50 protein-coding genes and 1 tRNA gene (1 of these 51 only partly in view) are annotated in these 55,586 nt (G+C 42.2%); 30 read left to right on the forward strand and 21 right to left on the reverse strand.

What is annotated here, in order from left to right; genetic code table 11:
• The 10 genes from VIM89_RS01195 to VIM89_RS01240 form a co-directional block, all read left to right on the forward strand.
• Positions 1–2,057 carry the 3' portion of a glycoside hydrolase family 65 protein gene (locus tag VIM89_RS01195; RefSeq protein WP_488154291.1) on the forward strand. Its footprint begins 280 nt before the window's first position, so 2,057 of the gene's 2,337 nt are visible here — the last part of the coding sequence; the start codon falls outside the window, past its left edge; its stop codon occupies positions 2,055–2,057.
• Between the two features lie 4 nt (positions 2,058–2,061).
• Positions 2,062–3,780, forward strand: coding sequence for an alpha-amylase family protein (locus tag VIM89_RS01200; protein WP_488154292.1), 1,719 nt, complete (start codon positions 2,062–2,064; stop codon positions 3,778–3,780).
• Between the two features lie 114 nt (positions 3,781–3,894).
• Entirely contained in the window at positions 3,895–5,220 is a 1,326-nt protein-coding gene (locus VIM89_RS01205; RefSeq protein ID WP_488154293.1) for an MFS transporter, read from the forward strand.
• Between the two features lie 110 nt (positions 5,221–5,330).
• Positions 5,331–7,787 (forward strand): glycoside hydrolase family 31 protein, encoded by a 2,457-nt coding sequence (locus tag VIM89_RS01210; protein ID WP_488154294.1) that lies wholly within the window; start codon positions 5,331–5,333, stop codon positions 7,785–7,787.
• 116 nt (positions 7,788–7,903) lie between these two features.
• Positions 7,904–9,847, forward strand: coding sequence for an alpha-1,4-glucan--maltose-1-phosphate maltosyltransferase (locus VIM89_RS01215; protein WP_488154295.1), 1,944 nt, complete (start codon positions 7,904–7,906; stop codon positions 9,845–9,847).
• Between the two features lie 10 nt (positions 9,848–9,857).
• Entirely contained in the window at positions 9,858–11,456 is a 1,599-nt protein-coding gene (locus VIM89_RS01220) for a putative maltokinase (RefSeq protein ID WP_488154296.1), read from the forward strand.
• A 19-nt stretch (positions 11,457–11,475) separates the two neighbouring features.
• The gene (glgB, locus tag VIM89_RS01225; protein WP_488154297.1) at positions 11,476–13,602 is read left to right on the forward strand and encodes a 1,4-alpha-glucan branching protein GlgB; all 2,127 of its coding nucleotides are present in this window, start codon (positions 11,476–11,478) and stop codon (positions 13,600–13,602) included.
• Between the two features lie 191 nt (positions 13,603–13,793).
• Positions 13,794–13,985, forward strand: coding sequence for a hypothetical protein (locus VIM89_RS01230; RefSeq protein ID WP_488154298.1), 192 nt, complete (start codon positions 13,794–13,796; stop codon positions 13,983–13,985).
• Positions 13,986–14,032: 47 nt separating this feature from the next.
• A complete protein-coding gene (locus VIM89_RS01235) occupies positions 14,033–15,046 on the forward strand; it encodes a proline iminopeptidase-family hydrolase (RefSeq protein WP_488154299.1) in 1,014 nt (337 codons plus the stop codon).
• A gap of 18 nt (positions 15,047–15,064) precedes the next feature.
• The gene (locus VIM89_RS01240) at positions 15,065–15,517 is read left to right on the forward strand and encodes a hypothetical protein (protein WP_488154300.1); all 453 of its coding nucleotides are present in this window, start codon (positions 15,065–15,067) and stop codon (positions 15,515–15,517) included.
• 156 nt (positions 15,518–15,673) lie between these two features.
• Here VIM89_RS01240 and VIM89_RS01245 read toward each other — a convergent pair whose 3' ends face one another.
• Both VIM89_RS01245 and VIM89_RS01250 read right to left on the reverse strand, forming a co-directional pair.
• On the reverse strand, positions 15,674–16,159 hold the full coding sequence (locus VIM89_RS01245; protein WP_488154301.1) for a transposase: 486 nt from the start codon (positions 16,157–16,159) through the stop codon (positions 15,674–15,676).
• A 147-nt stretch (positions 16,160–16,306) separates the two neighbouring features.
• Positions 16,307–16,663, reverse strand: a complete 357-nt coding sequence (locus VIM89_RS01250; protein WP_488154302.1) for a nuclear transport factor 2 family protein — start codon at positions 16,661–16,663, stop codon at positions 16,307–16,309.
• Positions 16,664–16,953: 290 nt separating this feature from the next.
• Here VIM89_RS01250 and VIM89_RS01255 point away from each other — a divergent pair, with 290 nt between their 5' ends.
• Entirely contained in the window at positions 16,954–19,365 is a 2,412-nt protein-coding gene (locus tag VIM89_RS01255) for an ABC transporter permease (RefSeq protein WP_488154303.1), read from the forward strand.
• An 82-nt stretch (positions 19,366–19,447) separates the two neighbouring features.
• Here the strand turns inward: VIM89_RS01255 and gap are convergent, their stop codons facing one another.
• The 3 genes from gap to pfkA are packed head-to-tail and all read right to left on the reverse strand — an operon-like array spanning position 19,448 to position 22,292.
• Positions 19,448–20,443, reverse strand: coding sequence for a type I glyceraldehyde-3-phosphate dehydrogenase (gap, locus tag VIM89_RS01260; RefSeq protein ID WP_488154304.1), 996 nt, complete (start codon positions 20,441–20,443; stop codon positions 19,448–19,450).
• Between the two features lie 6 nt (positions 20,444–20,449).
• Complete coding sequence (locus VIM89_RS01265; RefSeq protein ID WP_488154305.1) at positions 20,450–21,298, reverse strand: hypothetical protein; 849 nt, start codon at positions 21,296–21,298, stop codon at positions 20,450–20,452.
• Between the two features lie 7 nt (positions 21,299–21,305).
• Positions 21,306–22,292 carry a 6-phosphofructokinase gene (gene pfkA, locus VIM89_RS01270; RefSeq protein ID WP_488154306.1) on the reverse strand — a complete coding sequence of 329 codons (987 nt, stop codon included), beginning with the start codon at positions 22,290–22,292 and terminating at the stop codon, positions 21,306–21,308.
• Positions 22,293–22,426: 134 nt separating this feature from the next.
• Between pfkA and VIM89_RS01275 the strand changes: the two genes are divergently transcribed.
• The gene (locus VIM89_RS01275; RefSeq protein WP_488154307.1) at positions 22,427–23,137 is read left to right on the forward strand and encodes an NUDIX hydrolase; all 711 of its coding nucleotides are present in this window, start codon (positions 22,427–22,429) and stop codon (positions 23,135–23,137) included.
• 81 nt (positions 23,138–23,218) lie between these two features.
• Here the strand turns inward: VIM89_RS01275 and VIM89_RS01280 are convergent, their stop codons facing one another.
• From VIM89_RS01280 to VIM89_RS01290, 3 genes are all read right to left on the reverse strand, one after another.
• Complete coding sequence (locus tag VIM89_RS01280; RefSeq protein WP_488154308.1) at positions 23,219–24,079, reverse strand: N-acetylglucosamine kinase; 861 nt, start codon at positions 24,077–24,079, stop codon at positions 23,219–23,221.
• 280 nt (positions 24,080–24,359) lie between these two features.
• Positions 24,360–24,845 (reverse strand): hypothetical protein, encoded by a 486-nt coding sequence (locus VIM89_RS01285; protein ID WP_488154309.1) that lies wholly within the window; start codon positions 24,843–24,845, stop codon positions 24,360–24,362.
• Positions 24,846–24,941: 96 nt separating this feature from the next.
• On the reverse strand, positions 24,942–25,520 hold the full coding sequence (locus VIM89_RS01290) for a Crp/Fnr family transcriptional regulator (protein ID WP_488154310.1): 579 nt from the start codon (positions 25,518–25,520) through the stop codon (positions 24,942–24,944).
• A 121-nt stretch (positions 25,521–25,641) separates the two neighbouring features.
• Between VIM89_RS01290 and VIM89_RS01295 the strand changes: the two genes are divergently transcribed.
• Together VIM89_RS01295 and VIM89_RS01300 are read left to right on the forward strand one after the other, a co-directional pair.
• The gene (locus VIM89_RS01295; protein WP_488154311.1) at positions 25,642–26,730 is read left to right on the forward strand and encodes an energy transducer TonB; all 1,089 of its coding nucleotides are present in this window, start codon (positions 25,642–25,644) and stop codon (positions 26,728–26,730) included.
• Positions 26,731–26,797: 67 nt separating this feature from the next.
• A tRNA-Arg gene (locus tag VIM89_RS01300) sits at positions 26,798–26,871 on the forward strand.
• 84 nt (positions 26,872–26,955) lie between these two features.
• On the opposite strand, the gene VIM89_RS01305 is transcribed toward VIM89_RS01300, so the two are convergent.
• Positions 26,956–28,458 carry a hypothetical protein gene (locus VIM89_RS01305; RefSeq protein ID WP_488154312.1) on the reverse strand — a complete coding sequence of 501 codons (1,503 nt, stop codon included), beginning with the start codon at positions 28,456–28,458 and terminating at the stop codon, positions 26,956–26,958.
• A gap of 134 nt (positions 28,459–28,592) precedes the next feature.
• Here VIM89_RS01305 and yiaA point away from each other — a divergent pair, with 134 nt between their 5' ends.
• Both yiaA and VIM89_RS01315 read left to right on the forward strand, forming a co-directional pair.
• Positions 28,593–29,060, forward strand: coding sequence for an inner membrane protein YiaA (yiaA, locus tag VIM89_RS01310; protein WP_488154313.1), 468 nt, complete (start codon positions 28,593–28,595; stop codon positions 29,058–29,060).
• Positions 29,061–29,366: 306 nt separating this feature from the next.
• Positions 29,367–29,570, forward strand: coding sequence for a YtxH domain-containing protein (locus VIM89_RS01315; RefSeq protein WP_488154314.1), 204 nt, complete (start codon positions 29,367–29,369; stop codon positions 29,568–29,570).
• Positions 29,571–29,647: 77 nt separating this feature from the next.
• Here VIM89_RS01315 and VIM89_RS01320 read toward each other — a convergent pair whose 3' ends face one another.
• The 3 genes from VIM89_RS01320 to VIM89_RS01330 form a co-directional block, all read right to left on the reverse strand.
• Positions 29,648–29,887, reverse strand: coding sequence for a hypothetical protein (locus VIM89_RS01320; protein WP_488154315.1), 240 nt, complete (start codon positions 29,885–29,887; stop codon positions 29,648–29,650).
• 238 nt (positions 29,888–30,125) lie between these two features.
• On the reverse strand, positions 30,126–30,560 hold the full coding sequence (locus VIM89_RS01325) for a helix-turn-helix domain-containing protein (protein WP_488154316.1): 435 nt from the start codon (positions 30,558–30,560) through the stop codon (positions 30,126–30,128).
• A gap of 39 nt (positions 30,561–30,599) precedes the next feature.
• Positions 30,600–30,983 carry a helix-turn-helix domain-containing protein gene (locus tag VIM89_RS01330; RefSeq protein ID WP_488154317.1) on the reverse strand — a complete coding sequence of 128 codons (384 nt, stop codon included), beginning with the start codon at positions 30,981–30,983 and terminating at the stop codon, positions 30,600–30,602.
• A gap of 157 nt (positions 30,984–31,140) precedes the next feature.
• Here VIM89_RS01330 and VIM89_RS01335 point away from each other — a divergent pair, with 157 nt between their 5' ends.
• A complete protein-coding gene (locus VIM89_RS01335; protein WP_488154318.1) occupies positions 31,141–31,605 on the forward strand; it encodes a hypothetical protein in 465 nt (154 codons plus the stop codon).
• Between the two features lie 100 nt (positions 31,606–31,705).
• On the opposite strand, the gene VIM89_RS01340 is transcribed toward VIM89_RS01335, so the two are convergent.
• Positions 31,706–32,161: a nuclear transport factor 2 family protein gene (locus VIM89_RS01340; protein ID WP_488154319.1), complete on the reverse strand. Its 456-nt coding sequence runs from the start codon at positions 32,159–32,161 to the stop codon at positions 31,706–31,708.
• Positions 32,162–32,195: 34 nt separating this feature from the next.
• Entirely contained in the window at positions 32,196–32,627 is a 432-nt protein-coding gene (locus VIM89_RS01345) for an SRPBCC domain-containing protein (protein WP_488154320.1), read from the reverse strand.
• Between the two features lie 126 nt (positions 32,628–32,753).
• Here VIM89_RS01345 and VIM89_RS01350 point away from each other — a divergent pair, with 126 nt between their 5' ends.
• A complete protein-coding gene (locus VIM89_RS01350) occupies positions 32,754–33,404 on the forward strand; it encodes a hypothetical protein (RefSeq protein ID WP_488154321.1) in 651 nt (216 codons plus the stop codon).
• Between the two features lie 21 nt (positions 33,405–33,425).
• Here the strand turns inward: VIM89_RS01350 and VIM89_RS01355 are convergent, their stop codons facing one another.
• Both VIM89_RS01355 and VIM89_RS01360 read right to left on the reverse strand, forming a co-directional pair.
• A complete protein-coding gene (locus VIM89_RS01355; RefSeq protein WP_488154322.1) occupies positions 33,426–33,896 on the reverse strand; it encodes a hypothetical protein in 471 nt (156 codons plus the stop codon).
• 118 nt (positions 33,897–34,014) lie between these two features.
• The gene (locus tag VIM89_RS01360; protein WP_488154323.1) at positions 34,015–34,722 is read right to left on the reverse strand and encodes an NUDIX hydrolase; all 708 of its coding nucleotides are present in this window, start codon (positions 34,720–34,722) and stop codon (positions 34,015–34,017) included.
• A 281-nt stretch (positions 34,723–35,003) separates the two neighbouring features.
• On the opposite strand from VIM89_RS01360, the gene VIM89_RS01365 reads away from it, so the two are divergent.
• The 4 genes from VIM89_RS01365 (at position 35,004) to VIM89_RS01380 (ending at position 38,913) form a co-directional block, all read left to right on the forward strand.
• Positions 35,004–35,699 carry a hypothetical protein gene (locus VIM89_RS01365; RefSeq protein ID WP_488154324.1) on the forward strand — a complete coding sequence of 232 codons (696 nt, stop codon included), beginning with the start codon at positions 35,004–35,006 and terminating at the stop codon, positions 35,697–35,699.
• A gap of 110 nt (positions 35,700–35,809) precedes the next feature.
• Positions 35,810–36,697: a T9SS type B sorting domain-containing protein gene (locus tag VIM89_RS01370; RefSeq protein WP_488154325.1), complete on the forward strand. Its 888-nt coding sequence runs from the start codon at positions 35,810–35,812 to the stop codon at positions 36,695–36,697.
• Positions 36,698–37,678 carry a PorP/SprF family type IX secretion system membrane protein gene (locus VIM89_RS01375; protein ID WP_488154326.1) on the forward strand — a complete coding sequence of 327 codons (981 nt, stop codon included), beginning with the start codon at positions 36,698–36,700 and terminating at the stop codon, positions 37,676–37,678. It abuts the gene before it with no gap.
• 62 nt (positions 37,679–37,740) lie between these two features.
• The gene (locus VIM89_RS01380; protein WP_488154327.1) at positions 37,741–38,913 is read left to right on the forward strand and encodes an immunoglobulin domain-containing protein; all 1,173 of its coding nucleotides are present in this window, start codon (positions 37,741–37,743) and stop codon (positions 38,911–38,913) included.
• A gap of 17 nt (positions 38,914–38,930) precedes the next feature.
• Here the strand turns inward: VIM89_RS01380 and VIM89_RS01385 are convergent, their stop codons facing one another.
• Positions 38,931–40,187 (reverse strand): hypothetical protein, encoded by a 1,257-nt coding sequence (locus VIM89_RS01385; RefSeq protein ID WP_488154328.1) that lies wholly within the window; start codon positions 40,185–40,187, stop codon positions 38,931–38,933.
• A 136-nt stretch (positions 40,188–40,323) separates the two neighbouring features.
• Between VIM89_RS01385 and VIM89_RS01390 the strand changes: the two genes are divergently transcribed.
• Positions 40,324–40,980, forward strand: a complete 657-nt coding sequence (locus VIM89_RS01390) for a class I SAM-dependent methyltransferase (protein WP_488154329.1) — start codon at positions 40,324–40,326, stop codon at positions 40,978–40,980.
• A gap of 570 nt (positions 40,981–41,550) precedes the next feature.
• Here VIM89_RS01390 and VIM89_RS01395 read toward each other — a convergent pair.
• The 3 genes from VIM89_RS01395 to VIM89_RS01405 form a co-directional block, all read right to left on the reverse strand.
• Entirely contained in the window at positions 41,551–42,726 is a 1,176-nt protein-coding gene (locus VIM89_RS01395; RefSeq protein ID WP_488154330.1) for a metallophosphoesterase, read from the reverse strand.
• Between the two features lie 18 nt (positions 42,727–42,744).
• Positions 42,745–43,209, reverse strand: a complete 465-nt coding sequence (locus VIM89_RS01400; protein ID WP_488154331.1) for a hypothetical protein — start codon at positions 43,207–43,209, stop codon at positions 42,745–42,747.
• A 225-nt stretch (positions 43,210–43,434) separates the two neighbouring features.
• Positions 43,435–44,781, reverse strand: a complete 1,347-nt coding sequence (locus VIM89_RS01405) for a hypothetical protein (protein ID WP_488154332.1) — start codon at positions 44,779–44,781, stop codon at positions 43,435–43,437.
• Between the two features lie 185 nt (positions 44,782–44,966).
• Between VIM89_RS01405 and VIM89_RS01410 the strand changes: the two genes are divergently transcribed.
• Positions 44,967–46,397 carry a glucoamylase family protein gene (locus VIM89_RS01410; RefSeq protein ID WP_488154333.1) on the forward strand — a complete coding sequence of 477 codons (1,431 nt, stop codon included), beginning with the start codon at positions 44,967–44,969 and terminating at the stop codon, positions 46,395–46,397.
• A 35-nt stretch (positions 46,398–46,432) separates the two neighbouring features.
• Here VIM89_RS01410 and VIM89_RS01415 read toward each other — a convergent pair whose 3' ends face one another.
• Positions 46,433–47,329 carry a helix-turn-helix domain-containing protein gene (locus VIM89_RS01415; RefSeq protein ID WP_488154334.1) on the reverse strand — a complete coding sequence of 299 codons (897 nt, stop codon included), beginning with the start codon at positions 47,327–47,329 and terminating at the stop codon, positions 46,433–46,435.
• Between the two features lie 218 nt (positions 47,330–47,547).
• On the opposite strand from VIM89_RS01415, the gene VIM89_RS01420 reads away from it, so the two are divergent.
• The 6 genes from VIM89_RS01420 to VIM89_RS01445 all read left to right on the forward strand — a co-directional run bounded on the left by VIM89_RS01420 (position 47,548) and on the right by VIM89_RS01445 (position 55,412).
• Positions 47,548–48,534 carry an aldo/keto reductase gene (locus VIM89_RS01420; RefSeq protein ID WP_488154335.1) on the forward strand — a complete coding sequence of 329 codons (987 nt, stop codon included), beginning with the start codon at positions 47,548–47,550 and terminating at the stop codon, positions 48,532–48,534.
• A 20-nt stretch (positions 48,535–48,554) separates the two neighbouring features.
• Positions 48,555–49,397, forward strand: a complete 843-nt coding sequence (locus VIM89_RS01425; protein WP_488154336.1) for an SDR family NAD(P)-dependent oxidoreductase — start codon at positions 48,555–48,557, stop codon at positions 49,395–49,397.
• A gap of 182 nt (positions 49,398–49,579) precedes the next feature.
• Positions 49,580–52,066, forward strand: a complete 2,487-nt coding sequence (locus VIM89_RS01430) for a hypothetical protein (protein ID WP_488154337.1) — start codon at positions 49,580–49,582, stop codon at positions 52,064–52,066.
• Between the two features lie 81 nt (positions 52,067–52,147).
• Positions 52,148–52,999, forward strand: coding sequence for a fumarylacetoacetate hydrolase family protein (locus VIM89_RS01435; RefSeq protein ID WP_488154338.1), 852 nt, complete (start codon positions 52,148–52,150; stop codon positions 52,997–52,999).
• Positions 53,000–53,011: 12 nt separating this feature from the next.
• Positions 53,012–54,175: a glycoside hydrolase family 172 protein gene (locus VIM89_RS01440; RefSeq protein ID WP_488154339.1), complete on the forward strand. Its 1,164-nt coding sequence runs from the start codon at positions 53,012–53,014 to the stop codon at positions 54,173–54,175.
• 7 nt (positions 54,176–54,182) lie between these two features.
• Positions 54,183–55,412, forward strand: coding sequence for a DUF6786 family protein (locus VIM89_RS01445; protein WP_488154340.1), 1,230 nt, complete (start codon positions 54,183–54,185; stop codon positions 55,410–55,412).
• The last annotated feature ends 174 nt before the right edge of the window (positions 55,413–55,586 follow it).

Consider the following 55,586-nt stretch of genomic DNA (forward strand, 5'->3'; position numbering starts at 1 on the left):
TTGACGGGGAGCAGTTGGACCTGGCCAAATGTGAAGTGACCGATTTCAGACGAGAGCTGAATATGAAGGAAGGTTACCTGAAACGTATCTTCCACGCTAAAACTGCTAAAGGCAAAGAGGTGGATGTAGAGGCTATCCGCTTTTGCAGCATGGTTGATGATGAGACCGGGGTTATCCGTTATACAATTACTCCTTTAAATTTCAGTGGTCCGTTAACAATTACATCATTTATTGACGGTGACATTAAAAATAAAGATTCCAATTACGATGAAAAGTTCTGGGACGAGGTAACCAAAGGCAACTGGAGCGATGGGGGTTATGTACAGTTGCGGACTAAAAAAACTGGCTTTGAAGTGGCCACAGGGCAGAAGTTTACGGTTTCTCAGCAAGGGTCAACCCAAAGTATAGAGAAAGAGAAATATGTAGCGACCGAGATCAAATTAGATGCAGTTCAGGGACAGGCAATCACTCTAACCAAATATGCCGCTAATCTTTCCTCTCAGAATTATCCGGCAGATACTTTAGTAGCAGAACTTGAAAAGACGCTAAAAACTATAAATGCAAAAGGCTTTGAAAAAATGCTGACCGAGCAAGCGGAAGCCTGGGATAAAAAATGGCAGCATAACGATATCATTATTGAAGGCGATGCATCAGCGCAGCAGGGGATACGTTTTAATATATTCCAGCTAAATCAAACTTATACCGGTGAGGATGACCGTTTAAATATTGGTCCTAAAGGATTTACCGGAGAAAAATACGGTGGTTCAACTTATTGGGATACTGAGGCCTATTGCGTTCCATTCTACCTGGCAACTGCTGAGCAAAAAGTAACACGTAATTTGCTTTTATACAGATACAAACAGTTGGATAAAGCCATTGAGAATGCCAAATTGTTAGGCTTTAAGGACGGTGCGGCGCTTTACCCGATGGTAACGATGGATGGTACCGAATCTCATAACGAGTGGGAGATCACCTTTGAGGAAATTCACCGTAATGGCGCCATCGCTCATGCTATATTCAATTATGTACGCTATACCGGTGATGAGCAATATTTGGTGGATTATGGTCTGGAAGTACTGATCGCGATAGCAAGATTCTGGGCACAGCGGGTGAATTGGTCGGAAGAAAGGAGGCAATACGTAATGCTGGGGGTTACTGGTCCGAATGAGTACGAGAACAATGTCAACAATAATTGGTACACCAGCACCATTGCCGCGTGGTGTATAAAATATGCTTTGGAAGTTACTGAAAAAGTGGAGTCTGTCGATAAGGCTAAGTTTGACGCTTTGGTTGCCAAGATCAACTTCGACAAACAAAAAGAGAACGCAAAATTCAGGGATATTATCGAAAAAATGTATTACCCGTATGACGAGCAACGGCAAATATTTTTACAGCAGGACGGTTATCTCGACAAAGAACAAATATTGGTAAAAGACCTGCCAGCAAGTGATCGTCCATTGAACCAAAAATGGAGCTGGGACAGAATACTGCGTTCTTGCTTCATCAAACAAGCCGATGTGTTGCAGGGATTATACTTTTTTGAAGAAAACTACGATACCGATACCATCCGCCGTAATTATGATTTTTATGAACCGCGTACGGTGCATGAGTCGTCACTGTCGCCTTGTGTACATGCAGTGATTGCTGCCAAGTTAGGTGATGAAGCTCGAGCTTATGAGTTTTACCTGCGTACTTCACGTTTAGACCTGGATGACTATAACAACGATACCGAAGATGGGTGTCATATCACTTCAATGGCAGGTACCTGGATATCGGTAGTAGAAGGTTTTGGCGGTATGCGGGTGCGTGATGGAAAATTGTCATTTGATCCATTTTTACCTGAGAAGTGGCAATCGTTCTCGTTTAAAGTAGGTTTTAGAGGAACTTCTATAAAAGTAACGGTCAAAAAAGACAAGGTAGCGGTAGAACATCTTTCAGGCCCTGAAATGACGATACTGATTGAAGGACGTGAACTTGAACTTAAGACCGGTACAACTACCACCCGTCACACAATAACAGTAACACTTGAAGTTCCTAAGCCAAATAGCTCGAAATAATCCTATGGATCAATCTCCAGACAATAAACTCACCATATATCAACTGCTTCCACGCCTGTTCGGTAACACCAATCAAACCAACAAATTCTATGGCTCTATAGAAGAAAATGGCGTTGGTAAGTTTAATGATATCAGTGATAAAGCCCTGCAGGAAATAAAAAAGATGGGCTTTACCCACGTTTGGTATACGGGAGTGATAGAACATGCCACTATGACGGATTATTCGCAATTCGGTATCAAGCCTGATGATCCGGATGTGGTGAAAGGCCGTGCAGGTTCTCCATATGCGGTGAAGGATTATTATGATGTTGATCCTGACCTGGCGGTTGATGTACCGAACAGGATGAAGGAATATGAGGCGTTGATCAAAAGGTCACGTGAGAATGGATTAAAAGTGATCATGGATTTTGTGCCTAATCACGTGGCGCGTACTTATGCCTCGGATGCGAAACCTGCTAGCGTTCGTGATTTTGGAGAAGATGATGATAAAAGCAAATCGTTCGATCCAAAGAATGATTTCTATTATACACCGGGGCAGGCGTTTGTTGTTCCGCAGGGATATGTTGCCGGGGGGGACGAATTTAAAAGTCCATTAAAGGATAGCCATTTTGGTGAAGACCCGGCCAAAGCAACCGGCAATGATGTGTTCAGTGCATGGCCGTCTATCAATGATTGGTTCGAGACAGTTAAGCTGAATTATGGTGTTGATTACCAAAATGACTACCAAAAACATTTCGATCCAATTCCGCCGCTGTGGAATAAAATGCTTGATATCCTGAAGTTTTGGGCCGCAAAAGGTATCGATGGTTTCCGCTGCGATATGGTGGAAATGGTGCCGTTTGAGTTTTGGGGGTGGATCATCCCTAAAGTAAAAGCCGATTATCCTGAATTAATCTTCATTGGCGAGGCTTATGACCGGGGCAAATATCACGACTATATCTATAACGGTAAATTCGATTATTTATATGACAAGGTTGGGCTCTATGATTCCATCAAACGCTTAACTCGTAACGAATACGGTGCGTCAACCTGGGATATCAACTCGATTTGGAATAACGAATGCAAAAATATCGATGTGCACATGCTTCGTTTTATGGAGAACCATGATGAACAGCGCATTGCGTCACCTGATTTTGCAGCAAATCCGTGGCTGGCTGTGCCGGGAATGATTATTACTGCTACACTGCACCGTGGACCGGTGATGATCTATTTTGGTCAGGAAGTAGGAGAGCCCGCGTTAGGTGCCGAAGGCTTTAGCAGTAACGACGGTCGAACCAGCATATTCGATTACTGGGGTGTGCCTGAACATCAGAAATGGTTGAACAATGGCAACTGGGATGGTGGGCAATTGTCCGACGACCAAAAGCTATTGAGAAACTTTTACAGCAAGCTGCTGAATGTTGTTCGTGATAACGAAGCACTGCACACCGGTGAGTTCTGGGAGTTAATGGTGGCCAATGAACACCAACCGGGCTTTGACCAGAGATTATACATCTTCCTTCGATATACGGATAAACAACGTATATTAGTGATAACCAATTTTAACCGTGACGAACGCAGGATACAAATACAGCTTCCTGCCGACCTGCTCTCCAAGCTGCAAATAAGCGGAAAAGCTGAGTTTGCAGACCTGATGAGTAGCGCAAAGTTCGCAACAGATAATATTGCCAACGGCGTAAATATAAGCCTGCCTGCTATGAGCGGGATGTTATTGCAATTTTGATTGAGACGTTCATTAGTTCAATAGTTCATTAGTAAAAATAACGAATTGCTAAGCACCAATGAACTAATGAACCAGTGAACGAATAAACCAAACAACATAAACCAAAATCCAATTATGACGACAGTAAGTATGACCCATAAACCGAGGCTAAGCTTTTGGCAGATATGGAACATGAGCTTTGGTTTTTTGGGCATCCAGTTTGGCTGGGCATTGCAAATGGCCAATATGAGTGCCATTTACGAATACCTTGGAGCCAAACCCGATAAAATCCCGTTTTTATTCCTTGCAGCACCTTTGACGGGACTTATTGTTCAGCCGATAATTGGTTATTTCAGCGATCACACCTGGCATAAAACATTGGGCCGCAGGCGTCCGTATTTTCTGGTAGGAGCTATTTTGAGTACTATTTGTCTCTTTTTAATGCCGCAATCATCTACACTGTGGATGGCAGCCGGTGTTCTTTGGATACTGGATACTTCTATCAACGTGAGCATGGAGCCGTTCCGCGCCTTCATTACCGATAAACTGCCCGATGATCAGCGTACACAAGGCTTCTCTATGCAGAGTGTGTTTATTGGTTTGGGGTCGGTAGTGGCATCAATTCTGCCATGGATGATGGCCAATTGGTTTCATGTGTCCAACAAACTGATCGATGGGGCAAATATTCCCGCAACAGTAAGATATTCGTTTTACATTGGTGCTGTGGCGTTTATCACCGCTGTTTTGTATACGATCATCACCAGTACAGAATACCCCCCCGCAGATATTAGTGAACGTCAAAAAAAGCGTGAAGAGAAAAAGGGCTTTGGTGGTGGCGCGGGTGAAATTTTTCACGCTATCCGCACTATGCCTAACAGGATGCGGAAACTTGCCATCATGCAGTTTTTTACCTGGCCGGGCCTGTTCTTGATGTGGTTTTATTATTCACCGGCAGTGGCCCGTAATGTATTTGGTGCATTGAGCGAAAAGGACGATCTATATACCAAAGGAATAGAATTTGCCGGGCTGACCCTTGGATACTATAATGTAGTAACGTTTGTATTTGCCTTCTTTTTACCCTTGATAGCCAATAAAATAGGCCGGAAATATACGCACATGGTCTGCCTGCTTTGCGGTGCTGCAGGTTTAATATCTGTAGCTTTTATTCACACACCCAATATGCTTTTTGTGTCAATGACGGGTGTGGGGATAGCGTGGGCAAGCATTCTTTCCATGCCGTATGCCATGCTTGGCGGCTGTTTGCCTGAGAATAAGGTAGGCATTTACATGGGTATTTTTAATTTCTTTATTGTACTACCGGAGATCATTGCGTCGTTATTTTTTGGCTGGATCATGGCACATTTATTAAACAATAACCGCCTGCTGGCCGTTGAAATTGGTGGCTGCATGATGATACTGGCAGCGCTGTTGGCCCTGAGGGTCAATGAGAAAGATGAATAATTTGTTATATCGACACTTAAATTCATCTTTGTGCTTTGTTTATAAACGTCGATTATTATATTGCGTATAAGTAACACAACCAACATATTTGCAGACGAGACGATATTTGAATGGAAGATAAGAATACATTAAACCCCGAAGTACTACCCACCAAACCGGTTGAAGAGGAAGAAGAATTTCACCACGTCAACAACCCGGTTACCGGACTAAAACCAATTGTTAAAAAATATTTGGGCGCACCAACCGGTGCCGTTCAAAAAGGAAATAAATTCTTTTTTACTGATGGTGACGCAAAAGTAGAAGTTACCGTAGTTACCGATGAAATTATTAGAGTAAGGTTAGCCCCTCACAGTGTTTTTTTGGATGAGTTCTCCTACGCCGTACCAAAACTGGAAAACAAGGTATCGCTTTTTGGATTACGCGAAGAAGAGACTGAATACGTGGTATACACTAATATTGTAAACTGCCACGTCCGCAAAAAAGACTTTTTCATATCATTTTCAGATAACCAGAACCATGTAACCAGTGCAGATGCAGTACAAATGCACTGGGAGGAAAATATCAAATTTGGTGGTTACTATGTATATTGTACAAAAGAGTGCCAGGCCGAAGAAAGCTTCTTTGGATTAGGTGATAAAGCTACAGAGTTTAACTTGAGAGGTAAGCGGTTAAAAAACTGGAATACAGATGCTTATTCGTTTGCATGGAATCAGGATCCTTTATATCGCTCTATACCTTTTTATATCAGCTTGAACAAAGGAATTGCTCACGGTATTTTCTTCGACAATACATTTAAAGCGGAGTTCGACTTCGGCGCTGAGGATCCAACCAAAACAAGTTTCTGGGCCGAAGGTGGGGAATTACAATATTATTATATCCACGGTCCGCATATGATGGATGTGGTAAAACGTTATAATACAATTACCGGCACGCATCCTATGCCACCGATGTGGGCTTTGGGTTATCACCAATGCCGCTGGAGCTATTATCCGGAATCAAAAGTGCGGATGGTGACCAAAACCTTCCGTGAACAAAAAATACCTTGCGACGGTATCTATCTCGATATTGATTACATGGACGGCTACCGTTGTTTTACCTGGAACCGCAAATACTTCCCTGATCCTAAGAAAATGATCAAGGAACTATCAGAGCAGGGCTTTAAAACAGTGGTTATAATCGATCCGGGTATCCGTGTTGATGATAACTATTGGGTATTCAAAGAAGGAAAGGAAAAACGATATTTCTGTCGTCGCTGCGACGATTACTTTATGGAAGGTCACGTATGGCCGGGCCGCTGCCAGTTCCCTGATTTTACCAATCCTGAAGTGAGAGAGTGGTGGGGTGGATTGTTTGATGAGCTGGTACAATTGGGCGTAGCCGGTGTTTGGAACGATATGAACGAGCCTGCCGTATTTGGTAATGGCACTTTCCCGGATGATGTGCGCCATCAGTATGATGGATACCGCGGATCGCACCGTAAGGCACACAATGTTTATGGTATGCAGATGGTTCGTGCAACCTACGAAGGCTTGCGCAAGCTGTTGAAGAATAAACGTCCGTTTACCATAACCCGTGCTGGTTATTCAGGGGTACAGCGTTTCTCGTCTGTATGGACAGGGGATAACGTGGCGTCATGGGAGCATTTAAAACTAGGTAATATCCAGATACAGCGACTTTCTGTATCGGGAATCTCATTCTGCGGTACAGACATAGGCGGTTTCAGCGGCGAGCCTGATGGTGAGTTGTTTACTCGATGGATACAAATGGGAACTTTCTCGCCATTTATGCGCGCACACTCTGCGGGTGATACGAAGGAGCGTGAGCCATGGAGCTTTGGCGAGCCATATACTGCCATCAATCGTAAGTTTATTGAGCTGCGTTATCGCTTGCTGCCATACTTTTATTCGGCGTTTTGGGAGCATCACCGTTATGGCTTCCCGATCATCAGGCCGGTGGTATTGCAGGAACAGCATGAGCCCGGTAACCAATACCGCCAGGATGAGTTTACGTATGGTGATAAGATATTAATATGTCCTGTTTTAGAACCAGGACAAAAAACGCGCAAAGTATACCTGCCAAAAGGTAAATGGTATGATTTCTGGACGCACGAATTAGTTGAAGGCGGAAAAGAGATTGTGGTACTTACACCATTAGATACTATCCCTGTTTTTGTAAAAGCGGGTTCGATTATCCCTGAATATCCTGTGATGCAATACGTTGGCGAAAAGGAAATAGACGAAGTGAAAATGAATGTTTATTTCACCGATACCGAAGTAAACTCATTCATTTTTGAAGACTACGGTGAAACCTTTGCTTACGAGCAGGATATCTATCTTGAAAAGAAATTTGTGGTGAAAGGCAGAGATAATAAGATGACCATACAGCAAAGTATGGAAGGCCTGTATACACCACGCTACGAGAATTATCATCTGAACATTATTGGCTTACCGTTTAAACCTACACGTGTGATCGCAGACAACAATGATGTGAAGGATTTTGTGATCGCAGCGGATAAATCCATCCAACTGAAGTTGAGGAAAAACTTTACGCAGCTGGTAATCAGCTAATAAGCGTAAAATATTACCCGGAGTGCCCATTAAATGCCCATTTATTTGCACTTCGGGTAATTATATGATAAATTTATACCAAGACCAATTTTTTAACCAGACCTAACTTCCCGCTAATGACGAAACAAGGCTTGCAAAGAGTTATTGTTGAACATGTAACGCCTGAAATTGACGCGGGCCGCTATTACATCAAAAAAGTTAAGGGTGATATGCTAACGGTAGAAGCAGATATTTTTACCGATGGGCACGATCATGTGCGGGGAAGGATATTATACAAACACGAGGGTGAAGAGAAATGGTCCAACACGGCTATGCACCCAACCTGGAACGACCGCTGGCAAGGGGTGTTTTATTTACCGCAAACAGGGTTTTATCATTATAAAGTTACAGGTTGGGTCGATCATGCGCAGACCTGGCACGAAGGCTTTCTAAAAAAATACCAGGATGCCCAGCATATGGGTGTTGAGCTATTGATCGGCGCTAACTTTTTGGAAGCTATGCTGCCGCAAGCCAGTACAGCCGATCAGAAACAGATCACGAAAATGATCGAAATGCTGCGCGATGAATCACAATACGATTTAGCGGTAAATGCAATATTAGGAAAAGATATCCATTTCTTCATCAATCTATACCCTGATCTGACCAACGCCACAGTTTATGAGCGCGACCTGCGGGTTTTTGTTGACCGTGAAAAAGCTGGCTTTAGCAGTTGGTATTGTTTCTTCCCACGCTCAGCATCTCCTGTAAAAGGTAAACACGGCACTTTTAAAGATTGTGAGTTATTGCTGCCAAGGATTGCCGAAATGGGTTTTGATGTGCTGTATTTTCCGCCCATACATCCGATAGGGAAAACTTTTAGGAAAGGGAAAAACAATACAGTGAATGCCTTGCCGAGCGATGATGGCGTGCCTTATGCTATCGGATCAAAAGAAGGCGGGCATAAGGATATATTGAAGAAACTCGGCACTTTAGAAGACTTTAAACATCTCATAAAAGAAGCCGCTTCACATGGTTTGGAAGTGGCAATGGATTTTGCCATACAATGCTCGCCAGATCACCCTTATGTTAAGGAGCATCCGGCCTGGTTTAAATGGCGTCCTGACGGTACGGTGCAATACGCTGAAAATCCACCCAAAAAATACCAGGATATATTGCCGATCAATTTTGAAAATGACGACTGGCAAAATCTTTGGAACGAACTGAAAAGCATACTGGAATATTGGTGCGAGCAGGACATCCGCATTTTCAGGGTGGATAATCCGCATACGAAATCTTTCAATTTCTGGGAATGGTGTATTGCCGAGGTTCAAAAGAAATATCCGGATACCATTTTCCTTGCGGAAGCCTTTACCAAGCCAAAGGTGATGAAACACCTGGCGAAGTTAGGCTACACCCAGTCGTACACCTATTTTGTGTGGCGTACGCAAAAGCACGAGATCATCGATTATATGAATGAACTTACGCAGTCGGAAATGAAGGATTATTACCGCCCGAATTTCTGGCCCAATACTCATGATATCAATCCATACTATTTGCAGGATGGGAATGAAAATGCCTTTATCATCCGCTACTTTATGGCGGCAACGCTGTCATCCAACTATGGCATATTCGGGCCGGTGTATGAACTGTTATACCACGACCCATATCCCGGCAAGGAAGAATACCTGAATTCAGAGAAATACGAAGTCCGTCATTGGGATTGGGGTAAGCGAAACAGGCTGACAGAAGTCATTACCAAAGTAAATGCCGCCCGTAAAGTGAATCCTGCTCTACAAAACACCAATAATATCCGTTGGTGTTCGATCGATAACGATCACATGCTGGCTTATTACAAGAAGACAGGCGATAATTGTATCCTGTGTATAGTAAAGCTCGATCCACACAACAAACAATTTGGGCATGTGCAGGTGCCTCTATACGATCTCGGCTTAAATCCCGGCGACGAATTCCATGTGTTTGATGCGCTGACCGGCAACACTTACACATGGAACCAGGAGTGGAACTATGTGCAGCTGGAGCCCTGGGATTTACCTGTTCATTTATTCAGGATAGAAGTGTAAATTTATAGACATGGGCCAAATAGATGTGATAGAGAAAACCACCTCGGTAACGCTGAAAAAGCCCTGGACACAATTTGCCTTAGATAAAAAAGCCATTTCCTGGCTGGAAGAAAATGTGCTTTACGAATACATGCGCAAATGCCGCTGGTTCGCCGGTAAGGCCCGCATGATCAAATTCCTCAAAATCCAACAAATGCTGAACATGCCCATGGAGGGCGGAACAGCATATCTGGTCATTATTCACGTCGGTTATACCTATGGCGACGAAGAAAAATATGGCATGCCAATTTCTTTTGTGGCGGATGACTATGAATTATTAAACCAGATCAACCCCAAAGCATTTATAGTAAAAGCGACTGTTGATGAAAAATCAGGCTGGCTGATCGATGCAGTTTATGATTTTCGTTTTCAGTCTGAATTGTACAGAAGCATCTGGAATAATGCTGTTGTGAAGCAGGATAACGGTCACCTGGCTTATCATAAAGGAAAAGGCCTTGCAGCTACTGACGAGGATATGTGCTATCTCTGCATCATTCCCGATCTGGAGCAAAGTAATTCCTCGCTCATATTCGGCAATAAATATTTCTTCAAATTCTACAGGAAACTTTTCCGGGAGATCAACCCTGAAGTAGAGATGCTTCAGTTTTTGACCGAAACCGGCGGCTTTAAAAATATCCCAGCTTTTTGCGGCAGTGTCATCTACGAGCGACCTGACACACCGCCTGTTACGCTTGGACTAATGATGCAAAAGGTCGCCAGCAAATCTGACAGCTGGGTTGCTACGGGAGATGATCTGAATAACTTTCTGTACATGTTTGTAGATAAGATATTTGGTATACAGGACCAGGTGTTTGAAAAGGTTGAATTGCTCGGTAAACGCACAGCCGAAATGCATTTGGCTTTGTTGGCAGACAAAAAGAATAAAGACTTTAAGCCGGAGAAATATGACGATACCTACGTAACATGGCTGCAGGAACATCTGAATAAGTTGGTGCATAAACGCATCAACCTACTGAAAGAAAACTACGCCAGACTGGATAAGAATTCAAAAGCCCTTGCCGATGAATTTATCAAAAGTGAAAAGGTCATCCGGCATTTCTTTGATAAGATAGCTGGTGGCGATCTTAAATCGCAGCGCATCCGCATTCATGGCGATTACCACCTGGGCCAGGTGCTTTATACCGGAACAGATTACCTGATCATCGATTTTGAAGGAGAGCCGGAAAGTTCAATTACCGACCGCAAAATAAAACATTCGCCGTTAAAGGATGTTGCGGGTATGATACGTTCGTTCCATTATGCAGTGTGCGCCAAATTGTATTTTAGCAGTGAAACCAAGGCTGTCGATCCACAGCGTTTGCAAAAATCGACAGACCGCTGGTATAAGCTGATCACCGACGCTTATGTCGATGCTTATTTGCATACAATGGGCGATATATCTGCTATATTTGGTAACCGCAACGAAATGAATTTTTTGTTGCAGCTGCATTTGTTGGAGAAGGCGGTTTACGAGTTGGGTTATGAGTTGAACGGAAGGCCGGATTGGGTGAGGATACCGCTTAAAGGTATTCAGCAAGTATTATTAGAAATAGAAAAGTTTAACAGTTAAAGCCTGCAGGCACAAACATATGGCTAAAAAGACAAATGATACCGGCAAAGAAGCTCCTGCTAAGAAGGCACCAGCTAAAAAAGCCACAACCGCTGCTAAGAAACCGGTTGCCGCTGAAACAAAAACAGTAAAAAAAGCAGCTGAAAAACCCGCTGCAAAAACTAAAGCTGCCCCGGCCGCAAAAACGGAAACAAAAAGATCTACAACTAAACAATCTATGCCTGCACAATCACTGCCTAATGCTGTACAGTCGTACAGCCGTTTTACAGAATTTGATGTCAGCCTGTTCCGATCGGGCAAGCATTATAAATTATATGAGAAGTTTGGTTCTCACGTAATAGAAGTAAATGGCGTTATTGGCACCTATTTTTCAGTATGGGCGCCCAATGCGCAATATGTATCGGTCATTGGTAATTTCAATTACTGGGACAAAGGTTCGCACCAATTGTTTGTGCGCTGGGATTCATCAGGTATATGGGAAGGTTTTATTCCGAATGTTGGCGATGGTGAGACCTATAAATATTTCATAAAAGCTTCGTCCGGCGAAGAACTGGAAAAATCAGATCCTTTTGCTTTACGCTGGGAAGAACCGCCGCGTACCGCATCTATAGTAGCCGATACCTACTATGAATGGAAAGATAAGAAGTGGATGAAGGACCGCCACGTTCATAATGCGCTGGATCAACCTTATTCGGTTTATGAAGTGCATTTTGGTTCGTGGGCACGCAGCTATGAAAGTCCGGATGCATTTTATTCATACGAGCAAATGATTGATAAAATGGTGCCTTATGTAAAGGATATGGGCTTTACGCACGTAGAGTTTATGCCTTTGGCAGAGCACCCGTATTATCCAAGCTGGGGTTACCAGGTGAGCGGATATTTTGCTGCTTCAAGCCGTTATGGTACGCCGAAACAATTGATGAAGCTCATCGAAGCTTTCCATATGGAAGGTATTGGGGTGATACTGGATTGGGTACCATCACATTTTCCTGGTGATATTCACGCTTTGTACCGTTTTGACGGTACGCATTTATATGAACATGCCGATCCGCGCAAAGGGTTTCATCCGGATTGGAAGTCTTACATTTTTAACTATGGGCGTAATGAAGTACGCGCATTTCTGATTAGTAATGCGCTATTCTGGCTCGACCGCTACCATGCCGACGGCTTGCGTGTAGACGCCGTGGCTTCTATGCTTTATTTGGATTACTCACGCAACCATGGCGAATGGGAACCAAACCAATATGGCGGCAATGAAAACCTGGAGGCCATATCTTTCCTGAAAGAATTTAACGAGGCATGCTACAGCCACTTCCCGGATACCCAGACAATTGCGGAGGAGTCGACTTCGTTTACAGGGGTTAGTCGCCCGGTATATGCAGGCGGCTTGGGCTTCGGTATGAAATGGATGATGGGCTGGATGCACGATACGATCAAATATTTCTCAACCGATCCGCTGTACCGCAGGTATCATCATAACCAGATCACCTTTAGTTTGATCTACGCTTTTACGGAAAATTTTATGCTGCCTTTCTCGCATGATGAAGTGGTTTACGGCAAAGGCTCAATGCTGCGTAAAATGCCTGGCGATGAATGGCAGCAGTTTGCCAATCTGCGTTTAGTTTACAGTTACATGTTCACCCATCCGGGCAGCAAGTTGTTATTTATGGGGGCAGAATTTGGCCAGGGATCCGAGTGGAATTTTAGCCAGTCGCTGGAGTGGTATGTACTGGAATATCCGAACCACCGTGGTATACAGGAAACGGTAAAAGCCTTAAACCATCTTTACAGAACCGAACCTGCGCTGTACGAAAAGAGCTTTGAAGGCAGCGGTTTTGAGTGGATCGACGGCGGTAATGCCAACGACTCAGTACTGATCTACACCCGTAAAGGGCTTGATCCTAAAAATGATTTGGTAATCGTGCTGAATATGACCCCGGCACCGCATCATGGTTTCCGCGTAGGTGTTCCTGAGGCTGGCAGTTGGAAGGAAATATTTAACTCTGATGATAAGAAATACTGGGGCAGCGGTATGCTGAATGGCAAAGCAGTTAAGGCCGAAAAACAGCATTGGCATGGGAGGGAGCATTCGATACAGATCGATCTGCCGCCACTGGGAGCAACGGTGTTGAAACGGTCGAAGTAGAAGTGTTGTCTGTGAGGACACAGACAACGGGGAAGAGTAACACTGAAAAATATTGCGTGGGTGTCATGCTGAGGCACTCGAAGCATGTGGGCAAAGGCCTTTACGCCCTGCATATGCGCTAATGCATAGTTCATGATGCCCGACGCACATGCTTCGAATGCTTCAGCATGACACTCTTTTTAAACTCTACTATGAGCTATAAATTCTTCTATTTATTCCTCGCCGGCGGGATATTGGGTTTGCTGATCCTGATTTATCAGGTCGTTACCCAATATCCAAAGGTTGAAACTATCGATGCTGTATTTAACGGGATATTGGTAGTGGTTTTCTTCTATATGGCCTACAAGGTGCGCCGTGAAAAGGAAGATAAGGATTTGATGTAATCAATTGGTTTAATTAGATTTACTCTAATCTCTTATTAGCCTTTATCATGAAAAAATTTCTCTTCCTCTCAATTTTAGCACTTACTTATTTTTCATCCTGCAAACAGCAGGGCGGGACAACCGTTGCCGAATATTTTGCACCCATCGACTCTGGTGTGCAAGTAGCGGGCATCAAAATGGTAAATATTCAAACGCCTGTCGGCAAGTTCAAAGTGTGGACAAAGCGTTTTGGTAATAATCCGCGAATAAAGGTGTTGTTGCTGCATGGCGGCCCGGCTATGACGCACGAGTATATGGAGTGCTTTGAAAGCTTCTTCCCAAAAGAAGGTTTTGAGATGATAGAATACGACCAACTGGGCTCATTCTATAGCGATCAGCCCAAAGACAGCAGTTTATGGACGACACCGCGTTTTGTTGAAGAAGTGGAGCAGGTACGCAAAGCATTGGACTTGGATAGCAGCAACTTCTACCTGCTGGGTAATTCATGGGGTGGTATTTTGGGAATGGAATACGCCTTAAAATATCAGAAAAATCTAAAAGGGTTAATCGTTTGCAACATGATGGCCAGTATCCCGGCTTACGAGAAATACAACGCCGTGCTGAGAAGCCAGATGCGTAAATCATTGGTTGATTCTTTGCAGAATTACGAGGCTAAAGGGATGTATAAAGACACTACTTATCAAAGATTGGTGTGGAACGAATATTATTGCAAACACCTGTGTCGATTACCTGAATGGCCCGACCCTGCAATGCGTGCAATCAACCATGTGAATGAACAGATTTACGTGATGATGCAGGGCCCAAGCGAGTTTAAAGTAGGCGGCAGGTTGTTGCATTGGGACATCAGTAACCGCTTAAAAGAAATCACAGTGCCAACTTTAATGGTAGGCGCCAAATACGATACCATGGATCCCAAATACATGGAATGGATGAGTACGCAGGTAAAGAATGGCAAAAGCCTGTATTGCCCCAACGGCAGCCACCTGGCAATGTGGGATGACCAGAAGGTGTTTATGGATGGGGTGATTAAGTTTATTAAGGATGTGGACGCGGAGAAATGAGGGTTATAAATATCAAGCATGCTAACAAAACACCAACAAATTTATAACTGGTTAGAAGTTGCAATACAGCAGCCCGCTAATCGACTTCAGGAATTGTTTTATTTTGATAAAAGAGAAAAGGAGTTTTTTTCAATACTGATAACCGACTATTTTCTTTTCGACGAGAATTTCAATGTTGAAGAGGATGTAACTTCCAGTTATTCACCGCTCAATCTAGAAAAGCTTGGGGAGAAAATGAGACGAATTGAAAGTGAAAGTCCTGAGTTAATTGCCGTACCAAGATTGGGCATTTTTCAATCAGACCAAGAAATGGAATATCTTTTGTCTCGTATTGATAGCTTTTTAAATTTAAATGCGATTGATATCGAAGATACTTCGATCTGGATTCCGGCGGAAGACGGAACAATCACAATGGATTTAACTGATAAAAAGGTTGATACAAAAAAGCGAGCGTGGTGGAAGTTTTGGTAACCGCCCCCATACTGGTTTCAGTCTGTGACTGAAACTTGCAGATAGAAAGCAGTTTGTAACTGCCTAATAAAGCATGGTGTAAAGTTGCAAACTTTTTTCCCATTGTCTGTGTCTTCACAGACAATTTTTCTCCTTCCTAACAGACAATTCCACAGCTTACATCTCATCCATATAATGTGTAAGCCAACTGAAACGCTGATCTTGTTGTTCATAAAATGAGCAGGAAGAATATAAATATTCATTGGGATCACTCACTAAATTCCAATGCTCCTGTAAGGGGTTAAGATGTATGTAGTTCAGCTTTTGCTCAAGAATTTTTCGATTATATAATCTGATAGGCAAGGCATTTCTTTGCCAAAATTGATGTTTTCGACTGTTACGATCGACTTTGAAGTTCTCTAATAATTGCTGATCTGTATTTCGCAAGTCATCCAGGAACTGATGCCCTGTAAATTTCATAAAACTATCATATGGCATCTCTTTCCCATTTATAGCAATGTTTTGCCATATTAGATGAATATGATTGGGCATAATCACGAAACCATAAACCTTAATCTTTTCTTTTTCTACAAGATGAATAAGGCTGTTTAAAACAATCAGTTTATATTTTTCTGATTGCAGAAGATGTGACCAGTTGAGCATAGTTGCTGTATGAAGTATATCTCGCCTAATTCCATGTTTGAATATAGAAATTATTTGAAATATGCATGTTGTCTGTGAGGACACAGACAACGGGGGTATAGAGGACACAGACAACGGGGTATATGAGATGTCACAAGGTATTATAAATCAATTCCCATTCTGATGATGCAGCAAAGGCCGCGGATCAAAAACCACTTTTATAGAAGTGATCTTGTGGTGCTCCACCTGGTACCAGCCGCAGGCAAAGACGGATATGCCGCCCATCAACACATCGTACAATACGCATACATCAGTGCCATCGGCAAAGGTTTTTAACAAATGATACTTTAATTTCATCTTGTTCATGTCGTTAAAGTAGGCATCGGCGCCATTGCGCGTGCCGAGTACACCTTCAAATTTCAGGTCTTCATCGGCGTATTTCCTGGCATCGTCAAACTCTTCCTCGTTCAGGCATTTGAGGAACGACATGACGGTATATTTTGCGGAAGCTGTAGTTGTCATCATGGCTAAAAAGTTTTAATTGGTACCGGCAGAAAACAAACAATTATTAGCTTCAATTATATTAACTCATAAAATGCAGAAATGTGTTATATCGGGTTCATATTTTAACTGCAATATTGTTGAGGACAAGCTTAGTTGCCGATATTTAGAGGCATAACTGTTCACAAGCGTACGATAGTTGTATCAAATCCGAACAGATTAGGAGTTTGGAGCTTTTATTAAATATTTGATATATAGATAGATATAAGAGGGGCATGTTCTTGGCGGGACGAATGGCATAAGACCAAACGATCATGATCAAAAATTACCTGCTGGTTGCATTCCGCAATCTCACCAAAAACAAGGGCTTTTCATTTATCAATATTTTCGGACTGGCTATTGGTATGGCCGCTTGTCTGCTGATATTGCAGTATGTCACTTTCGAATTGAGTTTCGATAAGTTTCACACCAAAGGCGACAGGATATACCGCATTAACCAGGACCGCTACGATAATGGCAAGCTGAGTACGCGCTGGGCAGGCGGTGCATTTGCCCCAGGCAGCGAGTTCAAAGCGCAGCTCCCCGAGATAGAAGATTTCGTAAAAATGGTGCCTGCGGGTCAGCTGCTGGTAAATTATAAAAATCAGAAGATCGTTATTAAAGATCAGTCCGATTATTTCGTGAGCACTTCGTTCTTTAATATTTTCAGCTATCCTTTATTAAGCGGCGATCCCAAGACTGCACTTAAAGAACCAAATTCGGTTGTTATTTCTGAAACCATCGCTAATAAGCTTTTTCATAACACCAATCCCGTGGGACAAACACTGGTAATGAATAATGACAAGCCGATCAAGATTACCGGCGTAATGAAGGATATGCCTGTCAATACCCATATGAAGCTTGATTTCCTGCAATCGTATTCTACCCTTGTAAAAAACTATGCTCCCGATATTGATAACAGGTGGTATAATGACGGTTGTACAACTTATGTTTTGCTGCGTAAAGGCGTCGATCCAAGAAAATTGGAAGCCAAGTTTCTTCCTATTGTAAAGAAAGCTTATGAACCTTTTAAAAGTGCCGGAGCCACTGCAGTTTATACTTTACAACCGGCACAAAGCATCCACTTATACTCTAATCGTATGTTTGAGTTGCAACCTAATTCAGATGGTAATTCAGTTTACCTATTGTTAGGTGTAGCCATATTCGTGATCGCTATCGCATGGATCAACTATATCAACCTGGCTACAGCACGTGGTATTGGTCGGGCTAAAGAGGTTGGGGTGCGCAAGACATTAGGTTCAGACAAAGGGCAATTGATCACTCAATTTATGTTTGAAGCAGGTTTACTTAACCTGATGTCGCTAATATTGGCTTTCATACTGATAGGTATATTCCTGCCGATTTTTAGCAGCTTATCGGGGACAAGTATTGGTTTTAGCCTTTTTGGGCACCTTTCATTCTGGATAAGTGTTATAGCCATGCTGCTGGTAGGTACATTCTTTTCTGGATTTTACCCGGCTATCGTACTATCATCTTTCCGGCCTGTTGAGGTAATGAAAGGTAAGCTGTCAGCTTCTCCACGCGGCATTATATTACGTAAGGGGATGGTGGTATTCCAGTTTGCAGCATCCATATTCCTGCTGATCGGTTCGCTGACTGTATTCAGACAGATTGAATATATGCAAAAGCAAAACCTGGGTATCAATATTGACCAGACAGTGGTTATCAAAGGTCCGCTGGCAAAGGTGGATTCATTCTTTAAAACCATGAAGAATTTTAAGGAAGAAAGCCTGAAGATAGCCAATGTTAAAAGCGTTACTGCATCCACTGTTGTTCCTGGTGAGCCTATTCCATGGAATGCAGGCGGTGTAAAACTGCGCGGAGCCGCTGAATCTACCGCGAAACAATACAGAGTAGTGGGGGGGGATTATGATTATCTTGATGCCTTTGATTTCAAACTTTTAGCTGGAAGAAAGATTTCAAAAGCGTACCCTGCCGACACCGCTTCGATAGTTCTAAGCAAAAAAGCTTCGGAACTAATGGGCTTTGGTAATCCCAGCGATGCCTTGGATAAACGCGTTGATTTTTGGGGTAAAATTTATACCATAGTGGGTGTGGTAGATAATTATCATCAGCAATCGTTGCGTGATGCTTATGATGCGATCATCTTCCGTTGCATACCTGATGTTGGCGGCAATATATCGGTTAAAATCGGCACAGCGAACGTACAGCAAACCATCGAGGGCCTGCGTGCCAACTGGAAGCAGTTTTTCCCGGAAGATCAATTTGATTATTATTTCCTTGATAACCATTTTAATGAGCAATATCACGCCGATAAACAATTCGGACAGGTGTTTGCAGTATTCACAGGAATAGGTATTTTGATTGCCTGCCTTGGTTTGCTTGGGCTGGTATCCTACACCATTGTGCAACGTACAAAGGAAATTGGAATACGCAAGGTATTAGGCGCCTCGGTAAACAATATTCTGCAATTACTTTACCGGGATTTTGCGATACTAATCGCTATTGCATTTGTGGTAGCTGTACCACTAGCGTGGTATGCTGTTCACAAATGGCTGCAAACCTATGCATTCCGCATCGATATAAATGTCCTGTTCTTTATTATACCATTTATAACTGTAGTGCTCATCGCATTCAGCACAGTATCTTACTTAAGTTTAAAAGCGGCTTTGATGAATCCTGTGAAGAGTTTAAAAACGGAATAGTTACCTATCTTCAATAAATTAACAATGAAAAACCCCGTCAGAATATTCTGACGGGGTTTTCTTTTATAAGTAAAACTTTTAATTACAGTTTACCAATTTCCTGAACAAGGTCGATCAGTTTGTTTGAGTAACCCCATTCGTTATCGTACCATGATACAACTTTAACAAAGTTATTGCTCAGCGCGATACCGGCTTTAGCATCAAAAATTGATGTACGTGCATCACCTTTAAAGTCTTCAGAAACAACTTCGTCTTCGGTGTAACCCAGGATGCCTTTCAACTCACCTTCTGAAGCGTCTTTCATTGCCTTTTTGATCTCCTCGTAAGTAGCAGGAGTTTTTAAGCGGGCGGTTAAGTCAACTACAGAAACGTCGGCCACCGGTACGCGGAAAGACATACCTGTTAATTTACCTTTCAGTTCAGGTAAAACCAAACCTACGGCTTTAGCAGCGCCGGTTGATGAAGGGATGATGTTCTGGTAAGCACCACGGCCACCTCTCCAATCTTTTGCAGACGGACCGTCAACAGTTTTTTGAGTAGCAGTTACCGCGTGGATAGTGCTCATCAAACCTTCTTCAATACCGAATTTATCATTCAATACTTTAGCAACAGGAGCTAAACAGTTGGTAGTACATGAAGCATTTGACACGATATGCTGATCGGCTTTTAATTGCTTGTGGTTAACACCCATCACGAAAGTAGGGGTGTCGTCTTTTGCAGGGGCGCTCATTACAACTTTTTTAGCACCTGCGTCGATATGTTTTTGTGCAGTTTCCTGGGTAAGGAACAAGCCGGTTGATTCGATTACAACCTCAGCGCCAACTTCGTTCCATTTCAGGTTAGCAGGATCTTTTTCGGCAGTTACGCGAATAGTTTTACCGTTTACAACCAAATGGCCGCCTTCAACAGCGATAGTGCCTTTGAATGGTCCGTGAGTAGAGTCGTATTTCAACATGTAAGCCATGTAATCAGGCTCAACAAGGTCGTTAATACCAACTACTTCAACATCAGGTCTTTCAATTGCAGCTCTGAAAGCCAGGCGTCCAATACGGCCGAAACCGTTAATTCCTATTTTCATGATTTTTTAATTTTTACTGGAATAATACGTTAATAAATTATTTATAGGTTCTTTAATTACACTAGTAATGGTAAGGTTTGATTGGGCTGCTGCTTCATTCAGGTAGTCCTGGAAATTTGCAGCCACCGAGCCAACAAAATGCAGTTGTCCCTCTGGGTGCTGGCTGTGTAAAGGTAGCAAATATGTATTAATTAGCTTATTGAAGCCGCCTATTATGACGCTCTTGAGATAATTATCTGATTTATGCTCAAGATAAAACTCTGTAAATGAGTTCAAAAACACGGCCGGTTGCTTTTGACGATAGACTTTCTCCAGCAAGGTTCGGCGGTCCAGATCATACTTCTGCTCAAACTTTTTGCGGATATTGGCTGGCAATGTTTCATTCATAAATGCCCTTAATAACTGCCTTCCAAGCCAATTGCCCGAACCTTCATCGGCCAGGATATAACCTAGGCCATAATTGTTTGGCATTATCTTACGGCCATCATACCAGGCCGCATTTGATCCGCTTCCGCAAATACATATTATGCCCGGTTTATTTTTGCAGCAGGCTATTGCAGCTGCGTCGATATCATGCTCAACCGTTATTTTCGCAAATTTGAAAAAGGTGGAAAGCGCGTTATTTACCACGGCTTTCAGTTCACCGGAGAATGATCCCGCACCAAAAAAGTAAACGCGTTTTATTTCTTCGGCGTGGTGTATCAGGTTGATGTTTTTGTTAAGTAGTTGAATTATTTGTTTTTCATCGTTGAAATAGGGGTTAAGCCCGCTGGTTTTGAAAGACGCTACCGTCCTTCCCTTATCGGCAAGGCGCCATTCGGCATAATTCGACCCGCTATATACAACTGCAATCATTCTTTCTTCAGATAGCTAAAATGTCGGCCATCTCCATCAAATCTTCTTCCAGTTTAAACTCGTGTTGTGTCAAGGCCTCTTCAATATCAGTTATTTTGATATGATTTGCCTGCAAGCCAACCATCTTTTGCGATTGGCCACGTAACAGAGCTTTTACCGCAGCATAACCTAAACGGCTGCCCAAAACCCTGTCGAATGCCGACGGACTTCCGCCACGCTGCAGGTGCCCTAATATAGTAACCTTGATATCGTAGAATTTGATCTCCTGTTGCACACGGCGCGCAATATCATATACACCGCCATTCTTATCACCTTCGGCTACGATTACAATACTGGACGATTTCTTTTTGTCTTGTCCATTTTTAAGATTTTCAATCAGATCATCTATCGCAGTAGCTTTTTCAGGCAATAAAATCGCCTCAGCGCCGCAGCAAACACCGGCGCGTAAGGCAATGGCGCCGCTATCACGGCCCATTACTTCAATAAAGAACAGGCGGTCGTGCGCATCAGCAGTATCACGAATTTTATCAATCGCTTCAACAACTGTATTTGTTGCCGTATCAAAGCCTAAAGTATAGGTTGAACCGTACAAATCATTGTCTATTGTACCAGGTACACCCATTACCTGTATATCAGGATATTTTTTTGAAAAACGAAGCGCGCCGGTAAAAGTACCGTCGCCGCCAATTACTACTAAGGCGTTAATGCCGCGTTTTTTCAGGTTCTGATAAGCTGCCTCCATACCTTCATCGGTACGGAAAGGAAGGCAGCGGGCTGTCTTCAAAATAGTGCCGCCTAAATTCAATATATTACTTACAGAGCGCGGATTCATGTCATACATGTCATCCTCGATCATTCCCTGGTATCCTTTACGTATCCCCACAACTTCCAGGCCGTTGTAAATTCCGGTCCTCACCACGGCTCGTATACACGGGTTCATCCCCGGAGCATCGCCTCCTGAAGTCAAAACACCGAGTTTTATTATTTTCTGCATCTTAGCTTGACTGTTTTTCGGTTACGAATATAGTGTGTGTAAATTACACCATTGAATTTTATTTTATTTTTATTTTTTTTATATTCGGAGAATTACACCATATCTTTAGAGCGTAAACCTATAAATACAAGTTTTTGGAAGTAAAGTTACCTACATTTAATTCAGTTTTCTCTATAGACTGTGTCATTTTTGGCTTCGAGGCCGGTGAGTTAAAGATCTTATTAATAGAGAGAAACGAAGAGCCCTATAAGGACTGGCTCGCATTGCCGGGGTATATCGTAGAGCAGGATGAGAGTATTGACGATGCTGCCGAGCGTATCCTTTATGAACTAACGGGCTTGCGCGACCTGCACATGCAGCAATTCCACACTTTTGGCGAAGTAAACCGTCACCCTCAGGGGCGTGTGATCACCGTTGCTTATTATGCATTGATCCGCATAAACGGACAAAAAGACCTGAGACCGGTTACTCAATATGCAAGGAAAGCTTTCTGGCACCCGGTAAACGAATTACCTAAACTGGCATTCGATCACAGCGAAATATTTAAGACCGGCTTTACCAAATTACGTCGCAGACTTAATTATCAGCCGATAGCATTTGAGTTATTGCCAGAGAAATTCACACTTACACAATTGCAATCGCTTTATGAAGCTGTTCTGAACAAGAAACTGGATAAGCGTAATTTCAGGAAGAAAATGCTGAGCTATGGCTTTTTGAAAGAGCTTGACGAAAAGCAAAAGGGGGTATCCTACCGTGCAGCCAAGCTTTATAAATTCGACAGAAGAAAATACACCAAAATATTTCAAAACGAGCTGAACCTGGAGAATAAAGGGAAAGTGAGTTAACCGAATCCTTAAGCAATAATATTAAATGAAAAAAGCGTTCCGATTATCAGAACGCTTTTTTGGTATATGAGAGGCCGATTATTATAATTGACTTGTCGCCAATTCCAGGTGATATTTTACCAGGTTGTCTATAGGCGAGCGGATAATGTTTCCGACAACCATTCCGTTCTCGGCAACAACTTCTTCCAGTACGTTTCGGAAGTTATAACCTACCGAACCAATACAGTTAAAAGTATATTTCTGGTAGTCAGGATAATGAGTTACCAGGTTGCGGAAAAAGTCTTCAAATGAGGTGCGTACCAGGTTTCTGGAATATTCAATGTGTACATTGTTGTCGTACACAAATTTGCTGAAGCTTGCGCAGAAACGGTTAGCACGGGGTTGAGTGTAAACCTGTTCGTTCACATCATCTGGGGTTAGTTTGTAAGTATCCCAGAATAGTTTTCTTACCGGTTCGGGCATGTAACCTCTAAGGTAGTCTGTAAGCAGTTTTTTGCCGATGTAGCAGCCGCTGCCTTCGTCGCCCAAAATATATGCTCCTGAATCGATGTTGTGAACTACTTCTTTGCCATTATAGATACAGGTGTTTGTACCGGTACCCAGAATAGCCGCGAAACCTTCGTTATTGCCTAACAGCGCGCGGGCAGCTGCCAGCAAATCGTGACCAATATAAACTCTTGCTTTGGTGAATACAGCTTGCATAGCTTCGGCAACGATCTTACGCATATCGTCGGTTGAACATCCTGCACCGTAATAATTTACTTCTGTAATTTCACTCTTCTCAAGGTCCAACGGCAGGTTCTCCATCAGCGATTGCACAATGTAAGCAGTACTTGAAAAATAGGGATTGTAGCCCTCAGTGTTGAAATACACTTTTTTACCTTCTTCGGTAACCAGGCACCAATTGGTTTTGGTAGAGCCACCGTCAGCAATTATGATCATAAATTAAGTTTATCTAAAAAATTGGTTAAAAGTATGATTTACTAATTGTAAATAAAACACTTTGTATTTTTAAAATGTAAAAAATTGGAGCAAAGCATACTAATATACTGTTTTTGAATATAAAAAGCACTATTTCAAAGCATTAATTATGCTAACTAATTTGTACAATTAAAGTGATTTTTAACATACTAACAACCTGTAGTTTGATTTATAACTGAAAACAAAAAAGCCTCAAGCATTTTATCTTGAAGCTTCAGATTAATTTTTTGTAACCCGATATTCAGGCAGGTTGTAACGTGTTATTTTTTAATAGCAATTTAAATACCCTTAGGTGGGTTAACAAAAGTATTGGTACGTAAAGAATAATAATAAAATAGCCCGGACCTAAAAAAGGAAGAATATTATACCTGGGGCCATCGATAAATGCTACTATTAAATCAGCCAATCCTAAAATATTGAATACCCATAAAAGAGGTTTAAATGATACGGTGTTTATCAGCGAAAGCGTTATAAAGGCCAAAATAGCTGCTGCAAAATCGCCAAATGCGGCAGGCAATGCCCAGGCAGGATTAAGCCCTGCATGAACTACGCCGGGAATAAGAAAAGATAAGCCTGCAAATCGAAATGAATGTAAAATGAGAATAGGTTGTACTGCTGCTCTCAGTTCCACGTTATGAAACCGCGGCCAAAAGTATTCCTTGCTTATTTTATTCCATACTATAAGACTTGTTAAAATGCTTATTGCAAATAAGATTGTTGCTTCCATAATTATATTTTTTGAAATACAAAGGAAGCGTGGACGCCTGAAAAGGCAGTTGCCATATGACAAGAACGGAATTGTCATTTGGCAAATAAAATGAACTTAATGCCTGGAAAATTCCCGTCTTATCCGGCTTAGCGAAGAGTTTGTAACCCCAAGGTAAGAAGCGATATGCTTCAACTGGGCAGATTGAAAAATCTCTTTATCGTCTTTTATTAAATCTTCATAGCGTTGTTCGGCTGTTTTATTGATCATGGCTAGTGTTCGCTTTTTATAGGAAACCAGTTCTTTAACCAGCATTCTCCGACCATATTCTCTGAATTCAGGAATGGAATGAAAAACGGTGTTCATTTTTTCAAAAGTAATCGAGTAACCAATGCAATCTGTAACAGCCTGTATATTTTCTTCCGACGGCGTTTGAAGAAAGAAAGAAGCGTGGTCAAAAACCTGCCGACCCTTTGCAAAGAAATTTGTGGTTACCTCATCGCCTTTCAAATCAAAAGTATAAGCCCGCATGAGTCCATCTGCCAAATAGAGCAGGTCGGATACTTTGCCCTCTCTTAATAAAAACTCATTTTTCAAAAATCTCCGGTCTTCAAAATGATTGGTAATGTTGATGATAGTCTGCAAAGACATATCCGAGTTTTTCTGGAAGAAGTCTATAAGAGGTTGTTTGCTCATTAAATCGCTGCTGACTTGAATCTAAGTTACCAAAGTTTTATAGTGTGGCAATATCTTGATTTGGATATGATTTATAATATAAAATGATAGTTGCTATATTAGCAATCAAAACTAAAACCTTATGCAAAAGAGTATTCTGACACTCATTCTATTTATAATTACATCAAAATTCTTATCAGCTCAAACTAAAGATACCACAGTTTATTATTACAGATACCTGCTTCCTCATTATGAATTTGCCGGCTCGCACCGCGTGAGCACTCTTGACAGTGCTGATTATTACAGGGTAATAATACCTCCTGATTCTGGTCAGGTCATGTATAGTGTTAGAGAGTTTTATAAAAATGGCAGACCAAAATTCATTGCAACAGCTCAGGGAAACCTTGGCCTGAAAACAAACGAGTTTTTATTGCAGGAAGCGGTTCCATTTCAGGGACAAAGTATTAGCTATTATTATAATGGAAAGAGACGGTTGATCTCAAATTATAACAATGGGAGAAAAGAGGGAATGGAATACGTCTATTCTCCATTAGGTAAGCTTTACTGCGTGAAGAAATATGAATATGGCTATCATAATAGAATGCTTCTGCTTGAGTGTTATGATTTGGAAGGCAATCAGATTGCAAAAGACGGGAATGGTCATTGGATAGCTTATGATACAGAATTTAAAAATGTTTTTCTCCAGGGAGAAGTGAAGAATGGGCTTCGTGAAGGTACCTGGGAAGGCAATACTAATGACTCTGATTCAATAAAATTTAAAATGGAGTATAAAAAGGGAAAAATGGTCTCCGGGAAAAGTTTTGACAAAAGTGGGCGGGAATATACGTTTGAAGCTATCGCACGCCCTCCTTATTATAAAAACGGTACGGAACTTTTCATGAAGCGGCTAAGTGACCGGATAGTGATTCCAAAAGATGCTAACGGTGAAAAAATACGGGATACAGTTTCCGTTTCCTTCATTATTGAAAAGGATGGTCATTTAACCAATTTTTTAGTTGTAGGACAACCTAATCCTCTGTTGGGTGCAGCTGCGCTGGATGCAGCAAAAAAGAGTTCTTCATTAGAACCAAGGACATATTACGGTATCCCAATAAGATCTCAAATCACTATCAGGCTGAACCTGAAAAAGGGTTATTGGGATTCTCCAAAAATGTATGAAAAAATACTTGATATCAAGTTTATACCACCTGATGAAGAGTATATAAAATAAGGTCAAAACTAATACTTTAGATTTTGTGTAGATTTTTGCATATTTGCACCGCGAAAATAACGCAGATGGTCCCATAGCTCAGCTGGATAGAGCAACAGATTTCTAATCTGTCGGTCTCAGGTTCGAATCCTGATGGGATCACTTTTAGGTCAGCAGCCTTGAGTCGAAAGTCTTGAGGCTTTTTTCTTGGATAGACATACTGATTAGTAAGCACATCATTATAAATTATTGCACATAACTGCCATTCTGTATAAGTGCCAGAACTACTTTATAAGCTGTTTTTTTCTCCCAGCGTGCCACCAGCCAGGCAATAAAACTCAAGGTGAAGATATCGTCATTTTCTCTACCGCTTAGCAGGTTTAGAACAGCCTTTCTATACGCCACTTCAGAAGCCACATCGGGCTTTAGGAGGTATTTTTCAACCAGCTTCAGAAACACCAGCACACGTTCCTCCGAAGTTTTCAGCAGATACCTTTTATATCGCCGACGGAAGCTATTTAGCCGGGACATGGCAAGCTCGATATTAGAAAATTGTGCCTGGATCAGAATTTCCATCAGATTCTTTCGGATAGTCCATAGCATGCCCATTTTTTTCTCATACCAGGCATCAGTGCGCGTTAGTAAAGTCAATTGTTTTAAGCTTCGCCGGTCATTGCACAGGGCTAAAAACATGGTAAGGGATATTTGTAAATCCTCTATATCTTCTGGTTTAGACGAAGGCTTTGTATTAGAGAGTGATTCCTGCAATAACGTGATGGCATCATCAGCAAAGTCTGTAAAGAACAGGTTGAGTGCAGCGAGTAACTGATGACGTAGATAGAACAGCGTATAATAACGGCTGTCCGTTTCCATTAAACCCATCATTTCTTTGAGATAAGATGCACTCTTTGCGAAATTCTTTTGCCGCAGATGGAAGTTCGTCAAATAATACAATATGGATATATGATAAAAGAGATAGGACTGATTTTTAAACGATTGGTTTTGTATAAACTGGTTAGTTCGGTTGATATAGCGCTCTATCAATCTATAATTCTGCTGTATGGCCGCATATTCATTTGCTATGAAAAGGATTTGGTAAATAGACCTATAGGTCATCAGGTCTTGCTCAGAAATTTTGTATTTCCGGATCGTCGTTATTATCAAAGCCGTTAAATTAACGATCTTTCCTTTCAGGTGTATCTCCTGTAGTTCCTTCCTCATATAGGCATAGGCTAAATTGAGCTTAGCCTCGCGCTGCATATGCGACTGGTTCTGCAGAAAGCGAGCGGTCAAAGCATCGAGGTCTTCAGCTCCCGGCAGATGAGCATACTGCAGCTTCAATAGCAAGAGCTCATTCAATAAATTAAACTGCTCCAACTGTTCAGTCAGACGCTCAGCCTTATTCAAACATTTGAATGCTATTTTAATCACATCATTTTCTAACAAAAAACGTCCCACCACGACCAGGCGCAACGCGTCATAGGTATCAGAATGACTGCTTTCAAAGGTTTTCTGCGATAAGAATAGCAGCAAGTTATCCTGTAGTCTTTTACGCAAAGCATGATATGCATCATTACTTTTCTCTGATTTATAGAGTTTATTTAGACCATTTATATCGTCAGTTTCTATCAAATCGAGTAACTGCAAATTTTTCACATCAGATCTTTTGTTTTTTCGATGTAAAAACTGCTTGAAAAGCTTTTTATCAGTATTATTGAGCAGATTGGTCAACTCTGTTAACGAGTCCATATAGATATATTAACGTATATAAAGATACAATAATCGAAAAATTTTATCGTCAGTAATTTTCATATTCTGATTTTTTCAGGTCTGCTTTACATCAGACATTTGGTTCCATATTAATTACTAAAAACAAAATAAACATGGAACCGCTACAACACAGAACAGAAGAAACATCACCTATCGTAAAATATGGTGATAACGTTAGAAACCCGTTTAAACCCACTGCCGCATTTATTGGCGCCTCCTGGTTTGCCTTATTAACAGGCGTGGTTGGCTATTGCATCGGCTTATGGAATGCCAATATGCAGTTGAATGAAAAAGGTTACTATTTCACTATTTTATTGTTTGGCTTATTCTCAGTAATTTCCGTACAAAAAAGTGTTAGGGATAGGGCTGAAGGACTCGTGGTTACGGATCTTTACTATGGCATAAGCTGGTTTGCCACTATTGCCGCAATGGTACTGTTGACTATCGGCCTATGGAATGCAGACCTTGCCCGAAGTGAGAAAGGCTTTTATGCAATGGCATTCTGCCTAAGCATGTTTTCGGCTATTGCCGTACAAAAGAATACCCGCGACGCAAAGATGTTTGAGGATAAAGAGGTGTAACGTAGCGGTTGCTGACCCTGCAGCTCCTTGCCTGGCAAGTCTGCGGGGTTTATTTTAAGTTAGAAGCCTTGAGTCGAAAGTCTCGGGCTTCTAACTTTTGGCTTAACTATTGGCACTCACTCTCCAATGGTCAAAGTGTTCGTTCATGAACACGTGAACGCTTATGAACGCCGTGAACACTGTGTAGTCCTGAAATAGGTTTACAGTTGATCTTGCCCGGATTTTAATTGACAGTTGTGGCGTGCAAAATTGATTCACAACAATTTACCCCTTGCAACGTTGTTCATAATATTAAAACATAAGAACATGAAATTATTGCCGATAATATTAGCAGGTACAGCTTTGGCAGCGGGAGTTGCCTATCTTGTACGTAAAAGAGAAGACGGAACGTCAATTTTGGATGAACTGACCGATAAAGCCCCCGAATGGATGGAAAAAGGCAAGCAATATGCTACCCAAACTATCGACCAGGTTTCAGACCAGATCAGGCAATTCAACCGTAAATCTTAAAAGGGATATCTTTTAAAAGCAAAAAGCCTTAAGTTGAAAAACTTAAGGCTTTTCCTTTGTGATAAATAAATAGTTGCTTAACCCAAAGCTATTTTTCTCTTAATTATAATCTTGTCAATAAACGAGCCGAGTTCTTTCAAAACCGAAAATTCAAGGAAATCTTCTGTCCTTTGCATCCATTCGCCTCCCATTTTAAAAAGCATGGCTGTTCTTCCATCATCAAATTTTACCAGCCATACATGCCAGGTTTTGAAATAGGCGCTGGTTATTTGAATAAATTGTGCGGTACCGTCAGGTAATTTGATCTTATATTTCATAGTGGTAGTAGCTTGATATATGTATAGACGGACAAATGCAGAACAGTATTGTAATCAGTTAAAAAATTTAACTTTCCTTAACAATTCTGATATACGGGCGAAATATATCCTCAGGATTAAATTGGTTACTTAAAGCCTGTTTGATGCCGGGTGTCACGCTGAGCCTGTCGAAGTGCGGTGTGTAAAGGCCTGCCCGCATAGTCTTCGACATGCTCAGATTCACAGCGCTCTTATTGCTTCAGGTCTCTTTGTTTTTCCTGCCAAATTTCAATTGGTTGGCAAGTTCTACGATTTGATGCAGCAATAATTCGATGCAACGGTCTTTCTCCCTGATTTGGGCCAGCACGGTCAGGTATCGGGAAGCGTCCCGCATTTCCTGTTCGGGGTCGAACGACAGCAGGTCTATCAGTTTAACATCCAAAATAAAGGCGATCTGCTCCAGCCGGGATAAGTTGACATCGGTGGCACCGGATTCAATTTTTGAATACGAACTGCGTGTTATGTCCAGCTTTTTCGCCATGAGAGCCTGGTCCCAGCCTTTACTGACCCGGAATTTTCGTATCAGAAAACCGGTTGTTATATTAAGATTAGTTTTAACAGGTTGCAATATAAAATAGGTAGAATTCGTGCTCAATATAAATGAAAAATCTGTAAAAATGCTATTCTGAGGCATATTTCTGGCATTAAACGTCAGGATTTGGATTGATTTAAGTTAGAAACCTCTATTATTGTCATCATAATTTTCCCTGCCAAATTTCAATTCCTGGGAAAGCTCCAGGATTTGACGCAGCAATAATTCAATACAACGGTCTTTCTCCTGAATTTGGACGAGTATTGGCAGGTACCGGGATGCGTCCCGTATTTCCTGCTCCGGATTAAATGATAGCAGTTGTATGAGCCTGACGTCCAGCATAAACGCTATCTGCTCTAACCTGGATAAATTAACATCGGTAAAACCCGCTTCTATTTTTGAATACGAGCTGGGTGTTACCCCCAGTTTCGCCGCCATACAAGACTGGTCCCAGCCTTTAATGATCCTGAATTTTCGTATCAAAAAGCCGGTTGTTATATTAATATTACTCTTAGCAGATTGCATCACCTGAACGATGAATTCGTTATTAATATAAAAAGGGATTCTGTAAAAAAGCTGGTCGGAGGGTTTACTCTTAGCGTGGTATATTATGTAAACAGTACAGGATGTAACCTGTTTTCAATAAAGTGCGACTAAGGTTTCTGAATTAAAAACCATAGTTATGAAACTAAACTTTATAAGAGCGCTGGCTTTATTCTTTGCCGCCTACATCATTGTAACAATACTGGCCGCAGCTACTACTGAAATCTACGGATCAATCGCCAATCTGCCTCCGCCGCCACCCAGGGTGAGCCCGGTAAAAATGCCTGTATTCGTGGCTACTGTGCCCTATCACGTGCTGATCATGCTGATTGTTTGGCCGATATTTGCCTGGATCTATTTCAGAAAGAATCGTAATAAAAATCCCCGTGAAGAAAAATCAGAAACCCGCAATCTTGCAATATTATGGCTTGTGTTGGCGATAGTTGTCGATTGTGTAGGTTTTGTATTGATCAAGTCTCAATATTCTTTATCGGCGCATGCATTTTATGTCGATTATCAGCCTTGGATCAGCCTGATTTATCTGGCCATTTTTTTAAGTCCGTGGATAAGGCTTGGGTTGGCGAGGCGGGGTGCCGGAAAATGATTTGCTGCTTTATGTAGTCAGAGACTACGTTCATAATCGTCCGAAGTTAAAAACTTCGGACAGCGGGCAGCGGGGTGGCGCGAACCAAAACGATATTGCTTTAATGGCCTACGCTTATAGTGCGGGTTACCTGCCACTGCCCGTTGTTATTCTGCCAGATATTGGTGAATTTATATACAGCCGTTATTTTTTGACCGTTTTGGGTAAGCGAAAAACGATGTTCACCCATTTCAACAGCACCATAACCCGGGAGGGGGTATACTTCAAGAGTGCCTGCTATGAGTTCCCGGTGCAGGTCGGGGGTAGCTGTAAAAATCCTTTTGAAGTTGCTGATTGTAGTTGCATAATTGTTCAGCCCATCCCGGTCGTGGTAAAACTCGATATTCTTCGCAAATACTTTTTCTAATACGTCGATCCTGTGATTATTAAAAGCATCAAAAAGCACGCTGTCCATATGGGCAATTGTTTTATATAGCGGAGTTTTTTCCTGGGCTTTAGAATGCTGACAGATACAGCAAATGCAGATACATAGGCTTAGGAGGATGAATTTTTTCATTCTCAAATATAATTTTCTTTTCTTGCGACAAGACTCATTTAGTACTATTTATAAACTTATACAACATCTCCTTAATCACCACATCACATATCTGAACCAACCTGTCATATTCACCTTCAAGAATAATTCCATCATAAGTGAATTCAAGTTGCGTGTGTTTGCCTTTAGATGTTAGTTCAAATATCATTTTTGTTCCGGTCCAATCAAAATTGTCCGTTTTGCGGATGCTTTCGGTTACCAGCCAAACTACCTTTTTATTTGGCACCAATTCGATCACTTTATTTTTTGAATAATGTGAATCTCCGTCGGTGGTAAGTATAAACTCATCATTCAGTTTGCTGCTTTCCCCTTCAAAATCTTCCGGCCAGAATTTGGCAACGTCGTGGAGCAGATGATTGAAAACAACTTCGGGGGATTTAGCAAGCTCAACTGATGTTGTGTATCGTGCTGCTATATGATTCTGCATCTGACTGAGGCCTTGATTTACTGCTTAAAGTTATTGGCAATTTATTGAGTTTAAAAGTTTTAGTTTATAAGTGTCGGATGCCAAATGCTGAAAGCTTATATTTGATTAAAACTTTTTCACAGTTATATGAAATATATAAAACTTATCAGTTTAACTATAGGACTGATTCTTTTCGGATGCAATTCTGATACTCGATCCAGTAATTCAAAAAAAAACGTTTCATCAGCTGTAAAATTACCTGATACACATAGAGACAAAGATGAAATTCAGACGCTTATAAGGGGAATGCTGATATGGGCCGATACTAAACATGAAATTGATTTACTACCGGTCTTAAGTAAAGATAGCATCTGTACAGGTTTTGATTTTGGCAAGCAAAATCAGAATCTTGAAATATTAAGAAAGTCCGGATTTTTTGCCGATGAGTTTATTGACAACTATAACCATATCATTCACACGCTTGACAAAAAAATTAAAAACAAAGAATTTGAACCATGGAACGTCTATGGAGAACTTCCAACATTCAATTTTGCTAATGATGTAGATCCCTGGTGTTCATGCCAGGATAACCTTTCGTGGAGTAAAGTAGAGGTCGAAGCTGTTAAACTTAGCAGTGATAAAGGAGAATTAAAATGGAATTGGGGAAAACTTGATCCAGGCACTGACCCGAGCTGGAAAGATTTTTCATATAAATTCAGGGTAGTAAAAGTGAGTGGCAAATGGAAGATTTCATATTTACAAGGATTTGATTATGAGGATAGTATGAAAGGCGGCTGATTGTTGGGCCGGAAGAATAACTCACATATGCATCAATGCCATCACCAGCATACCCCATGCAAAAAATTCAGGTATCAAACGCAGCGGACTTAAGCCCGTCCATTGCTTTACAATGGCTCTCAGGCGGCCAGCCTCAACTTGTTCAGGTTGCATGATCTTGCGGATCATGACAGGTATAAAGTAGCTAAAGGTAATAATGCGGGTGATGAAAACGGCAATGGCTGCAGCCAGCCAATAGTTATGGGCGTCGCCGGTATATTTCCATGCAAGAATGATATTGATGATAGACAACAGCATCTGCGCCGGCGACACCAGCGGCCAGAAACTTTTGGCTGCAAGTATTTGTCCCGATGATTCCAGTTTACTGCGCAAAGTGTGCGGATCAACATCGTGTTTCCAGTTTGGGTATATTACTAATATTTCATATAGACCGCCACCCATGCTCAGTGTAACGGTTAAAAAGAAGAGTAATAGTGCTATTGTATCGATCATGCCACCAAATTAGGCGCAATTGTGATCTTGGGCTATAGCCTTTCGGCGAGTGCGGGGCTTTTGTCGGTTAGTCGTTTAATAATTGGGGTTAAACAAAAATCTCTCTGGTTTTAAATATCTAATACCTCAACGTATCCGGGTTCGGAATAAAGTTTAAAAATGCCTGGAATTTAGCATAATAGTTTTGAGTATCCAGCCGGTAATAAAAGGCCCCACGTTTTGAGCCTGACTTGTCCTTTTCGGCAAGCTTGATCAGCAGGCCGGTTGCCAGTACGCGTTTGCTGAAATTTCTTTTGTCGATGGTGGTATTATACACGCTCTCGTAAAGATTTTGTAATTGCGGCAGGGTAAATTTATCCGGGAGTAATTCAAATACGATAGGATGGAAGGCGGCTTTATAACGCAGGCGCTTGGCTGCCATTTCCACCATTTCGTTATGATCGAATATCAGTTCCGGGAACTTTTTTAGCGGGAACCACTCTGCGTGATAATCATTATTTAATTGCGCCTCGTACTTATGGATATCCACCAGCGCAAAATGACCCACCGATGCCGTACGCTCGATCGGGTCGCGATCCGGATCGCCAAAGGTGTATAATTGTTCCAGGTAAACCCCTTCGATGCCGGTTAACTCTTTTAATATCCGGTTAGCCGCCTGGTCAATGCTTTCATTGGCCTGCACAAAACCGCCCATCAGGCTCCAGTTGTCTTTTTCGGGGTTAAAGCCACGTTTTATTAAAAGTACCTTTAATTCAACTCCGTCAAAACCGAAGATGATACAGTCGACAGCCAAAAGTAAGCGTGTTTGCTTAGAATATTTCTGCATTGATCAGGACGTAATAATATGTTAGTCTTTTGTTAAGCAATAATTGGTTGAAGTTACAAATTACACTGAAAGAACAAAGTGTTACGCTGATCTATGATTTCATATGATGAGTACCTCTTTAATATTATTGTAACTATTATGTTACTTATGTTTAGGTATTTTTCATACTGAACTGATATATAATGAATTATTCAAAGGTTAATAAACTTATTTTTTTACGAAATAAAATAAACCATTAAGTATGTTTTTCGTAAAAAGGAACATTAACCAACACCACGAAAATGAAAACCAGCTCTACGTTTATTAAAGCACTTTTTACCGTTCTGATTTCTTGTATTTCAATTGTTGCATCGGCCCAGGCGCCATTTTCAGGGCCCAGCGATCCTTCGGCTCCGTCAGGAAATATACAGCAGTATGTTTGCGCCGGTGGCCAGATATCACTTAAAAGTTCAACTGTTGCAACGCAGTACCTGTGGTACAAAAAGAACTCTTCGGGTAGCATGGTGCTTGTGCAGTCAAGTGCCAGCAACACTTATACAGAAACTGCGTCTCCGGCTACTGCTGCCGGTTCCGGTTATTATACTTATACGCTTGTAACAGAAAATGCCAGCGGCTGTTTGTCTGACATGTCAGCCCCGTACAATATATTTGTATTGCCGCCTATAACACCAACAATTACCGGTACCAGCGAAATCTGCCAAAGTACCGCAGCCAACCCGACCCAAATTTCGCTAACTGCCAGCCCGGTAAATGATGCCAATTACAGTTATACTTATCAATGGAAAAGGAATGGCGTGGCTATAGGAGGCGCTACTTCAAGCACCTATACGACATCTGAAACAGCAGCCGGCTCTGTAATATTTACGGTTGATGTTTCTTATTCGTCAACGTTTGCTCCTGCGACTTGTACTGTAACGGCTACGCAGACTGTAACAGTGAATCCAATACCGGCTACGCCGACTATTCAATGGAACTAAGCGCCCGGTAACTGAATTTGGCCGGTTATACTGAACGAACACTTATGAAAAAGGACTGTACAGAGTGCTTTTTTAGGTTTCTTATAATATTTTCTGTTATAGGCTTAGTCATGATATTCCATTCGAAAGCATATGGTTCACCTAACACAATAATTATCTATAAGGGGCAGTCAGTCACATTGCGCGCCAATGTGCAGGATGCCGCGTCGTATCAATGGTATAAAGATGGACAGATAATCAATGGAGCTATTACAAACAGTTTAAAGGTTGCGGCAGGAGGTGTTTATGCGGTGGTGGCTTTTAATAAGGAAGGCTGTGCTTCACCGACTTCTGAGGCTGTTGAGGTTAGGGTGATCGAGAACGTTGTGGATGTAGGCATCACTAAACGATCTGAAAATAAGCAGGTAAGGGAAAACGAACCTTTTGAGTACACGTTAAATATCCATAACAAAGGACCTCTTGTAGCCACCAATGTTGTTGTAAAAGATACCTTGCCGGATAAACTGCAATACCTTTCGGTTAATACCGTATCAACCGGTTCTGCGAACTTCGATCCGGCGAGCCGCACATTAACATGGTTAGTTGGTGAACTGGACGTGAAAGGCTCTGCTGAGCTTACTTACCTGGCGAGCGGCCTCAACCATGGCAATATTACCAATATTGCCTCTGTGTCTTCGCAGCAGCTGGATGCAAACCCGGCCGATAATATTTCATCAGACACCAAAAACATACTAGGCCTCAATATTCCCAATGTGTTCACTCCAAATGGCGACGGGTTTAATGATACGTTTACTATCGAGGACCTGAACAAGTACCCTGAAAATGAGATCCTCATTTTTAACAGGTGGGGCAATAGCGTTTTCCAGGAGAAAAACTATCACAACGAATGGACCGGGGCCGGCCTGAGCGAAGGCACTTATTTCTATATCCTGAAAGTAAAGAGCACAGCCGGGATATGGGAAGATTATCATGGCTATTTAACCTTATTAAGAAAATAAATGAAAAGGGCAGTAATCATCGTTTCTTTTCTTTTTGCAGGCATCACCGCTTTTGCCCAGCAGGATGCGCAGTATAGCCAGTATATGTTCAACGGGTTATTTATCAACCCGGCGTATGCTGGCTATAAACAGGATATTTATTTGTATTCGTTTTACAGGTCACAATGGACGGGCTTCGCCGGCGCACCGCAAAGTTTTTCAGCATCAGTGGATGGGTCGGTGAATGATACTAAAGTAGGGCTCGGCCTTCTTGTCGCCAATGACAGGATCGGGGCACAAAGCGCGACCTCCTTTTACGCTAATTATGCCTATCGCCTTAAAATGGACTATGACGGAAAAAACAGGCTGGCTTTTGGTATTGGCGGCGGCTTTTCGCAGGCGGGCATTGATGGGTCAAAGCTAAATCCGGCCCAAACCGGCGATGCGGATATCCCAACAGGATACCAGGGAGCTATTCTTCCCGATGCCCGGCTGGGGGTTCTGTATACTGATGAGAAATTTTTTGCCGGTGCATCGGTAGATAACCTGTTATCAAGCTGGCTGGCTAAAAATTCGGTAGATAAAACGGTCAGTGTACCTATTCCAATCCCGCATTTTTATTTTACTACGGGTATTTACCTGCCTGTTGACGACGACATCATCCTAAAACCATCCATTATGCTGAAGGATGACCGGGGAGGCCCTACCAGCCTTGACCTGAATACTTTTGTGCTGCTAAGTGAGAGGATATGGGTGGGCGGAACTTATCGCACCGCTGTGAAATTGTATAATAAACCTAATTTGCAGGACAATCTTGAACAATCAAACGCTTTGGTTGCGATGGTGCAATTTTTTGTGAATGAAAAATTAAGGATAGGTTATTCTTTTGATTATTCGCTAACTCCGCTCGCAAATTATAACTATGGATCGCACGAAATTTCAATAGGCATATTTTTAAAAGAAGGTAAGCTGAAATCCATAAATCAAAAATGTTATTACTAAAGTCAGATAATAGCGTAAACAACACATTACGGTTTATAATCTCATTACCGGCCAGGATAGTTATGTTTAATAATTACCGGACAGGCTTATTCTTCACTTTTTTTATTGCGATGGCCAATAGAGGATTAGCGCAAACCGGCTCCTGCTCAGACCCGATAATAGTGGATTTAACAGCTTCGGCTGATGTGTCAATTACTGTACCTGGAGTTAGCCGGGGCGGAAATTGTTGTGTTGCCGGAAGTAATTGTGTGAGCTATAAAGTACTGATCAATCCGGAAACCGATATACTGGCTATTACATCCGGCCAGTTTGCGGCATCCGATAAATATTACCTGGATTGCACCGGTCCGTATGACGTTAATCAATCTGCGTGTATATCAGGAAAAAGTTCTGTTATTATCACTTTTTGTAAACCGGGCAATAATGCAATTGACATCACATTTGAAGCATCATCCGGTATTTCTACTACTCCTGACATGTCATTAAGGCAAGGGTGTACAGGTTCTATGAGCGTGTACGGGCTGGTGCAATCGAGCATTACCTGGACTTCGATTTACCCTGGTACACAGGGAGCTTATAATTCTTACCTGAGCCAGACCTCGGGTGTTTCAACTGTGAATGTAACACCTGCAGCCGGCTCACCTGCTTATATTGATTACCAGGTTACAGGTACCGAACTTTCGCCATGCAGCACTATCACTAAAAGTGATATAGTAAGAGTTTATACTTATCCTCCGCTTGCCGTATCGCTGGCATCCTCTAACCCAACAATTTGCGCAGGCAGTTCAGTTACATTAACGGCGACAGCAAGTGGGGGTGATCCGGCTTACAGCTATTTATGGAGTACGGGCGCAACCACACCTTCCATTACGGTCAGCACCGCCGGTACATATGGCGTTACCGTAAATGACCAGATAAGTAGTTGCGGACCGGCTACACAGCAGATGGCAATGACAATAACCAATCCCGTGGCGCCTACCGCGCCACCGGTAGCCATTTGCACCGGAAATACTGCTACGCTTACAGCAACCGCGCCCGGAGGACCTTATCATTGGTATGATGCTAACCACAATTTGGTATGCTCATGCACTTCGTCGAGTATTACAACGCCTGTTTTAACAAGCAGTACCAACTATTACGTAACAACCACGGCTGGCGGATGCACCAGTGCGGAGACTGCAATACCTGTAACGGTTTCGCCATTACCTGCTACTCCAAGTGTGGTGGCGCAGTAAATAATTTAAGGACTTAATTAAAAAGAATTTATACTTGGTTGCGGCGGGCTTGGAGTTATCGTTACAGTGGTTGTTTTCGGCTGCGACTGGCAACCGGTTGATTTATTTTGCTCGGTAATAGTATAAGTACCGCTTTGGGTTATGTTTTGTGGGTCAGTTACTGTTTGGCCGGATGGATCTGTATATGTGTAGATGTAAGTATTGGGATCATAGCCATTTATAGTTTGGGTAATATCGTAACTGTTACAGCCGTTATTGGGGCCGCTTAATGTCAGCACGGGTATCGGGTTAAGATTAACGATAATATTTTGGCGATACACAGGTGCAAATACAATGTCATCTATAGCAAAATCGTTTCCGCTTGTCGCAGTATTCTGGTTCACGAGCGCAATAGGTACCGAACCACTTGTGCTGCCCGAATTCCAAACTGTTGTAAAATACTGCCAGGTACCGTCGGCCAGGCTTGACGACAGCGATACAGTACCTAAAGGGCTGCCATTAATTGAGAATTGAAGGATTGCCGGATTCGACGAAGTAACCGATGTGGCCCATACCGAGAACACATAATTTGTGTTGGGCTGGATAGTAATATTTTCTTTCCATACGGTTACGTTAGCCACAGACGCTCCGTTTACAATAAGCATTTTTCCCGTGCCCGATGTATGATCGCCCATGGAAGTAAAATTGGTGTGCAGGTTATGAGGGTTGGTATTTACACCGTAGGTACCCTCGTTGCTTAATATACCGCAGCAGCAGCCGGAACATGATGATGGCATGCTATAGGAACTTGTAAATCCGGAATTGCCTGATGAAAAGTCGCCGTTGGTTACAATGTTGGAGCCTGTCACCTGCCACCAATACGTGCCCGAACTGGTAGCTGTAAATGTTGTTCCTGTCGAACCATCGTTCCAGATTAGATTCGAATAGCCGGGAATGGTTTCTGAGGTTAACACCACACTGGTGCCGCAGGCATTAACAGTTTCATCAGGAGGGAGAGGTAAAAAATACCGGAAAAAGCCGGACCCTGTTAGCGGCGCTTCAAGTAGGGTAGTTACCGATTGATCTAGGGCGGGTATTTCGGCTTTAGTGCCCTTTTTTTTATGAATATCAGCATGTGCAAAAACAATACCGAATAAAACAAATACCAAAACGGTCTTTTTAAAGAAGTCATTCAGACATTCAAATTGCTTTCGCTGCGAGTCCGCGAAGCCTTTTAAATAACACATAAACCTTTTTACGAAAATTGATGGAAGTAGTTTTGTAAACTTACTCAAAAAGAAACATTTTTAATAATCTGCCAGTTCTTGTTAAAAGTGAGTTAAAATGTCTAATGATATTAACTATTGATTAACTCAATCAAACACAGGTTATTACAGAACTAAGCAATGACCAGCGAGTTAAACGGGCGACTTGCCTGACGAGGAAATCGTAACTGTTTTATTTTCTGATTACCTTCGCCATATGGGTTCCTTTGACGATTCTTCCCGGATATTTCATTATCACCGTACGATGATCGCCGGTCATGGTGCCGACAGTAGTTTTGCGCTGGGTTGGCGAAATGAGCATGATCAGCAGGTACGATTTGAAGCATTGGCGGCCATCGCCGACCTGAACGGAAAAACAGTTATGGATGCCGGTTGTGGTTATGCTGATCTGTACTCATTTCTGAAAGAGCGCTACCCCAAAATGGCGCATTATTATGGCGTAGAACAAATAACAGAGCTGGCGGATAAGGCCATCCTGCGATATGGGCATTCGCCGGATACCACATTTATCACCCGCAATTTTTTACATGCTGACATTCCTGTCTGCGACTTTGTATTGGCCAGCGGATCACTGAACTATGGGAGCTCCATTAATGGGTTTATTTATAAAGCGATAGAAAAGCTCTACAGCCATTGCCGCACCGGCCCTGGTTTCAACTTGCTGCGATACATGCCCGTTGACGGTACTTTGGTGGCTTATGATCCCAATAATATCCTGGCATTTTGCAAAACGCTGAGTCCGAACGTGATATTTAAGTCTGACTACGATGAAGCAGATTTTACCATATTCATCTATCGCTGACAATGGGCATGTGCGATTCCTTCCTCGAGGAAGGGCAGGAAGGGGTTTCTGCAACTTTGCATGCGGAGGCCCCCTCCCTGCCCAATGTCGTTAAGTTAAGCATGGCGCACAGTCGACTCACCCGGTCATTGCTTCGCTCGACCACCCTCTCTACTTCGTAAAGAGGGATTTTTTATTTTTTTGCCCTCTTTTTTGCCTGCAAAAGAGAGGGCAGAACAGCGTAGCGCATTCGGGTGAGTCCACACGAAGCCATAATTGAAACGATATTTCCTTAACTTAATGACATTGCCCATAGGGCCTACCGCTTTGTAGTAAGAACATGAATGTGATTTGTGCCGCATAGCGGTTACCCTCCATCAGATAGGTAAACGCATTGATTTATTCCACACTAGGAACCCGGTAAAGGGTAACCCCCTAAAGGGGCAAAAAAACTATTTTCCTGGATTGACTACAAAGCGGTAGACCCTATGGGTCAAAGAAATGATCCTGCCAAAAACATGTGGGTACACAGTAGCTCCCCCAAGGATGGAATTGTTATAAACTTATCTAACCCTCTGGACATTCCGCTATTTAGGCAATAGCTTTCTTCAGTGTCAGGACAGTTATTTCCGGCCATATGCCTACGCGGCCTTTCAGCCCTAAAAAGCCAAAGCCACGATTCACATAAAGGTATTTCCCGCTCTTATTATACAAGCCTGCCCATTGTTTGTAAATATATTTGATCGGGCTCCATTTCCAGCCAAACAATTCAATGCCGAACTGCATGCCGTGTGTGTGTCCCGAAAGGGTAAGATGGATATGCTGGTCGTGATCTAAGGTCACGGCGTCCCAGTGCGATGGATCATGTGACATCAAAATTTTAAATGCATCACCCGGAACATGCTGGGTAGCCTTATCCAGGTCGCCATATTTATGAAAACCGCCTTTACCCCAGTTCTCTACACCGATCAGCGCTACAGATTCATCTTCTTTCTTAACCGGAACAGCTTCATTTAATAGCAAATTAAAACCGATCTCCTTATGCACATTTTTTAACCGGTTTAAATTGGCTTGCTGATGATGTTCGCTTTCCCATTGCACGTAATCACCATAATCATGATTCCCTAATACCGAAAACTTGCCATATGGGGCTTTCAATTTGGAAAAGAAAGGTATCCAACGGTCCATTTCAGATGCAAGGTTGTTCACCAGGTCGCCGGTGAACAGGATCAGGTCGCTGTTTTGCTTGTTGACCAGGTTGATGCCCTTTGTAACCCCTTTCTCGCTGGTAAAGCTGCCTGAATGAATATCTGATAACTGTGTAATTGTAAAGCCGTCAAAGGCATCAGGCAGATCGTTAAAGTACAAGGTTTCTTTATGTACCCGGTAATTATGGCGTCCGCGGGTTAAGCCATAAATTAAACCGATAAACGGAATAGCTGCTATAACCAATGCCAGTTCGCTCACCAGAGGATTTCTGGGTGGAAAGCCGCGGAAAATTCTGGTAAGGTCCTCTAAGGCCAAAACCGGCATGCCGAATAATTTTGGTACTAATGTTAGCAAGAGGGTGGTCATCAGTATCGGTGCCAGCTTAGGCATCGATCTGCGTTGGGTGAAGGCAAAGACTAGTCCGACCATCAGGAACAGATCAAGCAGCCAGTAGCCTGACAGGATGAAAGAGTTGGTAGTTAATGTTTCAACTGCCTGGTAAAAATAGATATCGGCAGTAACCAGTAGTAATAATATCAGTGGAATTCGTGCTCTCATTTTTGTTTGAATATTAAATTAAAAAGGCCTGAAGTTTGGTCGCGCAGTCAATGGTGAAAATGACCATGGGACAGACGACAGGATGATCAGCAAAGCAATCGTAAACCAAATAGCCATTGTCTTAAATTTTTGCTGGTCGGCAGGTTTGCGTTTTGCTTTTGCTGAACCGATGGTAAGTACCGTTATGGCAACTATCATCATGGCGATGTGTTCCATTCCGAAAAAACGTATCGGTCTTTCGTGCACCGCTTTGCTAAAGTTGTGCAGGAAATAGCTTACCACCGGACTAATGCAATACAACCAAACACCAATAACCAACTGAATATGTGCAATGGTTGTAGTGATCACCCGTGTTGCTTCATCAACTTTAGTAAACGGTTTTTGGGACAACCAGCCGCGATAAGCAATGAATATTGAATAAAGCAGGCTGACAAGTACAAGCCAGCGCGTTAGGGAGTGTAAAGCCAACAGGAAAGAATACATCTAAGCCTATAGACGAATCAGCGGCAAAAACATTTTAAAGATTTTGAAAATTTTAGAAACGGTTAAAAAAAAATGTCATTTCGATGAGCCCAAGGGGCAATGAAAGGGGAGGCGAAGAGAAATCTTATACTAGCGACTCGCAGACTTTGCAGATCGTATAAGATTTCCCCTCACTCTCCAGCGCAATTCCAGCGCTGTTCGTTCGATGACATTGTTTTTTTGGGTTCAAATTATCTTTTCAGCCTGTTTTATCCCGATACCTTTTAGATCAGATAGACTAATATCTTCCGCAATATCATCTTCTGCAAACCGAATAGATGGCTTTTTCAAATGGAACGCCAAAGTACCAAGCCAGAATAATAATACCGGTACCATCACATCCAATTGCCGTGGATAGGCGCTCAAGGCCCCGCTTAACCCTAAATAAATACCTGTGAGCAACAGCAGAAATTTTACCGGGTAGATCACTCTTTTCCAATTCAGTAAAGTAACAGCTATGCCTATAAGCGACGACCACAAAAGCAACGAGCCACGGATGATATTACCTACAATGGCGCCATCCTGGTATGAGTAACTGTAAGGAAAATTAAACAGCATGCGCGAACAGTTATAATAATAATTCACCATAAACTTAAATGGGTGATTTTCAATATTCTGTATAGCTGCCTGTTTAAAAAGAGCATCCTGTTCCACCCCGCTATGCTTCAGAATAAATTTTACTTCTTCTGAGTGATTTTTCTTTAGCATCGCAGCACCTTCAGGCGATTTAAACAGCATCGGGTATTGGTTATTACTGAGTTCGGGCAACTTCCAGTCACCGTATTCATTATCATAAGGCGAGCTCATCCAGTATAAACTCATTCCACCTGAATTTCCCCAATAAAAGATTTTGCCGGTCATATGATAAGTGTAGGCCAGGTAGGGCATCGTTACTGCAAAAGCGATCAGCAGAATCTTGACTGAAATTAAATGATACGGCCGGTTCTTTTTAAAGCATAGCAGAACAATACAAGTTACAAGGCCGATCAGCAATACATACCCGAAAATGATCTTAGTTAATGTAAGATAGCCCAATAGCAAACCAGCAATAATTCCATATTTAATACTGCCGCGTGTATAGCAAAGCGTCAACGAGTAAATAAATGAGGATACCAGGAAGCAAGTAAATGCCTCCGTATACATAATAGGCAGTATCGAAAGCGCATTTGGATAAATGGCCAGGGGCAAGGTAAACAACAGCGCCATTTTATGATTGGTAACCAGTTTCAGGGCCTTGTACAGGAAAACTAACGCCATATACAGGTAAACGGCATTCATCAAAGTGATCGTCAATGAATGGATCTTGAGCCACATGAACGGTACAATGGTCAGCGGATATCCAGGCCCGTTCCATAAATCGATATGTGGTTTTGGCGGTGAGTAATAACCATGCAGCAGGTGCCAGGAAAAATCGGCATAGCGTATCTCGTCGCCATATAGTGCCGGCCACTTATTTATATAGATGACAATAGTATATAAAACAAGGAATGGCAGGAAAATAACATAAGGATTCCGGGTCAGCTTTGCCACCATGATAAGCAGGATTGATCCCCTAAAGATAACAGATATTTAATAATCTATTGTAAGCAGTTTGATCGCCTGATGAGAATAATTCAATGTTTTAACTGAACCTGAAACCAATAATTATACTACCTTAGCAATGTAAACCCATAAGGCAGCCATGCCTTGTTTTTCCGTCATTCTCTATCAAATTATTAATGAAAAAGAGCTTTATTCTTACTTTTACTTTTATTGCTTTTGTTACTGCCACATTTGCGCAAAAGAAACATATTGCCACAAAATCACCTGGACCCGTTGATATTGCGCCGGTTGGGGTTGTGAAAAATATCAGCGATTCTGCCCTGCTGGATATTGTGCAAAGACAGACCTTCCGTTATTTCTGGGATTTTGCTCACCCGGTAAGTGGTTTGGCTCGAGAACGCGACAATACGGTAAAAGCAGAGTATTACTGGGATTATATTAATGAAGCCGATGATGAACCGAACCTGAGTAAATCGACTTTTGGTCCGGAAGCTTGTGCGATTGGCGGAACGGGTATGGGGATTCTCTCGACAGTGGTAGCAGTAAACCGTGGATGGATAGGACGGGATACTGCTTTAAAGCGCCTGATAAAAATTGTTGACTTTCTGATCAAAGCAGATTGTTATCATGGCATCTACCCGCATTTTATGAATGGCAAAACGGGTAAAACCATTCCTTTTGGTCGACTGGATGATGGCGCTGATATTGTAGAAACATCTTACTTGATGATGGGCCTGCTTACGGCAAAAGAATATTTTAAAGGCAACAGTTTGCCAGAAAGATATTTTCAAAAACGCGTTCAGCAAATGTGGGATGCCGCCGACTGGAACTGGCACAGCAACGGGGGCAACCAGCACCTGTACTGGCACTGGAGCCCTTATAACGATTTTGATATGAATTTCCCGGTGTTCGGTTATGACGAGGCGCTGATCACCTATATTATAGCTGCTGCATCGCCGGGACACCCGATATCTAAGGAATTGTATGAAAACAGTTGGGTAAAAGGCTCAGGCTGGAAAAATGGCAAAACGTATTACAATTATGTGCTTCCGTTGGGAAATTATAACGGAGGCGGCCCGCTGTTTTTTGAACAGTATACTTATATGGGTATCGATCCAAATGGTTTAGTGGACGATCATGACATCGATTATGCTGTTCAGACAAAAAATCATACGCTGATAAACCGGGCTTACTGCATTGACAATCCTAAGCACTTCAAAGGCTACGGGGCCAACTGTTGGGGCCTCACTGCCGGGGACAGTTGGAAAGGTTATGTTGCCCATTGTCCGGAAGATGACAGAGGTGTAATTCAGCCAACGGCAGCATTATCCTCATTCCCCTATACACCTGAATACTCCATGCAGGCACTAAAACATTTTTACTACGACCTGGGTGATAAGATATGGGGCCCATATGGCTTTGCCGACGGATTCAGTGAACAGCATAACTGGTATGCCAAAACCCACCTCGCAATAGACCAGGGGCCGATCGTGGTAATGATCGAAAACTATCGCACCGGGTTGATCTGGAAACTATTTATGAATAACCCGGATGTGCAGAAGGGTTTGAAGAGGTTGGGGTTTAAGAGTAAGTGGGTGAAGGGTTAGGCCAGTTTTCAGAAAAGACTTCAATGGTTACAAACTCAATTTAGGTTTCGATATTCAATGGGCGTTTGGCCAACTTGTTGCTTGAATAGACGCGTAAAATGCTGCGGATATTTAAATCCCAGTTCATAAGCAATTTCACTAACTGATTTTGCCTGGTCAAAAATCTTCTCTTTAGCAACATCCATAATTTTGATTTGGATGTATTCCTGTGCGGTCTTGCCCGTTTCTTTCTTTATGAGGTCGCCAAAATAATTTGCAGAAAGATTGAGTTCGCCTGCACTCCATGCCACTGTCGGTAGGCCGATATCCTTCGGTTTTTCTGACAAAAAATAATCGTTCAATAATGTTTCGAAACGCTCAACAATACTTTTATGTGCATGATCACGTGTGATAAATTGCCTGTCATAAAAACGCGTACAATAATTGAGGAAAAGCTCGATATTGCTGGTAATGAGTGTTCGGCTGTGTTTATCAATTGCATGTTCGGTTTCATATTCAATTTTCGCAAGGCAGTCCAGCACGATTTGCCTTTCACGGTCTGACAGATGTAACGCTTCATTGACATCATAAGAAAAGAATGAAAAATCATGGATATGCTTTCCAAGAGAGGTTCCTTTAATTAGATCAGGGTGGAACAATAGAGCCCATCCCTTTGGCTCAAATGTTTTAATACCCGGTGGTACACCCATTATCTGGCCCGGGGCGATAAACACCAGGGTTCCCTCCTGATAGTCATAGGTCTTTCGGCCATATCGCAGTTCGCCGCAATCGATTTCCTTAAGATATATCGCATAAAGTCCGAAATTAAACGTTCTGGCTGGCATTGGCGCGGCCTTCGATAGATCAATCACGCTTATCAAAGGGTGTAAAGTCGGCACATCACGCATTTTGTTGTACTGAGCCACACTTTCTATTTTTACAATTTCTTCCATCGATTTTTAATTGAGCGAATCAAATTTAGCTGTTTAGAACAGCTTTGGTATATCTTTTCAATTCCACCTGTAATATTGGTAGGCAATCCCGTAATCTGTATAAGTTACAAACCAAAAACAGGTGGGAACTTTGTCATGTTCAATTAGAAATGTATGAGGCGGTTAAGTTCCTTTCAGCTTTCAATTTGGACCGTTTCTTAATATTTTATATAAACTCCATGAAAACAAGAACATTAGGAAAACAAAGCCTGCAAGTTTCTGAACTAGGCTTTGGTTGTATGGGACTAAATTTTTCATACGCAAATTCGATCAGTAAAGAGGACGCTGTTAAAATCATTCGTGCAGCTGTTGAAAAGGGTGTCACTTTTTTTGATACAGCCGAAGCGTATGGACCTTTTACCAACGAAGAAATCGTTGGCGAAGCGTTGGCACCATTTCGTAAAGATGTCGTTATTGCCACCAAGTTTGGCTTTGATATTATTGACAATAAGTTGGTTGGCGTAAACAGCCGTCCTGAACATATCAGAGAAGCGGTTGAGGGTTCACTGAAAAGACTTAACGTGGAAGTCATCGATCTGCTTTATCAGCACCGCGTCGACCCGAATATTCCTATTGAGGATGTGGCGGGAACAGTAAAAGAACTGATTGCTGAAGGTAAGGTAATTCATTTTGGGCTATCGGAAGCAGGAACTAAAACGATTCGCAAAGCGCACACGGTTCAACCACTGACAGTCGTGCAGAATGAATACTCTATGTGGACCCGCAAGCATGAAGTAAACGTGTTCCCATTGTTGGAAGAGCTCGGCATTGGTCTGGTCGCTTACAGTCCGCTTGGGAAAGGATTTTTAACAGGTGCGATGAATGAAAACACGAAAATCGAAAACAATGATTTTCGTCATCAATTGCCGCGTTTTCAACCCGAGGCTATGAAGGCAAACCAGGCATTGGTGGATTTACTAAAGTCCGTTGCAGATCAGAAAAAAGCGACGCCCGCACAAATTGCGCTGGCTTGGGTACTTGCACAAAAGCCATGGATTGTTCCAATTCCCGGTACTACTAAATTACAACGTCTTGAAGAAAACCTTGGCGCAGCAAATATTGAGTTAACCGCAGATGAATTAAGGGAAATTAACCAAGCAGCGGCGAGTATCAGAATTGAAGGCGACCGTTACACCGAAGCCTTGGAAAAAACAACAGGGTTATAAAATTTAACAACACGGAAAAGATGAATTCGAGCAAAGTATGGTTTATCACTGGCGGTAATAAAGGTATTGGTGCCGCCATTGTAAAAGAAGCATTAGCGAATGGCTATAATGTAGTAGCAGCCGCAAGAAATATTTATGGGGCGAAAGAAACCTTTGGATATCATCCCAATCTTTTAATGGTCAAACTGGATATTACCGACGATGAACAGGTCACTAACGCTGTGAAATCAGCATTAGACCGTTTTGGAAGAATTGACGTATTGGTAAATAACGCTGGTTATGGCTTGCTAGGATATTTCGAAGAAATGTCAGAAACGTCAATTCGTAAACAATTTGAAACCAACATATTCGGCACGATGAAGATCACCAGAGCTATACTTCCGGTGATGCGGAAACAGGGTTCGGGTTTTGTCGTTGTGGTCAGCTCTACGTCAGGAATAAAAGCCGTTGCCGGTGGTTCTGTTTACAGTGCATCAAAATTCGCTTTGGAAGGCTGGGTAGAGGGGATGAATATCGACATGAAAAGCTTTGGTATCCGCTTTATGCTATTAGAGCCGGGCGCATTCCGTACCGACTTTGCTAATGAAAACGCCTCTATGCAATTGCCAGATATGGAAGTAGAAGCATATAATGAAGCTCGTGAAAGTCTCGCTCAGATATTCCGTACTATGAACGGCAATCAGGCAGGTGACCCTGCTAAGCTGGCAAAGGGTCTTGTTAAAGTTGTTAATTCTGAAAATCCACCGTTACGATTACTGATCAGCAAGGGAGCAATCCCAGCGGTTGAGAATTATTATAACACGCGCTTCAATGAATTTGAGCAGTGGAAAGATATATCAGCTGATAGCGACTTCGATGAATGAAAGATTAGCTATACTAGAATTGACGGTTCTACTAACATAAATGCTGCTTGCTGACATCAGGTAATTTAATTACCTGAAAAACTGACGCCAATGTCGGTATTTGAACATGGCTTTTTATTGTATAATGAATTTGTTTTGTATAACTTTATTATGCTGTAAACCACTGTCTTATCTCCATAAAAATGTCAGCAAGGCTCATCTTTATTTTGCCGGTATTATTAATGCCGCTTTTATCGGTTGCGCAAAGCAAAAAAAGTGCTGTGGATGCCGGTGAGAAAAGGATAGAGGATGCACTGGAACAATACTATAAGCAATATCCCCAGGAGAAGGTTTTTCTTCATACCGACCAAAACGTATACCTGTCGGGCCAAACGATATGGTATAAAGCGTATGCACAGGCTTATGGCAAACCATCGCAATTGAGCAAAATACTTTATGTTAGATTGGCGGACGATAAGGGACAAGTTATAGTTCAGAATAAATTGCCTTTAAATAAGGATGGTGCCCATGGAAATATAAAAATACCCGACAGCCTGCATACAGGCTGGTACCATATACAAGGCTTTACATCGTGGATGCTGAATGACAAAAAGGACGTTTACAGCGCGGATATTTATATTCAAAATCACCATGATACACAGATTGTACCTGCAACATTAGCCACCAATCAAAAGTATCATATTCATTTCTTCCCCGAAGGTGGTGAAATAATAGCCGGTGCGCTTTGTAATGTCGCATTCAAGGCATATGATGACCAGGGAGTTCCGGTAAGTATTTCCGGGTCGGTTATGTACGGAGCTTTGCCTGTTGCTCATTTGATCACCGTGCACGATGGCATGGGAAGCTTTATGATAGGAGCAGATGCGCAAACGGAGTATATTGCTGAAGTTCATTTTCCTGATGGTAATATTCAGCGAGTACCATTGCCTGCCGTGGAAAAAATGGGAATAAACCTGCGAATAGCTTCTTCATTGAACAATGAGCTCGAACTGAGAATAACCAACCCAACACTGGCAGAAGAAAAACAGGAAATATTTATTGTAGCTGCTCAAAGCGGTGGTTTATGTGCCGCTTATCCGCTTACCATAAGGCCGGGAATAAATGTTTTCAGGTTAAAAAAGGATGATTTTTCTACAGGTATATTACGCCTCACCGTGTTTGATGAGAATTCGATGCCTTTAGCAGAACGTTTAGTCTTCATAAATAAATATGACCACTTAAATGTTTCTGTTGCCGATGATAAAATAGTTTTCGGTGCCAAAAGCAAAAATGAACTGACCATCAACCTGGAAAACGAAAAGAATAAAGTCCCATTGACTAGTGTATCCATTGCGATCACAGATCGTTCAGTAGGCAGTGAGCCTGATGACAATATCAGTTCTTATTTTCTGATGAGTTCGGAATTGAGCGGGCATGTTTATCATCCCGGCTATTATTTCAAAAACAACAGTGATTCGCTGCAAAAACAGCTTGACCTGGTGATGCTGACCAACGGCTGGCGACGCTTTAAATGGGATACTATTTTAAAAGCCAATCAGCAACCTGTAAAATATGCTGTTGAAAACACGCAGCTGATTGCGGGCAGGATTGACAATTATCATGAAAGTGATCGTTTTAAAGTGAAGTACATGATAGCCGGTAGTGATTCAACTAAAGTGATGAACTTGATAGAGCCTGACGGTAAAGGCTATTTTGTATTAAGCGACTATGATAAACCTGGAACCGCGAATGTTTCCGCCGATGTGCTTAATACTAAAGGACGCAAGCAAAACGCTAAGGTAACTTTCTTAAGTTCAGGCATAGATACTGTAAAGCTTTTAGCAAACAACGATCAGTTAAATACCATTACAACAGATGTAAAAAAAGAATTGCTGCTCAATTCTGCAATAACCAATACCGGTGTTCTTTTAAAAGGTGTCGACATAAAAGCAAGAAAATTGACACCGATAGAGGAGATGATGGAAAGACATCATCAACGTTTTACACCTGATAGGGCGTTTACGTTCGATTTTGTGAATGAGCAGGTACCATCGAGTTTAAATGTTTTGAATTTTCTAATCGGACGCGTTCCCGGGTTGCAAGTCTACACATTAGATGGTCATTCTTTTAGATTTGAGTATAGGGGAACAAGTGATTTGCTGTTATCGGGAGCCAGCAAACCTATTGGGAATTATAAAGGAAATAATGGTGTGGCTAGCGCGCCAATTATTCAAAGCGCGGATGCCGGTCTTCCATTTTTTTATATAGATGATGTCAGGGTGACGATGGAAGATGTAGTAGACCTACCAACGACTGATGTAGCATACATGCAATATGCCCCGCCACCTGCCTGGTTTGCACCGATGAATGGAGGATTTTTAGGCGCTATATTGATCTATACCAAAAATTCAGACGATGAGAAATCGACGAGATCCACTCGTGGCAACAAATACACTTTTAACAGTTATGCTGTTACCCGTGAGTTCCCTGTAGTGGATTATTCCAATCCGAAATCAGCTGATCGTCCGGACTACCGTACCACCCTATATTGGAACCACGACCTTATGCCTGATAAAGATGGAAATATCAAAATAAGCTTTTACAACTCAGACAAAGCAAAAGGGTACCGCATCATTGTGCAGGGAATGGATGCAGACGGAAAGACAGTTTATCTTGCTAAAGAATACTGAAACGCAACTTTTACCAAAAGTATTTAATTGTATTATAAAAAGCTTGCTATATTGTAAAGCCTATTATAAAACAATTGCCTAATGAAATTATATAAACTCTCTGACGGAATTATCCTTCAACACAACAATGCTAATTACCTGATCCAGAATGATTGGGATACGCTCATTAACCGCGATGACCTTTACAGCTATTTGAACGAAATAGCTTCTGAACTGCCTGTGCTTACCGAAGCAATGGCTACTGCTCATATTAATGAAAGCTTGTTGCCGCCTATTGGCAAGCAGGAGGTATGGGCCGCAGGCGTGACTTACCTCAGAAGCCGCGAGGCAAGAATGGAAGAATCAGCAGACTCTGGTGCTGCCGATCTGTATGATAAGGTATATGCCGCCGAAAGACCGGAGCTTTTCTTCAAAGCATTGCCGCATCGAGTAGCAGGACACAATCAACAGGTTTATATCAGGAGAGATTCATCCTGGAATGTGCCTGAGCCGGAAATGACGTTATTTATCAATTCAAAAGGTAATATACAAGGCTATACTGTCGGCAATGATATGAGCTCGCGCAGCATCGAAGGTGAAAATGCGCTCTATCTGCCCCAGGCAAAAATATATGAACGCAGCGCTGCTTTGGGGCCGTGTTTATATATACCTGAGCAACCTGTTTCGTTGGATACAGCCATTAAGATGACTATCAGTCGCAATAATGCTGAAGTTTACAGTGACGAAACTACAATCGGCAGAATGAAAAGGACTTTCCCCGAATTGGCCGGCTTCTTATACCGTGAATGCGATTTTCCTAACGGAAGTTTCCTGATGACAGGTACCTGCTTAGTACCGGGTAATGAATTTACGCTGCAGGAAAATGATTTGGTATCCATCAGTATAGACCATATCGGTACTCTAATAAATACCATAAGTTATAAACCGCAATAAATATTGGATCACATGAAAAAAACGCTGCTTGGCTTTTTACTGGTTGGTTTGGTTGTGTTTTCTGCCGATGCACAACAGAAATTCAACGGTCTCGATGTCAATCTAAGTAATCTTTACCGCACGTCGGATGCAAAGACACGCTCCATTAGTCCCGAAAACTTTAATGGAGAAAAAGGTAAAGGGGGGATGGCTACTGCCGGTACCGGATCAAATGCATCGCGTGATCTGGGCCAGAAGTGGAAAGTGAGCCCAAGTGTTGTGATCAAGAAACATACGGTTTTCACTGTGGCCGAGATAGATGGTCCGGGTGCTGTTCAGCATATCTGGATGACACCGACCGGCAACTGGCGATATTCCATTCTCCGTTTTTACTGGGATGATGAAACTACGCCATCAATTGAAGTTCCTGTGGGGGATTTCTTTTGCCAGGGCTGGGGTAAGTTTGCTCCAATAACATCGCTGGCAGTGGCTGCAAACCCGGGCAGCGGGTTAAACTGCTATTGGACAATGCCTTTCCGTAAAAAATGCCGCATCACAATGGAAAACATCGATAATGAAGATATGGTGCTTTATTACCAGGTAGATTACACTTTGACTGAAGTACCTAAAGACGCTGGTTACCTGCATGCACAATTTCGCAGGGTAAATCCATTGCCTTACAAAAAAGATTTTGTGCTGGTAGATAGTATCAGGGGAAAGGGCCAGTATGTGGGCACTTATATGGCTTATGGTTCCAACAAAAATGGCTGGTGGGGCGAAGGCGAGATCAAATTCTTTATGGATGGGGATACTGAGTTTCCTACCATAAATGGAACTGGCACAGAAGACTATTTCTGCGGAGCTTATGATTTCGATACACAAAAGAAAAACAAAGCAGGTGTTGAAAGCAGTGAGTATACGGAGTTCAGCGGGCCTTACACCGGACTGCCACAAGTAATTAGAGGGGATGGGCACTATGAGATTGCACAGCGTTTTGGCTTATACCGCTGGCATATTACCGACCCCATCCGTTTTGATAAAGATCTGAAAGTGACGATTCAAGACCTAGGTTGGCGCCATGACGGCCGGTATATGCCATTGCAGGATGACATAGCTACTACTGCATTTTGGTATCAGCTCGAGCCACATAATCCTTTTCCGAAATTACCGGCAAAAGATCAGTTAGAAATAAATTAAAAGCGATATGAAACTGAACCCAATTCCTACGCTAATTGTCTGTGCAACGCTAATATGCGCTTGCCAAAGCAAAAAAAGTAGCAGCATCCATGGTGTTGTAGCACCTCAAAAGGGAACATTTGGTTATGATCTGGATTTCCTGAGGAAAAAGGACAATATAGTAATATTGAGAGATAGCAGCGGGGATGCGGAAGTGGCAGTTTCAGCAAAATACCAGGGTAAGGTATTCACTTCAACTGCTGAGGGCGATACCGGAAAAAGCTTTGGCTGGATCAATTATAAAGCATTCGACGGCCCGGTTGATCCGCACATGAATGCCTATGGCGGGGAAGACAGGCTTTGGCTTGGTCCGGAAGGAGGGAAATTTGCCTTGTTCTTTAAGAAAGACACTAAAATGGTTTTCGATAATTGGGTTACACCTGCACCTTTTGACCATGAAGCCTGGAAAACTGTAGGCGTAAATGATCACCAGGTATCGTTCACGAAAAATATGAGTCTGGTGAATTATAAGGGGACACAATTGGATTTAAAAGTGGATCGTAGGATTACTATATTAAATCGGAGTGATATTAACAACATCCTGAAAATGCATTTGGATAGTGCGGTTAAAGCCGTCGGTATTAAAACGGATAATAGCATCACCAATACCGGCAAGGATGAATGGACTAAGCAAACAGGCGCGCCGTGTTTGTGGAACCTGGATATGTTCACCCCGTCGCCAAAAGCGATCATCGTAATTCCGTATGATGAAAAGGCAAGCGGAAAAGTAGCTACGACAGATTATTTCGGACAAATCCCTCCGGATAGGGTTACTACTAAAAAAGGTCACCTGTTTTTTAAAGCTGACGGCAAATCCAGAGGTAAACTGGGTATGACCGCTGCCCGGACGTTGGCTGTTGCAGGAAGTTATGATGCCGCCAATAATGTACTCAGCATTATATTCTTCGATGTAGATAAAAAAGCAATTTACCTAAATCAGGAATGGAAGACAGACAAAGATCCATTGGTTGGCGATGCGGTAAATGCCTATAATGATGGTCCTTTGGCCAATGGTAGCCAGCTAGGCCCATTCTTTGAAATGGAAAGCGTATCGCCTGCAGCATTTTTAAAGCCGGATGAGAAGCTAACGCATCAGCACTACATTTTCCATTTTACGGGAGATACAGCGGGACTAAATGCTATTGCATCGAGAATATTGGGGGTTTCTTTGGCTGATATCCAGTCAGCTTTTAAATAAGCTATTTTCCTAAAAACAAAGCCGGGTCGTTGCCCAGTGATGGTCGGAAGAATATTCCGGCCATTTATTATGTTTTAAAGAGCAAGCCTGGATCGCCGCCACATTGTACAACGATAAGGGCTATTGCCAAATCTCTTACTTCCATTGCAAAGCGCCTTTTGGCGGTTTTATATC

It is taken from the genome of Mucilaginibacter sp. (assembly GCF_036568825.1).
Taxonomy (GTDB): domain Bacteria; phylum Bacteroidota; class Bacteroidia; order Sphingobacteriales; family Sphingobacteriaceae; genus Mucilaginibacter.

Coding starts and splice junctions, on each gene's coding strand:
- VIM89_RS01200 (WP_488154292.1), top strand. CDS start 2,062: ATGGATCAATCTCCAGACAATAAACTCACCATATATCAACTGCTTCCA.
- VIM89_RS01205 (WP_488154293.1), top strand. CDS start 3,895: ATGACGACAGTAAGTATGACCCATAAACCGAGGCTAAGCTTTTGGCAG.
- VIM89_RS01210 (WP_488154294.1), top strand. CDS start 5,331: ATGGAAGATAAGAATACATTAAACCCCGAAGTACTACCCACCAAACCG.
- VIM89_RS01215 (WP_488154295.1), top strand. CDS start 7,904: ATGACGAAACAAGGCTTGCAAAGAGTTATTGTTGAACATGTAACGCCT.
- VIM89_RS01220 (WP_488154296.1), top strand. CDS start 9,858: ATGGGCCAAATAGATGTGATAGAGAAAACCACCTCGGTAACGCTGAAA.
- glgB (WP_488154297.1), top strand. CDS start 11,476: ATGGCTAAAAAGACAAATGATACCGGCAAAGAAGCTCCTGCTAAGAAG.
- VIM89_RS01230 (WP_488154298.1), top strand. CDS start 13,794: ATGAGCTATAAATTCTTCTATTTATTCCTCGCCGGCGGGATATTGGGT.
- VIM89_RS01235 (WP_488154299.1), top strand. CDS start 14,033: ATGAAAAAATTTCTCTTCCTCTCAATTTTAGCACTTACTTATTTTTCA.
- VIM89_RS01240 (WP_488154300.1), top strand. CDS start 15,065: ATGCTAACAAAACACCAACAAATTTATAACTGGTTAGAAGTTGCAATA.
- VIM89_RS01245 (WP_488154301.1), bottom strand. CDS start 16,159: ATGCTCAACTGGTCACATCTTCTGCAATCAGAAAAATATAAACTGATT.
- VIM89_RS01250 (WP_488154302.1), bottom strand. CDS start 16,663: ATGATGACAACTACAGCTTCCGCAAAATATACCGTCATGTCGTTCCTC.
- VIM89_RS01255 (WP_488154303.1), top strand. CDS start 16,954: ATGATCAAAAATTACCTGCTGGTTGCATTCCGCAATCTCACCAAAAAC.
- gap (WP_488154304.1), bottom strand. CDS start 20,443: ATGAAAATAGGAATTAACGGTTTCGGCCGTATTGGACGCCTGGCTTTC.
- VIM89_RS01265 (WP_488154305.1), bottom strand. CDS start 21,298: ATGATTGCAGTTGTATATAGCGGGTCGAATTATGCCGAATGGCGCCTT.
- pfkA (WP_488154306.1), bottom strand. CDS start 22,292: ATGCAGAAAATAATAAAACTCGGTGTTTTGACTTCAGGAGGCGATGCT.
- VIM89_RS01280 (WP_488154308.1), bottom strand. CDS start 24,079: ATGATCATAATTGCTGACGGTGGCTCTACCAAAACCAATTGGTGCCTG.
- VIM89_RS01285 (WP_488154309.1), bottom strand. CDS start 24,845: ATGGAAGCAACAATCTTATTTGCAATAAGCATTTTAACAAGTCTTATA.
- VIM89_RS01290 (WP_488154310.1), bottom strand. CDS start 25,520: ATGAGCAAACAACCTCTTATAGACTTCTTCCAGAAAAACTCGGATATG.
- VIM89_RS01295 (WP_488154311.1), top strand. CDS start 25,642: ATGCAAAAGAGTATTCTGACACTCATTCTATTTATAATTACATCAAAA.
- VIM89_RS01305 (WP_488154312.1), bottom strand. CDS start 28,458: ATGGACTCGTTAACAGAGTTGACCAATCTGCTCAATAATACTGATAAA.
- yiaA (WP_488154313.1), top strand. CDS start 28,593: ATGGAACCGCTACAACACAGAACAGAAGAAACATCACCTATCGTAAAA.
- VIM89_RS01315 (WP_488154314.1), top strand. CDS start 29,367: ATGAAATTATTGCCGATAATATTAGCAGGTACAGCTTTGGCAGCGGGA.
- VIM89_RS01320 (WP_488154315.1), bottom strand. CDS start 29,887: ATGAAATATAAGATCAAATTACCTGACGGTACCGCACAATTTATTCAA.
- VIM89_RS01325 (WP_488154316.1), bottom strand. CDS start 30,560: ATGCCTCAGAATAGCATTTTTACAGATTTTTCATTTATATTGAGCACG.
- VIM89_RS01330 (WP_488154317.1), bottom strand. CDS start 30,983: ATGCAATCTGCTAAGAGTAATATTAATATAACAACCGGCTTTTTGATA.
- VIM89_RS01335 (WP_488154318.1), top strand. CDS start 31,141: ATGAAACTAAACTTTATAAGAGCGCTGGCTTTATTCTTTGCCGCCTAC.
- VIM89_RS01340 (WP_488154319.1), bottom strand. CDS start 32,161: ATGAAAAAATTCATCCTCCTAAGCCTATGTATCTGCATTTGCTGTATC.
- VIM89_RS01345 (WP_488154320.1), bottom strand. CDS start 32,627: ATGCAGAATCATATAGCAGCACGATACACAACATCAGTTGAGCTTGCT.
- VIM89_RS01350 (WP_488154321.1), top strand. CDS start 32,754: ATGAAATATATAAAACTTATCAGTTTAACTATAGGACTGATTCTTTTC.
- VIM89_RS01355 (WP_488154322.1), bottom strand. CDS start 33,896: ATGATCGATACAATAGCACTATTACTCTTCTTTTTAACCGTTACACTG.
- VIM89_RS01360 (WP_488154323.1), bottom strand. CDS start 34,722: ATGCAGAAATATTCTAAGCAAACACGCTTACTTTTGGCTGTCGACTGT.
- VIM89_RS01365 (WP_488154324.1), top strand. CDS start 35,004: ATGAAAACCAGCTCTACGTTTATTAAAGCACTTTTTACCGTTCTGATT.
- VIM89_RS01370 (WP_488154325.1), top strand. CDS start 35,810: ATGATATTCCATTCGAAAGCATATGGTTCACCTAACACAATAATTATC.
- VIM89_RS01375 (WP_488154326.1), top strand. CDS start 36,698: ATGAAAAGGGCAGTAATCATCGTTTCTTTTCTTTTTGCAGGCATCACC.
- VIM89_RS01380 (WP_488154327.1), top strand. CDS start 37,741: ATGTTTAATAATTACCGGACAGGCTTATTCTTCACTTTTTTTATTGCG.
- VIM89_RS01395 (WP_488154330.1), bottom strand. CDS start 42,726: ATGAGAGCACGAATTCCACTGATATTATTACTACTGGTTACTGCCGAT.
- VIM89_RS01400 (WP_488154331.1), bottom strand. CDS start 43,209: ATGTATTCTTTCCTGTTGGCTTTACACTCCCTAACGCGCTGGCTTGTA.
- VIM89_RS01405 (WP_488154332.1), bottom strand. CDS start 44,781: ATGGTGGCAAAGCTGACCCGGAATCCTTATGTTATTTTCCTGCCATTC.
- VIM89_RS01410 (WP_488154333.1), top strand. CDS start 44,967: ATGAAAAAGAGCTTTATTCTTACTTTTACTTTTATTGCTTTTGTTACT.
- VIM89_RS01415 (WP_488154334.1), bottom strand. CDS start 47,329: ATGGAAGAAATTGTAAAAATAGAAAGTGTGGCTCAGTACAACAAAATG.
- VIM89_RS01420 (WP_488154335.1), top strand. CDS start 47,548: ATGAAAACAAGAACATTAGGAAAACAAAGCCTGCAAGTTTCTGAACTA.
- VIM89_RS01425 (WP_488154336.1), top strand. CDS start 48,555: ATGAATTCGAGCAAAGTATGGTTTATCACTGGCGGTAATAAAGGTATT.
- VIM89_RS01430 (WP_488154337.1), top strand. CDS start 49,580: ATGTCAGCAAGGCTCATCTTTATTTTGCCGGTATTATTAATGCCGCTT.
- VIM89_RS01435 (WP_488154338.1), top strand. CDS start 52,148: ATGAAATTATATAAACTCTCTGACGGAATTATCCTTCAACACAACAAT.
- VIM89_RS01440 (WP_488154339.1), top strand. CDS start 53,012: ATGAAAAAAACGCTGCTTGGCTTTTTACTGGTTGGTTTGGTTGTGTTT.
- VIM89_RS01445 (WP_488154340.1), top strand. CDS start 54,183: ATGAAACTGAACCCAATTCCTACGCTAATTGTCTGTGCAACGCTAATA.